This window comes from Actinoplanes sp. GCM10030250, from assembly GCF_042666575.1.
Lineage (GTDB): Bacteria > Actinomycetota > Actinomycetes > Mycobacteriales > Micromonosporaceae > Actinoplanes.
Map to the genome: position 1 here is coordinate 112,611 of NZ_JBHTDO010000025.1, position 49,380 is coordinate 161,990.

The 49,380-nt window shown below is 69.7% G+C and carries 53 protein-coding genes (1 of these 53 cut by a window edge); 24 read left to right on the forward strand and 29 right to left on the reverse strand.

The window, feature by feature from the left end; translation table 11 throughout:
* Positions 1 to 139, reverse strand: partial view of a hypothetical protein gene (locus ACFQV6_RS28425; RefSeq protein WP_378030664.1) — the 5' portion only. Its footprint begins 53 nt before the window's first position; the window shows 139 of its 192 coding nt (coding positions 1-139); its start codon is at positions 137 to 139; its stop codon lies off the left edge, out of view.
* 124 nt (positions 140 to 263) lie between these two features.
* On the opposite strand from ACFQV6_RS28425, the gene ACFQV6_RS28430 reads away from it, so the two are divergent.
* Positions 264 to 1,322, forward strand: a complete 1,059-nt coding sequence (locus ACFQV6_RS28430) for a lactonase family protein (protein ID WP_378030665.1) — start codon at positions 264 to 266, stop codon at positions 1,320 to 1,322.
* 248 nt (positions 1,323 to 1,570) lie between these two features.
* Positions 1,571 to 3,274: a VWA domain-containing protein gene (locus ACFQV6_RS28435; RefSeq protein ID WP_378030666.1), complete on the forward strand. Its 1,704-nt coding sequence runs from the start codon at positions 1,571 to 1,573 to the stop codon at positions 3,272 to 3,274.
* 74 nt (positions 3,275 to 3,348) lie between these two features.
* Here ACFQV6_RS28435 and ACFQV6_RS28440 read toward each other — a convergent pair whose 3' ends face one another.
* Positions 3,349 to 4,404, reverse strand: a complete 1,056-nt coding sequence (locus tag ACFQV6_RS28440; RefSeq protein WP_378030667.1) for an ROK family protein — start codon at positions 4,402 to 4,404, stop codon at positions 3,349 to 3,351.
* 147 nt (positions 4,405 to 4,551) lie between these two features.
* On the opposite strand from ACFQV6_RS28440, the gene xylA reads away from it, so the two are divergent.
* The 5 genes from xylA (at position 4,552) to ACFQV6_RS28465 (ending at position 11,941) form a co-directional block, all read left to right on the forward strand.
* Entirely contained in the window at positions 4,552 to 5,736 is a 1,185-nt protein-coding gene (gene xylA / locus ACFQV6_RS28445) for a xylose isomerase (RefSeq protein ID WP_378030668.1), read from the forward strand.
* 6 nt (positions 5,737 to 5,742) lie between these two features.
* Positions 5,743 to 7,143, forward strand: a complete 1,401-nt coding sequence (gene xylB / locus ACFQV6_RS28450) for a xylulokinase (protein ID WP_378030669.1) — start codon at positions 5,743 to 5,745, stop codon at positions 7,141 to 7,143.
* 153 nt (positions 7,144 to 7,296) lie between these two features.
* Entirely contained in the window at positions 7,297 to 8,742 is a 1,446-nt protein-coding gene (locus tag ACFQV6_RS28455) for a pectinesterase family protein (protein WP_378030670.1), read from the forward strand.
* 2 nt (positions 8,743 to 8,744) lie between these two features.
* Positions 8,745 to 10,205, forward strand: a complete 1,461-nt coding sequence (locus ACFQV6_RS28460; protein WP_378030671.1) for an RICIN domain-containing protein — start codon at positions 8,745 to 8,747, stop codon at positions 10,203 to 10,205.
* 275 nt (positions 10,206 to 10,480) lie between these two features.
* On the forward strand, positions 10,481 to 11,941 hold the full coding sequence (locus ACFQV6_RS28465) for an MFS transporter (protein ID WP_378030719.1): 1,461 nt from the start codon (positions 10,481 to 10,483) through the stop codon (positions 11,939 to 11,941).
* Here the strand turns inward: ACFQV6_RS28465 and ACFQV6_RS28470 are convergent.
* The 7 genes from ACFQV6_RS28470 to ACFQV6_RS28500 form a co-directional block, all read right to left on the reverse strand.
* Positions 11,849 to 13,474 carry an alpha-amylase family glycosyl hydrolase gene (locus ACFQV6_RS28470; RefSeq protein ID WP_378030672.1) on the reverse strand — a complete coding sequence of 542 codons (1,626 nt, stop codon included), beginning with the start codon at positions 13,472 to 13,474 and terminating at the stop codon, positions 11,849 to 11,851. The two genes, ACFQV6_RS28465 and ACFQV6_RS28470, sit on opposite strands and share 93 nt — an antisense overlap.
* A gap of 27 nt (positions 13,475 to 13,501) precedes the next feature.
* A complete protein-coding gene (locus tag ACFQV6_RS28475) occupies positions 13,502 to 14,221 on the reverse strand; it encodes an HD domain-containing protein (RefSeq protein WP_378030673.1) in 720 nt (239 codons plus the stop codon).
* Between the two features lie 42 nt (positions 14,222 to 14,263).
* On the reverse strand, positions 14,264 to 15,220 hold the full coding sequence (locus ACFQV6_RS28480; RefSeq protein ID WP_378030674.1) for an MHYT domain-containing protein: 957 nt from the start codon (positions 15,218 to 15,220) through the stop codon (positions 14,264 to 14,266).
* Positions 15,221 to 15,454: 234 nt separating this feature from the next.
* The gene (locus ACFQV6_RS28485) at positions 15,455 to 15,601 is read right to left on the reverse strand and encodes a GPGG-motif small membrane protein (protein WP_378030675.1); all 147 of its coding nucleotides are present in this window, start codon (positions 15,599 to 15,601) and stop codon (positions 15,455 to 15,457) included.
* A gap of 55 nt (positions 15,602 to 15,656) precedes the next feature.
* A complete protein-coding gene (locus ACFQV6_RS28490) occupies positions 15,657 to 16,400 on the reverse strand; it encodes a metallophosphoesterase (RefSeq protein WP_378030676.1) in 744 nt (247 codons plus the stop codon).
* Positions 16,397 to 16,645, reverse strand: a complete 249-nt coding sequence (locus tag ACFQV6_RS28495; protein WP_378030677.1) for a hypothetical protein — start codon at positions 16,643 to 16,645, stop codon at positions 16,397 to 16,399. Before ACFQV6_RS28495 ends, ACFQV6_RS28490 begins: the two co-directional genes overlap by 4 nt.
* A 1-nt stretch (position 16,646) precedes the next feature.
* On the reverse strand, positions 16,647 to 17,231 hold the full coding sequence (locus tag ACFQV6_RS28500; RefSeq protein WP_378030678.1) for a nucleotidyltransferase: 585 nt from the start codon (positions 17,229 to 17,231) through the stop codon (positions 16,647 to 16,649).
* A 139-nt stretch (positions 17,232 to 17,370) separates the two neighbouring features.
* Here ACFQV6_RS28500 and ACFQV6_RS28505 point away from each other — a divergent pair, with 139 nt between their 5' ends.
* Positions 17,371 to 18,096, forward strand: coding sequence for a thymidylate kinase (locus ACFQV6_RS28505; protein WP_378030679.1), 726 nt, complete (start codon positions 17,371 to 17,373; stop codon positions 18,094 to 18,096).
* Here the strand turns inward: ACFQV6_RS28505 and ACFQV6_RS28510 are convergent.
* A complete protein-coding gene (locus ACFQV6_RS28510; protein WP_378030680.1) occupies positions 18,093 to 18,782 on the reverse strand; it encodes an SDR family NAD(P)-dependent oxidoreductase in 690 nt (229 codons plus the stop codon). The genes ACFQV6_RS28505 and ACFQV6_RS28510 overlap by 4 nt on opposite strands.
* Before the next feature lie 527 nt (positions 18,783 to 19,309).
* On the opposite strand from ACFQV6_RS28510, the gene ACFQV6_RS28515 reads away from it, so the two are divergent.
* Positions 19,310 to 20,311: an RNA polymerase sigma factor RpoD/SigA gene (locus ACFQV6_RS28515; RefSeq protein WP_378030681.1), complete on the forward strand. Its 1,002-nt coding sequence runs from the start codon at positions 19,310 to 19,312 to the stop codon at positions 20,309 to 20,311.
* 96 nt (positions 20,312 to 20,407) lie between these two features.
* Here the strand turns inward: ACFQV6_RS28515 and ACFQV6_RS28520 are convergent, their stop codons facing one another.
* The 3 genes from ACFQV6_RS28520 to ACFQV6_RS28530 form a co-directional block, all read right to left on the reverse strand.
* Positions 20,408 to 21,370, reverse strand: a complete 963-nt coding sequence (locus ACFQV6_RS28520; protein ID WP_378030682.1) for an NlpC/P60 family protein — start codon at positions 21,368 to 21,370, stop codon at positions 20,408 to 20,410.
* Positions 21,371 to 21,706: 336 nt separating this feature from the next.
* Positions 21,707 to 22,030: a DUF3817 domain-containing protein gene (locus ACFQV6_RS28525; protein ID WP_378030720.1), complete on the reverse strand. Its 324-nt coding sequence runs from the start codon at positions 22,028 to 22,030 to the stop codon at positions 21,707 to 21,709.
* Positions 22,031 to 22,068: 38 nt separating this feature from the next.
* Positions 22,069 to 22,506, reverse strand: coding sequence for a hypothetical protein (locus ACFQV6_RS28530; protein WP_378030683.1), 438 nt, complete (start codon positions 22,504 to 22,506; stop codon positions 22,069 to 22,071).
* Between the two features lie 132 nt (positions 22,507 to 22,638).
* On the opposite strand from ACFQV6_RS28530, the gene ACFQV6_RS28535 reads away from it, so the two are divergent.
* A complete protein-coding gene (locus tag ACFQV6_RS28535) occupies positions 22,639 to 22,890 on the forward strand; it encodes a DUF6158 family protein (protein ID WP_378030684.1) in 252 nt (83 codons plus the stop codon).
* A gap of 9 nt (positions 22,891 to 22,899) precedes the next feature.
* Entirely contained in the window at positions 22,900 to 23,418 is a 519-nt protein-coding gene (locus tag ACFQV6_RS28540; protein WP_378030685.1) for a DUF1360 domain-containing protein, read from the forward strand.
* On the opposite strand, the gene ACFQV6_RS28545 is transcribed toward ACFQV6_RS28540, so the two are convergent.
* Complete coding sequence (locus ACFQV6_RS28545; protein ID WP_378030686.1) at positions 23,415 to 23,612, reverse strand: hypothetical protein; 198 nt, start codon at positions 23,610 to 23,612, stop codon at positions 23,415 to 23,417. The genes ACFQV6_RS28540 and ACFQV6_RS28545 overlap by 4 nt on opposite strands.
* Positions 23,613 to 23,976: 364 nt before the next feature.
* On the opposite strand from ACFQV6_RS28545, the gene ACFQV6_RS28550 reads away from it, so the two are divergent.
* Together ACFQV6_RS28550 and ACFQV6_RS28555 are read left to right on the forward strand one after the other, a co-directional pair.
* Positions 23,977 to 24,180, forward strand: coding sequence for a hypothetical protein (locus tag ACFQV6_RS28550; RefSeq protein ID WP_378030687.1), 204 nt, complete (start codon positions 23,977 to 23,979; stop codon positions 24,178 to 24,180).
* 49 nt (positions 24,181 to 24,229) lie between these two features.
* A complete protein-coding gene (locus ACFQV6_RS28555) occupies positions 24,230 to 25,063 on the forward strand; it encodes a GAF and ANTAR domain-containing protein (protein ID WP_378030688.1) in 834 nt (277 codons plus the stop codon).
* 200 nt (positions 25,064 to 25,263) lie between these two features.
* Here the strand turns inward: ACFQV6_RS28555 and ACFQV6_RS28560 are convergent, their stop codons facing one another.
* The 5 genes from ACFQV6_RS28560 to ACFQV6_RS28580 all read right to left on the reverse strand — a co-directional run bounded on the left by ACFQV6_RS28560 (position 25,264) and on the right by ACFQV6_RS28580 (position 29,087).
* Positions 25,264 to 25,575 carry an antibiotic biosynthesis monooxygenase family protein gene (locus ACFQV6_RS28560; protein ID WP_378030689.1) on the reverse strand — a complete coding sequence of 104 codons (312 nt, stop codon included), beginning with the start codon at positions 25,573 to 25,575 and terminating at the stop codon, positions 25,264 to 25,266.
* Between the two features lie 86 nt (positions 25,576 to 25,661).
* Positions 25,662 to 27,353, reverse strand: coding sequence for an MDR family MFS transporter (locus tag ACFQV6_RS28565; protein ID WP_378030690.1), 1,692 nt, complete (start codon positions 27,351 to 27,353; stop codon positions 25,662 to 25,664).
* The gene (locus tag ACFQV6_RS28570) at positions 27,350 to 27,823 is read right to left on the reverse strand and encodes a MarR family winged helix-turn-helix transcriptional regulator (protein WP_378030691.1); all 474 of its coding nucleotides are present in this window, start codon (positions 27,821 to 27,823) and stop codon (positions 27,350 to 27,352) included. The genes ACFQV6_RS28565 and ACFQV6_RS28570 overlap by 4 nt, the downstream gene beginning before the upstream one ends.
* A gap of 71 nt (positions 27,824 to 27,894) precedes the next feature.
* Positions 27,895 to 28,491, reverse strand: coding sequence for a class I SAM-dependent methyltransferase (locus ACFQV6_RS28575; protein ID WP_378030692.1), 597 nt, complete (start codon positions 28,489 to 28,491; stop codon positions 27,895 to 27,897).
* Positions 28,492 to 28,595: 104 nt separating this feature from the next.
* Positions 28,596 to 29,087 (reverse strand): hypothetical protein, encoded by a 492-nt coding sequence (locus ACFQV6_RS28580; RefSeq protein WP_378030693.1) that lies wholly within the window; start codon positions 29,085 to 29,087, stop codon positions 28,596 to 28,598.
* Positions 29,088 to 29,311: 224 nt separating this feature from the next.
* Between ACFQV6_RS28580 and ACFQV6_RS28585 the strand changes: the two genes are divergently transcribed.
* Positions 29,312 to 29,968 (forward strand): response regulator, encoded by a 657-nt coding sequence (locus ACFQV6_RS28585; RefSeq protein ID WP_378030694.1) that lies wholly within the window; start codon positions 29,312 to 29,314, stop codon positions 29,966 to 29,968.
* Between the two features lie 870 nt (positions 29,969 to 30,838).
* Positions 30,839 to 31,795 (forward strand): hypothetical protein, encoded by a 957-nt coding sequence (locus ACFQV6_RS28590; protein WP_378030695.1) that lies wholly within the window; start codon positions 30,839 to 30,841, stop codon positions 31,793 to 31,795.
* Between the two features lie 79 nt (positions 31,796 to 31,874).
* On the opposite strand, the gene serA is transcribed toward ACFQV6_RS28590, so the two are convergent.
* Positions 31,875 to 33,101, reverse strand: coding sequence for a phosphoglycerate dehydrogenase (serA, locus tag ACFQV6_RS28595; protein ID WP_378030696.1), 1,227 nt, complete (start codon positions 33,099 to 33,101; stop codon positions 31,875 to 31,877).
* 307 nt (positions 33,102 to 33,408) lie between these two features.
* Entirely contained in the window at positions 33,409 to 34,362 is a 954-nt protein-coding gene (locus ACFQV6_RS28600) for an aminoglycoside phosphotransferase family protein (RefSeq protein WP_378030697.1), read from the reverse strand.
* A 299-nt stretch (positions 34,363 to 34,661) separates the two neighbouring features.
* On the opposite strand from ACFQV6_RS28600, the gene ACFQV6_RS28605 reads away from it, so the two are divergent.
* On the forward strand, positions 34,662 to 35,528 hold the full coding sequence (locus tag ACFQV6_RS28605) for a DMT family transporter (protein WP_378030698.1): 867 nt from the start codon (positions 34,662 to 34,664) through the stop codon (positions 35,526 to 35,528).
* On the opposite strand, the gene ACFQV6_RS28610 is transcribed toward ACFQV6_RS28605, so the two are convergent.
* From ACFQV6_RS28610 to ACFQV6_RS28625, 4 genes are all read right to left on the reverse strand, one after another.
* On the reverse strand, positions 35,487 to 36,704 hold the full coding sequence (locus tag ACFQV6_RS28610) for a glycosyltransferase 87 family protein (RefSeq protein ID WP_378030699.1): 1,218 nt from the start codon (positions 36,702 to 36,704) through the stop codon (positions 35,487 to 35,489). The two genes, ACFQV6_RS28605 and ACFQV6_RS28610, sit on opposite strands and share 42 nt — an antisense overlap.
* Before the next feature lie 130 nt (positions 36,705 to 36,834).
* Positions 36,835 to 38,079, reverse strand: a complete 1,245-nt coding sequence (locus ACFQV6_RS28615) for a hypothetical protein (protein WP_378030700.1) — start codon at positions 38,077 to 38,079, stop codon at positions 36,835 to 36,837.
* A 32-nt stretch (positions 38,080 to 38,111) separates the two neighbouring features.
* Entirely contained in the window at positions 38,112 to 39,236 is a 1,125-nt protein-coding gene (locus ACFQV6_RS28620; protein WP_378030701.1) for a sensor histidine kinase, read from the reverse strand.
* Positions 39,233 to 39,889, reverse strand: coding sequence for a response regulator transcription factor (locus tag ACFQV6_RS28625; protein WP_378030702.1), 657 nt, complete (start codon positions 39,887 to 39,889; stop codon positions 39,233 to 39,235). The genes ACFQV6_RS28620 and ACFQV6_RS28625 overlap by 4 nt, the downstream gene beginning before the upstream one ends.
* A gap of 89 nt (positions 39,890 to 39,978) precedes the next feature.
* On the opposite strand from ACFQV6_RS28625, the gene ACFQV6_RS28630 reads away from it, so the two are divergent.
* From ACFQV6_RS28630 to ACFQV6_RS28645, 4 genes are read left to right on the forward strand one after another with little or no spacing between them, the layout of a single operon-like run.
* The gene (locus ACFQV6_RS28630) at positions 39,979 to 40,554 is read left to right on the forward strand and encodes a hypothetical protein (RefSeq protein ID WP_378030703.1); all 576 of its coding nucleotides are present in this window, start codon (positions 39,979 to 39,981) and stop codon (positions 40,552 to 40,554) included.
* Positions 40,551 to 41,606, forward strand: a complete 1,056-nt coding sequence (locus ACFQV6_RS28635) for an efflux RND transporter periplasmic adaptor subunit (protein ID WP_378030704.1) — start codon at positions 40,551 to 40,553, stop codon at positions 41,604 to 41,606. Before ACFQV6_RS28630 ends, ACFQV6_RS28635 begins: the two co-directional genes overlap by 4 nt.
* Before the next feature lie 5 nt (positions 41,607 to 41,611).
* Positions 41,612 to 42,262: an ABC transporter ATP-binding protein gene (locus ACFQV6_RS28640; protein WP_378030721.1), complete on the forward strand. Its 651-nt coding sequence runs from the start codon at positions 41,612 to 41,614 to the stop codon at positions 42,260 to 42,262.
* A gap of 1 nt (position 42,263) precedes the next feature.
* Positions 42,264 to 43,448: an ABC transporter permease gene (locus ACFQV6_RS28645; RefSeq protein ID WP_378030705.1), complete on the forward strand. Its 1,185-nt coding sequence runs from the start codon at positions 42,264 to 42,266 to the stop codon at positions 43,446 to 43,448.
* On the opposite strand, the gene ACFQV6_RS28650 is transcribed toward ACFQV6_RS28645, so the two are convergent.
* Positions 43,391 to 44,194 (reverse strand): class I SAM-dependent methyltransferase, encoded by an 804-nt coding sequence (locus tag ACFQV6_RS28650; RefSeq protein ID WP_378030706.1) that lies wholly within the window; start codon positions 44,192 to 44,194, stop codon positions 43,391 to 43,393. The two genes, ACFQV6_RS28645 and ACFQV6_RS28650, sit on opposite strands and share 58 nt — an antisense overlap.
* A gap of 92 nt (positions 44,195 to 44,286) precedes the next feature.
* Here ACFQV6_RS28650 and ACFQV6_RS28655 point away from each other — a divergent pair, with 92 nt between their 5' ends.
* Positions 44,287 to 44,994 (forward strand): winged helix-turn-helix transcriptional regulator, encoded by a 708-nt coding sequence (locus ACFQV6_RS28655; protein ID WP_378030707.1) that lies wholly within the window; start codon positions 44,287 to 44,289, stop codon positions 44,992 to 44,994.
* Positions 44,995 to 45,015: 21 nt separating this feature from the next.
* Here ACFQV6_RS28655 and ACFQV6_RS28660 read toward each other — a convergent pair whose 3' ends face one another.
* Entirely contained in the window at positions 45,016 to 45,900 is an 885-nt protein-coding gene (locus ACFQV6_RS28660; protein ID WP_378030708.1) for a hypothetical protein, read from the reverse strand.
* 179 nt (positions 45,901 to 46,079) lie between these two features.
* Between ACFQV6_RS28660 and ACFQV6_RS28665 the strand changes: the two genes are divergently transcribed.
* The 3 genes from ACFQV6_RS28665 to ACFQV6_RS28675 are packed head-to-tail and all read left to right on the forward strand — an operon-like array spanning position 46,080 to position 48,306.
* Positions 46,080 to 46,616 (forward strand): hypothetical protein, encoded by a 537-nt coding sequence (locus ACFQV6_RS28665; RefSeq protein WP_378030709.1) that lies wholly within the window; start codon positions 46,080 to 46,082, stop codon positions 46,614 to 46,616.
* A gap of 44 nt (positions 46,617 to 46,660) precedes the next feature.
* Positions 46,661 to 47,227: an RNA polymerase sigma factor gene (locus ACFQV6_RS28670; RefSeq protein ID WP_378030710.1), complete on the forward strand. Its 567-nt coding sequence runs from the start codon at positions 46,661 to 46,663 to the stop codon at positions 47,225 to 47,227.
* Positions 47,224 to 48,306: a hypothetical protein gene (locus ACFQV6_RS28675; RefSeq protein ID WP_378030711.1), complete on the forward strand. Its 1,083-nt coding sequence runs from the start codon at positions 47,224 to 47,226 to the stop codon at positions 48,304 to 48,306. The genes ACFQV6_RS28670 and ACFQV6_RS28675 overlap by 4 nt, the downstream gene beginning before the upstream one ends.
* 22 nt (positions 48,307 to 48,328) lie before the next feature.
* Here ACFQV6_RS28675 and ACFQV6_RS28680 read toward each other — a convergent pair whose 3' ends face one another.
* Together ACFQV6_RS28680 and ACFQV6_RS28685 are read right to left on the reverse strand one after the other, a co-directional pair.
* Positions 48,329 to 48,541: an SAM-dependent methyltransferase gene (locus ACFQV6_RS28680; RefSeq protein ID WP_378030712.1), complete on the reverse strand. Its 213-nt coding sequence runs from the start codon at positions 48,539 to 48,541 to the stop codon at positions 48,329 to 48,331.
* On the reverse strand, positions 48,538 to 49,152 hold the full coding sequence (locus ACFQV6_RS28685) for an SAM-dependent methyltransferase (protein ID WP_378030713.1): 615 nt from the start codon (positions 49,150 to 49,152) through the stop codon (positions 48,538 to 48,540). Before ACFQV6_RS28685 ends, ACFQV6_RS28680 begins: the two co-directional genes overlap by 4 nt.
* Positions 49,153 to 49,380: the final 228 nt, after the last annotated feature.

Sequence of the window (49,380 nt, forward strand, 5' to 3'; positions counted from 1 at the left end):
CCCTTGACAGGGACAGACGCACTTTCGGGGTACGCCTGGCGCGTTCCCGGTGCGGCACGACGGGTGCACCCGGACGCGCGCTGTGGACCTCACGGGTCACGTCCTGGAGCCCGCGGACGTAGGCGGTGGGCAGTTCCATGACAGTCTCCTCGGTTCCCGATCCGTACCTGTTATCTATACCGGTATAGTAAACCGGTTTTCTGTACCGGTCAAGAAGGTGAGCCGACGGGACGCGGATCCGACAGTGTGATGGGATCAGGGGTATGGGTTCGAGTGCTGAGTACGTCTTCGTCGGCTGCTACACCGGAGAGAAGGGCGGCGAGGGCGACGGCATCACGCTGTTGCGGCGCGATCCGTCCACCGGAGACCTGGCCCGGCTCGGCCTGGCCGCGCGTACGCCGTCCCCGTCCTTCCTCGCCCAGCACCCCACCCTCCCGGTGCTGTACGCGGTGAACGAACTCTCCGACGGCACGGTCAGCGCCTTCTCGGTCGCCCCCGACTGCTCGCTCACCCCGCTGGCGGTGCGGCCGACCGGCGGTGCCGACCCGTGCCACGTCGCGGTCACCGCGAGCGGCAAGCACCTGGTCGTGGCCAACTACGCCAGCGGCGCCGTCTCGGTGTACCCGCTGGACGCCGAGGGCGCGCCCGGCGAGCGCAGCGACCTGCTGACCCTGACCGGCTCCGGCCCGGACGCCGAGCGCCAGGCCGGTGCGCACGCCCACCAGGTCGTGCCGGACCCGAGCGGTACCGACGTGCTCATCTCCGACCTGGGCTCGGACCGGGTGTGGCGGTCCCGGCTGGACCCGGTGTCGGGCCGGCTCGGCTCGCCGGAGCCCGCTGTCGAGGCGAAGCCCGGCACCGGCCCGCGTCACCTGATCCGGTCCGCCGACGGGGCGCTGCTCCTGGCCGGCGAGCTGGGCGCCAACCTCACCTGGTACCGGCCCTCCGGCGGCCCGGTGCTGGAGCAGCGCGGGGAGGCGGCCGCCAGCACGCTGCCCGGTACGGTCTACCCGTCCGAGGTCTGCATGGGCCGGAACGGTCGCTTCGTCTACGTGGCGAACCGCGGCCCGGACACCGTTTCCGCCTTCTCGTGGGACGGCGAGACGGCCACCCTGATCGCCGAGGTGCCCACCGGAGGCGTCTGGCCGAGGCACATGACCCTGCTCGGGGATCACCTCTACGTAGCCAATGAGCGCTCACACAACGTGACTGTCTTCCGCATCGACCCGGATACCGGAATCCCCGTTTCGCAGGGTGAGCCGGTCGGCGAGCCGAGCCCCACATGCCTGCTCCGCTGGGCCTCTCCAATGATCAGGTCATAGGTCAGATCAGTCACTTAGGGGCGTTCGTGATCTTTAGCGCGAAATCCGGCGGAGCGAGGACGAAAGTCGCTACTCCTCGAGACGGCGTCGTGACGGAGCGTACTTCCTAGATCGGAAACGGCCAATCCGAGTAATTTTCGACCGAACGTATATGGCATTCAGCTTCCGACATGCGCACTATGGAGCGCGTGTCTGGCCGCCATCGTAGGAACTTCAATTCAAAGGGAGCCGGCGTCGTCGGAGGCGCGATGGCAATAGTCGTCGTGGTTGCCGGGTCGTGGCTCACCTATCAGCAGTTCGCTGACTCCGGTTGTACCGGATCGGTGCGACTGTCCGTCTCCGCTTCGCCGGAGATCGCCCCAGCCGTGGAGCAGATCGCGCAGACCTGGATCCAGGAGGGTGCCAACGTCGATGGCACCTGCATCGCGGTCGATGTCGCCGAGCAGAACTCTTCGCAGGTCGCCGGCGCGGTCTCCCGTGAGCACTCTGTCCAGCTGGCCGGCCTCGGCACCGCGCCGGAGTCCGTCCAGGTGCCGGACGTGTGGCTCCCGGACTCCTCCACCTGGCTGCTGCGCCTGAAGAACGAGGCTTCCGGCTTCTCGCCGACGAAGATCGCCTCGGTCGCGCAGAGCCCGGTGGTCCTCGCCATGCCGGAACCGATCGCCAAGCAGTTCGGCTGGCCCAACCAGAAACTCGGCTGGGACACACTGCTGGCGCAGGTCGGCACCAGCGACAAGATCAAGTTCGGCATCGTCGAGCCGACCGTCGACGCGGCCGGGCTCACCAGCCTGCTCGCGATCAGCTCGGTCGCCGGCACCGACACCGAGGGCCTCAAGCGCAAGTCCCGCGCGCTGACCACGCTGGCCGAGAACAAGTCGAAGCTCCGCGAGGAGCTGCTGGAGAGCTTCCCCCGCTCGGCCGACCCGAGCGAGATCGCCTCCAGCCTGAGTGCCGCGCCGCTGTCCGAGGAGGACGTCGTGGCGTACAACTCGCAGCAGCCCGCGGTCCGGCTCAGCGCCATCTACATGGACCCGAGCCCGGTGCCGCTCGACTACCCGTACTCGATCATGCCGCAGGTGGTCGACCAGCAGAAGTCGGCGGCTGCCGACGGCCTGCTGGCCCAGCTGACCGCGGCCCGCGCCAAGGACGTGCTCAGCACCTTCGGGCTGCGCTCCCCGGACGGGTCGTACGGTGCGACCTTCCAGGCGCCGGTCGGCGCTCCGCAGGCCTCGCCCGCGATCACCCCGTCGACGGGTGACTCCGAGGGTGGCGCCGCCGCCTCGGGCGTGGACGGCAAGGTGCTCAGCCGCGCTGTCGGTAGCTGGGTGGCGACCACGCAGCCCGGCCGGGTGCTCGCGGTCTTCGACGTCTCCGGCTCGATGTCCAACCCCGTACCGACCGCCGGCAACAAGACGCGTGCCGAGGTGACCCAGGCCGCTGCCCGGTTCGGTCTCGGGCTCTTCAACAACCAGTGGTCTGTCGGTGTCTGGCGGTTCGCCACCAAGCTGGACGGCAAGAAGCCGTACAAGGAGGTCGAGTCGATCAAGCCGCTCACCACGGGGCGTGAGGAGCTGGCGGCGTCGATCGAGCAGCTGGACCCGGTGTCGGGTGGGGCCACCGGCCTCTACGACACCATCCTCGCCGCGTACAACGAGGTGAAGCAGGGCTGGCAGAACGGCAAGTCGAACTCGGTCATCCTCTTCACCGACGGCATCAACGCCAACGATGACGGCATCGACCAGGATCAGCTGCTGGCGGCCCTGAAGAAGGCGCAGGATCCGACGAAGCCGATCCGCCTGGTGCTCATCGGCATCGGCAACGAGGTCGACAAGAACGAGCTGCTGTCGATCTCCAAGGTCGTCCGGGGCAGTGGCGTGTTCATCGCCACGGACGAGGCGAAGATCGGTGACATCTTCTTCGAGGCCATCGGTACGCGTACCGGCGCGCAGTAACCGGCGCTACAGGCACTGAGCGGCCGCCATCCCCGCGGGGGTGGCGGCCGCCGCCGTTTCCGGCTGCTTTCTTTTCAGGGGCGGCGCAGCCAGGCGGCCGGGTCGTCGCGGACTGCCCGGATGACGGTGTCCGCCGCACCGCGCATCGCCGCGTCCGCACCCAGCGCGGCCACCCGCAGCGTGACCGGAGCCAGCGCCGAGGTCAGCACGCGGCGCTCCAGCTCCGCCTCGATGCCCTCCCGGAGCCGGCCGAAGTAGGGCGCGTAGGCCCCGCCCAGCACGATCACCGGCACGTCCAGCAGGTTGACCACGGCGGCCAGCGCGATGCCCAGCGCCCGGGCGGCCAGCGCCTCGTCGCCGGGAAGGGCTTCCTGCCCCGCGTACTGCTCCAGGCAGCCGTGAGCGCCGCACCGGCAGGCCCGCCCGTCGGGGAAGACGGTCACGTGGCCGATCTCGCCGCTCCAGCCGCGGACGCCCCGGTAGAGGTCACCACCGAGGACCAGGCCGGCGCCGATGCCGACCTCACCGGAGACGTACAGGAAGGTGGGGTCGCCGCCGGCCACCCGCAGCTCGCCGAGGGCCGCCAGGTTGGCCTCGTTGTCCACCGTGACCGGCAGGTCGGCCAGCTCGGGGGTGGCCCGCAGCAGGGCCGGTGCGTCGACGTCCTGCCAGCCGAGGTTCGGCGCGACCCGGACCAGCCCGTCGCCGGTGACCAGGCCCGGCACGGCGAGCGCGGCGCCGGCCACGATCAGCCCGTCGGCCTCGGCGGCGAGCCGGGCGCGGGCCGCGAGCCGGCCGAGCGCGGCGAGAGCCTGCGCGGCGCCCGCGGGACGCTGGTCGGCGTGCTCGACGAAGCGCTGGCGCAGCGCGCCGGTGAGATCGACGACGCAGGCGGCCAGATAGTCGACGTTGATCTCCAGGCCGAGGCCGGCCGGCCCGGCGGAGGTGAGCGCGAGCCCGGCCGCGGGGCGACCGGCCCCGGTGCGCGGTGCGGGTGCCACCTCGGTGAGCAGCCCACCGGCGATCAGGTCGTCGACAAGGGCGGAGACGGTGGCGCGGGTGAGCCCGGTGGCCGCCGCCACGGCTGCCCGGGATGGCTGATCTGTGCTGTTCGCCACGGTGCGCAGCACGAGCGCGAGATTATGGGCGCGGACGCTGGCCTGACGCACCGGCGTCGTGGGGGCGCTCAACACCCCTTGACTTTGCCATACGACGGCCAAATAATTCAACCAATAAACAAATCACCGGTGTTTCGCTTCGTTCCGTGGAGGTAAACCGTGTCGTCCCAGCCCACACGCGATGACAAGTTCTCCTTCGGCCTCTGGACCGTCGGGTGGCAGGCTCGTGACCCGTTCGGTGACGCGACCCGCACCGCCCTCGACCCGGTCGAGGCCGTGCACAAGCTGGCCGAGTTCGGCGCCTACGGCATCACGTTCCACGACGACGACCTGGTGCCCTTCGGCGCGGATACGCAGACCCGCGACGGCATCATCGCCGGGTTCAAGAAGGCGCTCGACGAGACCGGTCTTGTCGTCCCGATGGTGACCACCAACCTCTTCACCCACCCGGTGTTCAAGGATGGCGGCTTCACCAGCAACGACCGCTCCGTCCGGCGTTACGCCCTGCGCAAGGTGCTGCGCCAGGCCGACCTCGGCGCGGAGCTCGGCGCCAAGACCCTCGTGCTCTGGGGCGGCCGCGAGGGCTCCGAGTACGACTCGGCCAAGGACGTTCAGGCCGCCCTCGACCGCTACCGTGAGGCGCTCAACCTCGTCGCTCAGTACTCCGAGGATCGCGGTTACGGCCTGCGCTTCGCCATCGAGCCGAAGCCGAACGAGCCCCGCGGCGACATCCTGCTCCCCACCGCCGGCCACGCCATCGCGTTCACGCAGGAGCTGGACCGTCCGGAGCTGTTCGGCATCAACCCCGAGGTCGGCCACGAGCAGATGTCCAACCTCAACTTCACCCACGGCATCGCCCAGGCGCTGTGGCACGGCAAGCTCTTCCACATCGACCTGAACGGTCAGCACGGCCCGAAGTTCGACCAGGACCTGGTCTTCGGTCACGGCGACCTGCTCGGCGCGTTCTCGCTGGTCGACCTTCTTGAGCACGGGCTCAACGGCGGCCCGGCCTACGACGGCCCGCGCCACTTCGACTACAAGCCCTCCCGCACCGAGGACTACACCGGTGTCTGGGAGTCGGCCAAGGCCAACATGCGGATGTACCTGCTGCTCAAGGAGCGGGCCAAGGCGTTCCGCGCCGACCCGGAGGTCCAGGAGGCGCTCGCCGCAGCCAGGGTCGCCGAGCTCGGCACCCCGACCCTCAACCCCGGCGAGACCTACACGGACCTGCTCGCCGACCGCGGCGCCTTCGAGGACTACGACGCCGACGCGGCCGGAGCCCAGGGGTACCACTTCGTCCGCCTCAACCAGCTCGCCATCGAGCACGTCCTCGGGGCCAGGTAGTCAGCTATGGCTCTGGTTGCCGGAATCGACAGTTCCACGCAATCGTGCAAGGTCGTGATCCGGGACGCGGAGACCGGCAAGCTCGTCCGGCAGGGCCGGGCGAGCCACCCGGACGGCACCGAGGTGCATCCGGACGCCTGGTGGTCGGCGCTCCAGGAGGCCATCGAGCAGGCCGGTGGCCTGGACGACGTGGCCGCCGCCTCGGTCGCCGGCCAGCAGCACGGCATGGTGGTGCTGGACGAGCACGGGCAGGTGGTCCGCCCGGCGCTGCTGTGGAACGACACCCGCAGCGCCGGTGCGGCCGCCGACCTGATCGAGGAGCTCGGCGGCGGTGACAAGTGGGCCGACGCGGTCGGCATCGTGCCGGTCGCCAGCTTCACGCTGACCAAGCTGCGCTGGCTGGCCCGCACCGAGCCGGCGAACGCGGCGAAGGTGGCAGCGGTCTGCCTGCCGCACGACTGGCTGACGTGGAAGCTGTCGGGTTCCACCGACATCGCCGACATCAGGACCGACCGCAGTGACGCCAGCGGCACGCTGTACTGGTCCGCCGCGACCAACGAGTACCGGCACGACCTGCTGGAACTCGGCTTCGGCCGCCGGATCGGGGTTCCCGGGGTGCTCGGCCCGACAGGCGTCGCCGGTCACCTGCCCAACGGCGCCCCGCTCGGTCCGGGTGCCGGGGACAACGCGGCGGCCGCCCTCGGCACCGGCGCGCTCCCCGGCGACGTGATCGTCTCGATCGGCACGTCCGGCACGGTTTTCGTCTCCTCCGATGTGGCGCCGCGCGACCCGTCCGGCACGGTGGCGGGCTTCGCCGACACCACCGGGCGATTCCTGCCGATCGTGGTCACGCTGAACGCGGCCCGGGTGCTCGACGCGGCCGCCAAGCTGCTCGGGGTGGATCACGAGGAGTTGTCCCGGCTCGCGCTCTCCGCTCCGGCGGGCGCGGACGGGCTGGTGCTCGTGCCGTACCTGGAGGGTGAGCGCACGCCGAACCGGCCCGACGCCACGGGTGCCATCCACGGGCTCACCCTGAAGACGTCGGATCCGGCTCACCTGGCGCGGGCCGCTGTCGAGGGCATGCTTTGCGCCCTCGCCGACGGCCTGGACGCGCTTGTCACGCACGGTGCCGCGGCCAACCGGATCGTCCTGGTGGGCGGCGGCGCGCGCAGCGAGGCGGTCCGCCGGATCGCGCCTGCGCTGTTCGGCAAGCCGGTCCTGGTGCCGCCGCCGGGTGAATACGTCGCTGACGGTGCGGCCCGGCAGGCCGCGTGGGTCACTCTCGGTGGGGACGTTCCGCCGGCGTGGTCGGCGGAAACCCCTGAGGTGTACGAGGACACGAGCGTCCCGCTCATCCGAGAGCAGTACGCCTCCGCGCAGAACGCCGTCCTCGACCGCGTTCGCTGATCTCTCCCGTTCCGGGGTGACCCCATGCCGGGGTCGCCCCGGAAACTTTTTCTCCAGTTCTTGTTGTCCGCTCCCTCCTGCGACATCTACGGGCACAGCAGCACCGGCCGACATCCCCCTCGGCCGGCATCCCCGTACGTAGGAAGGGCCGTTATGGCGGAGAGAACAGTGGCGGAGAGAAGATCTCACAAACGGACCCTGCTGGGTCTCGTGGCCGCGCTTGTCGTGCCGGCCGGGCTCGTCGGTTACTCGATCATGCCGTCGAGTGCGGCGGCAGCCCCGGCCGCCGGGAGCACCTATCAGCTGATCGTGAAGAAGAGCGGCAAGTGCATCGACGTGCCGGCCGCCTCCAAGGACAACAGCGCCCTGCTCCAGCAGTGGGGTTGCACCGCGAACTCGGCCTGGCAGCAGTTCAAGCTGGTCGCGTCGGGCAGCAACTTCCTGCTCCAGAACGTCAACAGCACCAAGTGCATCGACGTGCCCGGCGCCTCCACCACCTCGGGCCAGCAGCTGCAGCAGTACACCTGTGTCGGCTCGCAGACCAACCAGCAGTGGCGGCTCGCCGCGTCGGGCACCGACACGTTCCAGATCATCAACGTCGGCAACGGCCTGTGCATCTCGGACCAGGGTGCTTCGACCGCCAACGGCGCGGCGATCATCCAGGAGACCTGTACGGCCAACTCGAACAAGCAGTGGGCGTTCACGCAGGTCTCCGGCGGATCCACGGGTTCGTTCACCGTGGCGGCTGACGGCACCGGCACGTACCGGACGGTGCAGGCGGCGATCGACGCGGTCGGCGCGAACAACACCAGCCGTCAGACGATCACCATCAAGCCGGGCACGTACCGGGAGATCGTGACGATCCCGTCGAACAAGCCGTTCATCACGCTCAAGGGCGGCGGTGACACGAACGACGACGTGGTGATCGTCAACAACCACAGCTCGGCCGGCGGTTACGGCACGTCGGGCAGTGCCACGCTGTTCGCCAACGGCAAGGATTCCGGTGCCACCAACCTGACGATCTCGAACGACTACGGCGAAGGCTCGCAGGCGGTCGCCGCGAACCTGAACGCCGACAAGCTCGTCTTCGACAACGTCCGGTTCCTCGGCGCTCAGGACACCCTGCTGGTCAACAGCGGCCGGTCCTACGTCAAGGGTGGTTACGTCGAGGGCACCGTCGACTTCATCTTCGGCGGCGGCACCGCGGTCTTCAACGGCACGAAGATCTACCAGAAGCGGGCCAGCGGTGGCCCGATCACCGCGGCCAAGACGGACGCGGCGAACGCGTACGGCTTCCTGTTCTACAAGGCGACGGTGACCGGCGCGACGAACAACACCACCCAGCTCGGCCGCCCGTGGGGCCCGGCCGCGCAGGTGCTGTTCCGTGAGTCCAGCCTGAGCGCCACCATCAAGACCGCTCAGCCGTGGACCGACATGTCCGGCAACACCTGGCAGAACGCTCGCTTCTTCGAGTACGCGAACACCGGCTCCGGCGCCACCACCAACAGCAACCGCCCGCAGATGAGCGCCTCGACCGCGGCGAACTACACCCCGCAGAAATACCTCGCGGGCTCGGACAACTGGAACCCGGTGGGTTGATCATGACTATCTCGAAGAAGAAGCGCGCCGCTCTCGCGGCCTCCGTGCTGGCCGTGACGGTGCCGGTCGCGATCGTCGGCTGGTCGGTGCTCCCGTCCAGCGCGGCGGCCGCCCCGTCGGCCGGGAGCACCTATCAGCTGATCGTGAAGAAGAGCGGCAAGTGCGTCGACGTGCCGTCCGCGTCCAAGGACAACAGCGCCCTGCTCCAGCAGTGGGGTTGCACCGCGAACTCGGCCTGGCAGCAGTTCAAGCTGGTGGCCTCGGGCAGCAACTTCCTGCTGCAGAACGTGAACAGCGGCAAGTGCATCGACGTGCCCGGTGCGTCGACGACCTCGGGTCAGCAGGTGCAGCAGTACACGTGTGTCGGCTCGCAGACCAACCAGCAGTGGAAGCTGGCGGCGTCGGGTACCGACACGTTCCAGGTCATCAACGTGGGTAACGGGCTGTGCCTCTCCGATCAGGGTGCGTCGACGGCGAACGGCGCGGCGATCATCCAGGAGACGTGTTCGGCGAACAGCAACAAGCAGTGGTCGTTCGCGCCGGTGTCGTCCTCGTCGGGCCGCACCTGGCCGGCCACACCGGACGGGTTCGCTTCGACCGGTGGCGGCACGACCGGCGGCGCAGCGGGCACCACGGTCACCGTGAAGAACCTGGCCGACCTGACCAAGTACGTCACCGCGACCGAGCCCTACGTGATCAAGGTGGCCGGTGCCATCACGATCACGCCGAAGGGCACCGAGCTCAAGGTGAAGTCGAACAAGACGATCGTCGGCGCCGGCACCACCGGTGAGATCGTCGGTGGCGGCTTCTTCCTCGGTACGGGTGTCAAGAACGTGATCATCCGGAACCTGACCATCCGGGACACCCAGATGACCGAGGACGACCCGGACGACAAGGACTTCGACTACGACGGCATCCAGATGGACACAGCGGACCACATCTGGATCGACCACAACAAGATCACCCGGATGAACGACGGGATGATCGACAGCCGTAAGGACACCACCTACCTGACGGTGTCGTGGAACCTGCTCGACACCGGCAACAAGGCGTTCGGCATCGGCTGGACCGAGAACGTGACGGCCCGGATGACGATCCACCACAACTGGATCAAGAACACCAACCAGCGCAACCCCAGCACCGACAACGTCGCCTACGCGCACCTCTACAACAACTACCTGCAGAACATCACCTCGTACGGCAACCTGTCGCGCGGCAGCACCAAGATGGTTCTGGAGAACAGCTACTTCGACAATGTCGCGAACCCGTACAACGTCGACGACCTGACGAAGGGCCAGCTCAAGCAGAGCGGCAGCATCGTCAAGAACTCCAGCGGCAAGCAGGTGACCAACGGGTCCGCCTTCGACCCGAAGAGCTTCTACTCGTACACGCTGGACGCGGCGGCGGACGTTCCCGCCCTGCTCGGCACGTACGCCGGCCCGCAGGCCAACATCGGCAACTGATCCGCGGATGAGGGAAACGGCGGCGTCGCTCCTCCGAGCGGCGCCGCCTGCTCACGCCGTACCCCCAAGCCTTTCAAAGGCGCACCACGCGCCGAGAGAAAGCCCTCCACCGAGCGCAACCAGTTGAAAAGCGCGGCCCGCGCCGCGTCTCGGCGCGGCAGCCGGGTGGGCGCCTCCATCAGGCGATCTACTTCGAGGACGGCGACATCTCCGCGATCGCGTGAGCAGGGCGGACCGAGCCGGGCGGTGGGGTTGCGGATAACGTCTAGCGGGTGATGGGCAGGGGCGGGACCGTGCACCGCGTCTACAGCGTGGTGGTGTTCGTGATCCTTGCCGCGCTCGACAACGTGGCGATCGGGATCGTGCCGCCGCTCTACGGCAGCATCGGCGGGGACCTGGCGGTCAGCGAGGGGCACATCGCGCTGGCGACCACCGCGATGTTCCTGATCAGTGCGGTGGCGGCGATCGGTTTCGCGTACGTGGGGGATCGCACCGACCGCAAGCCCGTCCTGGTGGCCGGCACCCTGATCTGGGTGGCGGGCACCGCCTGGTCCGGCCTGGCCGAGGGATACCCGGCCTTCCTCGCCGCCCAGGTCGTCGCCGCGTTCGGGCTGGGTGGCGTGGCGTCGGTCAGCTTCGCGGTGGTCAGCGACCTGATCTCACCGAGGCGCCGCGGCCTGGTGATGAGCTTCTGGGGCCTCTCGCAGGGTGTTGGCACCCTGGCCGGCACGCTTGTCGGCGGGATCCTCGGGCACGACGACTGGCGGCGGCCGTTTCTGGTGACCGCTGCCGCCGGGGTGCTGGCGACGCTCGCCTACCTGCTCACCTACAACGTGCCGCGCGGTGACAGCCAGCCGGAGTTGGCCGGGGTCGACTACGACGAGCGGATCCACCACCGGGATCTTCCGGTCATCCTGAGCCGGCGTACGAACGTCTGGCTGATCCTGCAGGGTGGCACCGCGCAGATCGCCTTCGGGTCGATGGTCTGGCTGCCGATCCTGTTCCGGGCCCGGGCCGAGGACCAGGGCTACTCGGCCGGTACAGCGGTGCTGATCGGCAGCGTCTTCGCGACGGTCTTCCAGCTCGGTGCGGCGCTGTCGATCCTCGGCGGCATCGCCGGCGATCGCCTGCAACGCCGTACGCCCCGGGGCCGTGCCCTGGTCGCCGCCGTGGGCGTGCTCGCCGCCGTGCCGTTCTACGTGGTCCTGTTCTTCGTCCCGATGCGGATCACGGTGCCCGACGGCGCCGGCACCGGTGCGGTGATCCGCGGCGTGCTCACCAACGTGGTGACCGAGCCGACCGTCGCCGCCGGCCTGGCCATCGCGGTGTTCGCGCTGATGCTGACGTCGGCGAACTCGCCCAACTGGTTCGCGATGATCGCCGACGTGAACCCGCCGCAGCACCGCGGCACCGTCTACAGCCTCGGCAACCTGATCAACGGGGCCGGCCGGGCCGGTGGCAACGCGCTTGTCGGTGTGGTCTTCCGGTCCCTCTCGGGCGCCTTCCCCCCGCCGCTGAACTACGCGGTCGGTCTGGCCGCCTTCCAGTTCTTCTTCGTGCCGACCGGCATCATGTACTGGCTGGCCAGCAGGACGGTGGCGGCGGACATGGCGCGCACGCACGCCGACCTGCTGGCCGTTGCCTCAGAGCATCGCCCACACGGTGACGTCGGCAGGGACCCGGCCGTCGGCGTCCAGGGGCTCACTGCTCAGCAGGACCCGAGCCCCGGCCGGTAGCTCGACCGGTTCCGCGCCGAAGTTGGTGACTACGGCGAGGCCTCCGTTGCGGAAGGCCAGCGACTCCGGGCCGCTCTCCAGCCACGTGAGGACGCCCGAGCCCAGGCCGTGCTCGCGGCGCGTGCTCAGCGCCGAGCGATACAGCTCGTAGGTCGAGCCGGGGACGTCCACCTGCCGGTCCAGCGCGTACTCGGCCCAGATCGCCGGCTGCGGCAGCCAGCTGGCGTCGGCCGGGCCGAAGCCGTACGAGGGGGCGTCGGCCTCCCACGGGATCGGCACCCGGCAGCCGTCGCGGCCCCGCTCGGCGTGCCCGGACCGCTCCCACGCGGGGTCCTCCCGGTACTCGTCGCCGAGCGTGGTGTGCTCCGGCAGCCCGAGTTCCTCACCCTGGTACAGGTACGCCGAGCCGGGCAGCGCCAGCATCAGCAGCGACGCGGCGCGGGCCCGGCGCAGGCCGAGGGCGGTGTCCGGCTGGGGGTCCTCGGCGCCGATGCCGGTCCGGCGCGCCTCGCCGACGGTGAAGCCGAGCCGGGACGCGTGCCGTACGACGTCGTGGTTGGAGAGCACCCAGGTGGTCGTGGCGCCGACCGCCTCGTTCGCGGCGAGCGACGAGTCGACGATCTCCCGCAGCTCCTTCGGCGACCACGGCGCTTCCAGGTACGGGAAGTTGAACGCCTGGTGCATCTCGTCCGGGCGCACGTAGCGGGCCAGCCGTTCCTCCGGCTGCACCCACGCCTCGGCGACCAGGATGCGGCCGCCCGGGTACTCGTCGGCCACGGCGCGCCACTGACGGTAGATCTCGTGCACGCCCTCCTGGTCCCACATCGGCGGCGGCGGCCCGACCGGGTCCAGCCCGCCCAGGATCACCGACGGCGCGGTCCAGTCGGTCAGCTGCGCGTCCTTGATCAGGCCGTGCGCCACGTCCACCCGGAACCCGTCGACGCCGCGGTCCAGCCAGAACCGCAGGATGTCCAGGAACTCCGCGCGGACCTCGGGGTGGTCCCAGTTGAGGTCGGGCTGGGAGACGTCGAACAGGTGCAGATACCACTGGCCGTCGGCCACCCGTTCCCACGCCGAGCCGCCGAAGACGCTCTGCCACGAGTTGGGCGGCTCCTCGCCGTTCGCACCCTTGCCGTTGCGGAAGATGTAGCGCGCCCGCTCGGGGCTGCCCGGTGCGGCCTCGACAGCGGCCCGGAACCAGACGTGCTCGCTGGAGGTGTGGTTCGGCACGAGGTCGACGATGATCTTCAGGTCGAGGTCGTGCGCGGTGGCGATCAGCTTGTCGGCGTCGCCGAGCGAGCCGAACCGCGGGTCGACGCCGCGGTAGTCGGCAACGTCGTACCCGGCGTCGTTCTGCGGGCTGGGGTAGAAGGGCGAGAGCCACACGGCGTCGACACCGAGCCGGCGCAGGTGGGGCAGGCGCGCGGTGATGCCGGGCAGGTCACCCATGCCGTCACCGTTCGCGTCGGCGAACGAGCGTGGGTAGATCTGGTAGATGACGGCGTCGCGCCACCAGGTGTTCGTGGAGGGCATCGCCCAAGCGTATGGCGGGTTTGCGGGTCAGTCGTCGAGGATGGCCGCGAATCGCTCCTCGGCGAGGTCGAGCTGGTCGAGGATGTGTTGCTTGGCCTCGGTGGAGAGCGGTGTGTCGGGGCGTCCGACCAGCTCACGCAGCTTCGGAACGAGCGGCCGGTACTTCGTGGCGGACCGGTACGCCTTGTCGAGTGTCGTGTGAATCACGCCGACTCCGTTGTCGGTGAAGTCGGAGATCTTGATGACCCGGGCCCACGGGTCCCGTTCCAGGTTCTCCGCGACGTGTTCCCGGTACTGCTCGTCCCGGTCGCGCTCCGGGTCGTACTCCGGGTTGGTGACCGAGCTGACCAGCTCGGCGACCCGTGGCCCGAAGCGGCGGTCCAGTTCGGCGAGGGCGGCGGCGGTCAGCTCGGCGTGCGACCGGTCCGGTTCGAGGTTGCCGAGTTCAGCCGGATGGTCCTCGACGGCGTCGTGCAGCAGGGCCGCGGTCAGCACGTCGACGTCACGGACGCCGTAGTAGCGGATGATCCGGATGGCCACCCGGAGAAGGTGGTTCATGTACGGCTCGCGAACCCGCCGGTCGGCCGCGTGCAGGTCCGACGCGAGGTCGAGCGCCTCGACGAGCTGTTTCCGATCCTCCGTGGGGAACGAATCGAGTTCCAGCGCGAAACGATCCCGCAGTCCCGCCTCCCCGTACACCTCCGTGATCGCGTGCAGTGGCATCGAGAGCAGCAACCTTGGTGCCATGCCGTTCAGATATACCCGATCACGGGCGGCGATGGGTTTCGATCAGCTACCGGATGTGGCGGGTGGTACGGCCGGTGCGGCTGTCGCCGCCGGCCGGGGTGACGGCCGCGGGCCCGGCGAGGGACGCCCCGCACCCGGGGTTCGGCTGGTCACGACCGCTCGGGCGGCGGGGGAGAGGCGCATCGCACCCATCGAGGCCTGCTTCAGCGACCACGCCTGGGAGGCCTCGGCGTGGATTCCCCGTTTGGGTGTCCCCGCCCCGTCCGTGAACTCCTCCTCGGTCATCGCCTGCAGGGCGCTCAGCGCCACCCCGACTATCGTCGCGGTGGTGATCACCGTGATCGGGACCAGCATGGTGAGCGGCCGGATGCCCCCGGCGGCCGGCGCGTACGGGTCCAGCTCGATCGAGATCGCGGCCATCCCGGTGTAGTGCATGCCGCAGACAGCCAGCGCCATCACGGCGGCCGACGCGCTGACCCGGGCCCAGCCGCGCACCGACACGGCGAACCAGAGCGCCACCGTGCTCGCCGCGCAGGAGATCAGCACCGAGGCGGTGACCAGCAGCGGGTCGTAGTGGATCGTGGCGGGCAGTCGCATGCCCTGCATGCCGGTGTAGTGCATGGCGATCACGCCGGCGCCGGTGAGCACGCCCGCCGTGATCGTCTTGGCGGTGCTGCGGCCGCCGTGCCCGACCACCATCAGGCCGATCCCGACGGTCACCACCGCGAAGACCAGGCTGAGCAGGGTGCTGGCGAGGTCGTACCGGACCGGGCTCTCCGGCACGTCGAAGCCGAGCATCGCGGAGAAGTGCATCAGCCAGATGCCGCCGCCACCGATGGCGAAGGCGGCGATCGCCAGCCACCGTGCGCGCCGGCCGCGGCTGTGCGCGTCCCGGGCCCGGCCGGTGCAGAGCAACCCGAGGAACGACCCGAGGAAGGCCAGCAGGAAAGCGGCTATCGGGTTGTAGATCCCATAGGTGAAGTGATGCACGTGAGCCACTGATGACCTCGCGAAGGTTGACGATGATTCGCGGGGATTGAGTCAGATATCAGCGGCCGTACATCGCACCTGATGTGCGCCTGCGCCCCAAAGAGGACGCCCCGAAGAGGACCGGGTGCGTCACACGAAGAACCGGGGCCACCGTCGCCGCGTCCGCATCGGACGCCGCGGCGGCGACCCCGGTTCCGGGTCGTCGTTTCGTTCAGGGGGACAGGGATTCGGATTCAGGGTGCGTCAAACGTTGAAGATGCTGACGCCACCCGGGCCGACCAGGAGCCCGACGACGATCAGCACGACGCCCCACAGAATCTGCCGGCGGAAGAGCGCGAGGACACCGGCGATGACCAGGACTGCGGCGATGATCAGAAGCAAAAGTTCCATGCTGATGAGGTACCCGAACCCCAGAAATCGAAAACCTGCAACTCCCCCGTACGGGCTACGCGTTCGTCAGTTCGGTGTCCACAGAGTCACTGAGCAGCTGATACACGTTGTACGCCTGCTTGATGACGGGGTGGGCGACGTTGCGCACCGGCACTCCACCGGGGGTGCGGCCGCGCTCCGAGCCGTGGTGCGCGTGCCCGTGCAGGGCGAGCGCTGTCGGCGCCGAGTCGATGGCCTGCCCGAGCTGGTAACAGCCGAGGAACGGATAGATCTCCAGCGGCTCGCCGACCAGCGTCTCCGGCACGGGGGCGTAGTGGGTGAGGGCGACAAGCGCGTCGCACTCCACCGAGCTCAGCGCGTCCCGCAGGGCCGTCGCGAACGCTTCGGACGTGCCGACGAACGACTTCATCTCACGCTCGCCGAAATTGCTCGCGCAGGCGCCGGCGAAGCCGCCGCCGAATCCCTTGGTGCCGGCCACGCCGAGACGATGGCCGTTCAGCTCCAGTACGGTCGCCGAGCCCTCGAGCACGGTGATCCCGGCGTCGGTGAGGACCTGGGAGACCTCTTTCTCCTGGTCACTCTGATGATCGTGGTTACCGAGAACCACCACGACCGGTACGGCCAGCCCGCCGAACTCCTTGGTGAAGCAGCGGGCCTCCTCGACGGTGCCGTGCCGGGTCAGGTCGCCCGCGATCAGCAGTGCGTCGGCCCGCCCGGGCAGTTCCTCCAGAGCCGGCCGATAGCGGCCGACGACGTCCTTGTCCACGTGGACGTCGCCCACGGCGGCGATCCGGATCATGAAATCTCCTCCACCTCGCTGGGCGCCTGTGCCCGGGTGATGCCGATGTCACAGGTGATCTCGATCTCGGGGTAGCGGCTGGTGATCTGCCGGCAGATCTCGTCGCGCCGCTGGGCGCTCTCCACCTCGCCGCCGAGCACCACCGCGTTGTCCCGGCGCTGCACCGTGATGCCCTGTTCGGCGATCCGGTCGTGCTCGGTGAGCAGCCGCTGGATCTCGGCCTCCAGGTCGATCTGGTGGGTCATCTCATCCCCCTACCTTGAGTTCCCGCTCACCGGGGAACGCGACGACGTCCAACCTGTCCAGCAGGACGAGGAAGGCCTCCGCGTACGGCGAGCCGAGCGTCTCCCGGCGCACCCGATCCCAGTCGATCTGCTCGCGCAGCGACCGGGCGACCGGCAGGCCGGTGGCGAAGTCGCAGTAGTGCTGGCTGTAGCTGAGGAGCTTGTGAACCATCAGCTGGCTCGCGGAGAGCACCGGCATGTAGATCGCCTCGACCGAGATCTGGTCGGTGTCGTGCAGTGTCTCGTCGGTGACGGGTGACTCCACCGGCCGGTAGATCAGGTCCACCATCCGGCCCTCGTCGAAGACCTTGACCAGCCAGTCCTCGGGCGGCTGTTCGGTCGTGAATCCGACCGAGGCGAGTTCCTGGAGTGCCCGGTCCTTGTCCTGCTCGCGGATGAGGAAGTCCACGTCGTGATCGCTGGAGTAGCCCCCGCGGGCGTACACCGCGAAGCTTCCGCCCAGAGCAAACGGTATGTCCGCGCTCTTCAGCGTGGATGCCACCCGCTTCAGGGTGATGGCCAAACCTTCGTCCACCCGGTGTGGCATGGAGACCTCCTGTCCCGTGTCCGGTCCGTGAACGACTACCCGGAGTCGCCACACCTTGAACCCCAAGACCCATTCTGTACGGGTACGAGGCGATCCGACGCCGAACCGAATGTGCAGGCAGGGGCTACCGTCGGTTGGTATGGCTCTCACCGCGCAGTCCCCGACGATCCCGCCGGGCGTTCGCACCATCGCTCTGGTCGGCATCGACGGCTCCGGCAAGACCACCCAGGCGCACCGGCTCGCCATCGAGCTCTCGATCGACGGATACCCGGCGGAGTACCGCCGTAACGCCGGCGGGCGCCATTTCGTCGGCCGGATAGCCGGGTTCTTCGGCCGCGAGGACGCCGAGGACCTGATCGGGCGGCGCGCCATGCTCGCCGTCGAGTCGGTGCTCCGCTGGCTGGCCATCCTTCGCACGCTGCTGCGCCGCACCGTCCGTGACGAGATCACCGTGATGGACCGGTACGCGGTCTGCCAGTACGCGAGCCTGCGCTCGCACGGTGGCCGCCCGGCCGCCGAGCGCCGGGCCCGCCTCGCCTACCGCCTGTTCCCGGCGCCCGACGTCACGTTCCTGCTGGCCGTGGATCCCGAGGTCGCCCACGAGCGGATCGAGCGCCGCGGCTACGACCACGAGTCGATGGACTACCTGCGCGCCGCCACCACCGCGTACGAGTCGCTGCCGGAGTACCGCGATTTCGTGGTGATCAACGCCAACGGCACGCCCGACGAGGTGGCCGCCGCGATCCGGGCCGAGCTGGCCGCGCTCGTCGCGCCCGCGGTCGCTACGACGAGTCCCGCCGTTCCCCCGCTGCCGGTGCTGCCCTCACCCACTCCGACCCAGTCGGCCGAACTCCAGGCGGCCTAGGCCTGCCCGTAGACCGGGATCTGCGCGCCGCTGGTGGGCGCTGACGTGTCCGAGGCGAGGAACAGGATCGTCTCGGCGATGGCGGCGGGGTTCACCCAGCGGCTGCGGTCGGCGTCCGGCTGGCCGGTGCGATTCGCCGGGGTGTCGATGATGCTCGGCAGCACCGTGTTGCAGCGGACGTTCTGCTTGCGGTACTCGACAGCGACCGCGCCGGCGAACGCGAGCACCGCGGCCTTGGCTGTCACGTATCCGGCCGCACCGGGGAACGGTGCCACCGCGGCGCGCGACGACACGCAGACCACCGAGCCTCCGCCCGCGGCCACCAGGTGTGGCAGGGCGGCAGCGGTGGTGAGGTACGTCGGGCGCAGGTTCATCGTGAGCATCGCCTCGAAGTCGCCGACCGGCGTGTCGGCGATCAGGCCGCTGCTCGCATAGCCGCCGACCAGGTTGACCACGGCTCGCAGCGGCGCACCCGATTCCGACGCGGCGGTCGCGGCGGCCGCCCTGACCTGCGCCTCGACCATCAGGTCGGCTTCGACCGCAACGGCCTCGCCGGGCAGCCGGCCGGCGTTTCCGGGCCGGACCGGCGCGACGACCCGCCACCCCGCGGCGAGAAAAGCCGAGATCGTGGCCGAACCCAGCCCGCCTGTGCCACCCGTCACCAGTGCAGTACGCGTAACCGTCATCCGGAGAGCCTGTCACACCGTGGTGTTGTGCTATTCCTCACTCGCACCCAGGAACCGGCCGCCACCTGGGAATGTCTCGCCGCTCCGGAACGTCACCCGTGCGGGCGAGTGAAGTGTGGCCCGGCGTGGCGCATTGTGACCGGTGGTCCCGTTCCGGCCCGAGGTGCGGGATCTTTCGCTCGGACGTTTCATTCAGGCACGTCTTCGGCCGGCCGATGCTGCACATGAACCCCGCGGGCATCAAACCCGTACACGGGGGTGACGAGCATCGCGGAGCTCAGGTGATGCCCGTCGCTGTGACGGATGAGGGGCCGATGGTGTTATGAGAAGCGCGCCAAGGGTATCCGCCTGTCTACGGGACGGGCACCGAGAGTCCCCACTCAGCTTTCCCGCACGGGGCTCTCAGGTAAGACCCAGGCATTCGTGACACTTTCGACCCACCAGCTGGAATCAGTCCAGCCAGCAATTTGTTGTGGAGAAGGCAGCAACCGCAATGCACGAGCTGCGGACGTTACGGGAGAGGGCTGATGGACGCAGGTAATGCCCGTAACAGGGTTAGTGACGGCAATGAGGGGACCGTGGGCAACGTGGAGAAGAACAGCGTGATGCGTACCGATCAGGTCGCCGAGGAGCGCGACCTCGTCGGAGTCTACCTGCACGAGATCTCCCGGACGCCGTTGTTGGACGCCGCACGGGAGGTCGAGCTCTCGAAGGCAATCGAAGCGGGCCTCTACGCCGAGCACCTGCTCGAACAGGGCGAGGTTCGCCGCGGCGTCAGCCGGGAGGAACTGGAGCGGCTCGTCACCGAGGGCCAGCGCGCGAAGGACCTGTTCATCCGGGCCAACCTTCGCCTGGTCGTCTCCATCGCACGCCGCTACGTGCGGTCCGGCATGCCGATGCTGGACCTGATTCAAGAGGGCAACACCGGCCTCGTCCGCGCCGTCGAGAAGTTCGACTACGAGCGCGGCTACAAGTTCTCCACCTACGCCACCTGGTGGGTGCGCCAGGCGATCAGCCGGGCCATCGCCCAGCAGGAGCGCACCGTGCGCCTCCCCGTGCACCTGGTCGAGGACGTCAACCGGATGCGCAACGTCACCCGCCAGCTCGTCCGTGAGCTGGGCGGCGACCCGGAGCCGGAGCAGGTCGCGGCCGCGCTCGGCGTGACCGTCGAGCGGGTCAACGAGCTCACCCGCTGGGCGCAGGACACCGTCTCGCTGGACACCCCGGTCGGCGACGACGGCGACACCAACCTCGGTGACCTGGTCGCCGACAGCGACGCACCGTCGCCCGAGGAGATCGTGCTGAGCGCCCTGGAGCGCCAGCGCATCGAGGGCCTGCTGAACCACCTGGACGACCGTTCGGCGGGCATCATGCGCGCGCGGTACGGCCTGGAGGACGGCCGCGAGCACTCGCTGACCGAGGTGGCCTCGCGCTTCTCGCTCAGCCGCGAGCGGATCCGCCAGCTGGAGATCCAGGCGCTCGGCCGGCTGCGTGAGCTGGCCCGGGCCGAGGGCCTGCAGGCCGCCTGACCTTCGTACCCCCTACGTTCCTTCCCCCCCGCAACGCGAAAGGCCGGCGCCCCCGAGGGGCACCGGCCTTCTTCGTCGCGTTGCTCGACGTGCCGACTACTTGATTCGGCCGTAGCCGTTCGGCGTCATGATGTCGATCGTCCGGTGCAGCACGTTCCGGCCCGCGGAGGGCGCGTCGATGATCTTGCCGCTACCGACGTAGATGGCGACGTGCCCGTTCGATCGGTAGAACACCAGGTCGCCCGGCTGGAGATCGGACCTGCTGATCCGGGCGGTGGCGCTGTACTGCGCGGCGGCGTTGTGCGGCAGTGACTTACCCGCCGCGGCCCAGGACGCCGCGGTGAGACCGGAGCAGTCGTACGAGCCGGGGCCGTCGTCGCCGTAGCCGTAGGGCTTGCCGATCGCGTTGAAGGCGTACGTCACGGCCTTGCCCGCCGAGCCGGGGATGCTGGGGATCTTCCCGGTGTACGACGAGCCGGTCTCGGTGGCGCTGCCGTAGACCTGTTCCCGCATGTCGTACAGGTCGTCGAGGTCGTCCTCGATCTTCTTCTTGCGGTCGGACAGCTCCTTGACCTGAGCGGTCTGCTTGTCCTGGGTGATCTTGAGTGCCGCCTTGCGTTCGGCGAACGTCTCGGTGGTCTCCTTGAAGGCGTCGATGTCCTGCTGATTCGACTGAGCGATCTGCTCCAGGAACGCCATGCGCCCCAGCAGATTCTCCTCGTCGCCGCTCACCAGCACGTCGACCGCGCCCACCTTGCCCTGGATGTACGAGGTGGCGGCGATGGTCTGCACCTTGGCGGTGGCGGTCGCGAGAGCGGCCTGGGTCGGCTTCAGCGAGGCTTCCAGCTTCACCGAGTCGGCCTTGGTCTTCTTCAGGTCGAGCCGCATCTTGTTGTACGACTCGGTGACGTCCTCGAGCTTCTCCGACGCTGCGTCGATCTTCTTCTTGAGCTCGCTCTTGGACGGGGCCGCATGGGCGGCCGTCGCTCCCGACGTGGTGATCGCGAGCGCTGTCAGCGCGACCACGAGCGCCCGGAGCCGGGTACGGGGGTGTGGCACTGGTCAGGGGCCTTTCTTCCGCTTGGCCGCCTACCGGTTTTCAGTGGCACCGGGGTGGGCGGGAAGAAGGCCCGACCGCTGGTTTCCCGGTTCCGATCGTGACGGCCGCCGCCCGGGGAAGGGCGGCGGCCGTCACGGAAGATTCGGCGGCGTTGGCCGGCGCCACTCGAGGGTTTATGGCTGCGGACCGAACCAACCGCACTAACCTATCGATGGCAGAAAAGAAATCAAGGCCTGAGCGAGTGAATTCTGCCAATAGCCGGAGTTGTGAGTTTAATCCCGATAACGCGCTGTCATTCGGCCGCAGCTAAGCGTTATTTCGGCCGAGCAAACGGACTATTCGCTCAGCGCCGGCTCGTATGCCGAGTCCGCCATCCAGTGCCGGGTCACGCGCCGTTCCGCCCAGAACGAGAAGAACGGAATCGTGCCGGCCAGCATGACGAGGACCATCCGGCCGAACGGCCACTTGGCCCGGCGCGCGAGATCGAAGGTCAGCACCAGGTAAACCATGTACAGAAAGCCGTGGAACGGACCGACCAACTCGACCACCGTGGGATTGTCGCCGAGGTACTTCAGCGGCATGCCGATCACCACGAGGAGGATGAGGACCACGCCGACGATCCAGGCGATGATCCGGTAGCGGGTGAGGGCTCCCTGCACGGTCGATGTCTCCTTCACGGGGTTCACTGGCACTGGGTTCACTGGGGGATGCGGCCCGGATAGTCGCCGGCCCGGGCTCCCGGGTGAGCGGCCAGCCAGGACAGATAGTCGTTGTAGGCCTCGAGCTCCGGGTCGTCCGAGGACTCCGGGCGGTCGGCGGGGCGGGCCGCGGCCACTCGCACCGGCCGGCCGAGGGCGACCGGGGCGTCGGCGGAGCGCGACGCGGATGCGGGCGCGGGCTCGGCGGGGGTCTCGGGCTCGCCGGCGATGCGCCGGCGGGCGAGCTGGACCTCACGGAACCAGATGAAGACGACGAACCCGCCGAAGACCGGCCACTGGAACATGTAACCCCAGCTGATCGAGTTGCCGTCGGTGGCCCGGCTGAACTGCCACCAGCCCAGTCCGAGGCAGGCGGCGGTCAGCACGAGCGCGGCGACATGCCGGGCCAGCCATGCCGGGGTCCACAGCCCTTTCATGTCCCCGAGCGTACCGGCGCGGGTTTGGCTGCCGCCCGGTCGGGCAACCGTGCTGGCGAGCCGCGCGGGTTTGGCTGCCGCCCGGTCGGGCAACCGTCCTGGCGAGCGACGCTGAAAGAGCGGAGGTGCATGATGACGGACGCGCGTTTCGACGACGGCGCGGCGGTGGTCTTCGACACCGGCATCGACCCGGCAGGTCTGGCCGACGAGGATCTCTTCCGCGAACTCGGCAGCCTCTACCGGACAAGACTGCAGACGCTGCGGCACGGGCCTGACGCGGCCCTGGAAAACCATTTCAAGCGGACCGCGGAACTGGAGACCGAATACATGGCCCGGTACCCCGGACGTGAGGTCGACCCCGGTCGCCTCACCCAGGCCTCCTGAGAGCGTGGAATGACCTCCCTGAGCGACCGGGTGTCCCGCGTCTCGCGGGCGTACGCCCCACACGACCATCGGCCGCTCGCCGGCTACCTCGTCGCCATGGGCGCGTTCGGTGCCCTCGCGGCGAGCCTGGCGGCTGCTGCCCGGGTGACCGGCCGCCCGGTGCCCGAGCGTCCCTCCGCCGCCGACGTGGCGCTGCTGTCGATCGCCACCCACAAGCTCAGCCGGCTGATCGCCAAGGACGCGGTGACCAGCCCGCTGCGTGCCCCGTTCACCCGTTACTCGGAGCCGGCCGGAGCGGCCGAGCTGAACGAGGAGGTGCGTGACGAGGGCAGCTCGGTGCGGCACGGCATCGGCGAGCTGATCACCTGCCCGTTCTGCCTCGCCGTCTGGGTGGCCACCGGGCTGACCGGCGGCCTGGTGCTGGCTCCCCGGCTGACCCGGCTGGCCGCCACCGTTCTCACGGCGACGGCCGTCTCCGACTTCCTGCAGATGGGCTACTCCATCGCCAAGGAGAAGGCCGAGGGTTAGCCGACGGCCCGCAGTGCCTCGGCGGCCTCGTCCTGGGCGTACTCGCCTTCGGGCAGGGCGTCGATGCGGGTCAGGGCGCCGGCCGGCAGGTCCGCCGCGAGGGCCCGGCGCTGCAGGTCGCCGCTGGTCAGGCGCTCCTGGGCGTCGAAGGCGGAGTCGAGGAAAGCGTCCAGTTCACGGATGTCATCGGTCACGCCGACGGAGCTACCCGGGCGGGCTCGCGGCAAACACCGCACGTGTTATCCAGGTCACAATCCCTGCAGGAATCCCGCCGGGGTGCCGACAGTTGTGTACGGATGCCGGTGTGCCCAGTGTCCCCGGGCCTCACCCTTAGCCTGCACGGAATACCAGTTCGGCTGGAGCCGTGTTGAGCCACTCGCCGCGAGGCGACCTGCACACCGGCATCTACTTTCGCGCCGCTCCCTGATCCGTCGGGGAGCGGCGCGGTTGTTTCCGGCCCAGTTGCTCCGGCCCGGTTGTTTCCGAAGCGGTTGTTTCCGGCCCCGGTGGGTCGCTCCGGTGCGTTTCCGCGACGCGACAAGGGGTAGAGATCAATTCATGACTGACGAGCGGACCGGGCGGCGCGCATCCGACCTCCTCCCCGAGGAGACAGCCGGTGGCAGCGACGACCCGAGGGCCCAGGCGGAGGCCATCCTGGCCGACTCCGACGAGCGTCAGGACGATCCCGGAGCGGCACCGGACTCGTTTCTCGAGCGACGTCGTTCGGACGAGACCGTTTATCCGGACGAGGCCCCTCGTTAGGGGCACCGGGCATCCCACCGTGCTTGATCGACGTGGCAGGATCCCTCGCGTGTCCGTCCCGCACCGTCGCGTCCCGGCCGCGCATCGCGGCGCCCGGCTGACCCGGCGCACCCCTGCCGGCATCCCGAGCGAACCGGACGCCGGCCGCCGCACGCCACCGGGCCCCGACGGGCGCCGGACCAGGCGATCCACCCTCTTCAACCAGACCGGCCCGCATGCGGTCGAGCTCGCCGGACTGCTGCACGAGCTGAGCGTCCGGTTGCTCTCCGCGGACCGGCTCACCCAGGCTCTGGACCGGCTCGCCGCCTTCGGCGTCTCCGCACTGCCGGGCGTGGTGCGCTGCTCGGTCACGCTCATCAGTGAGGGCGGGCCGCTCACCAGCGCGGCCGCCGGCTCGGTGGGGAAGACCTTCGACCATCTTCAGTACGCCGAGAGCTCCGGACCCGGACTCGAAGCAGCACGAACCCGTTCGCTGGTGACCTCGGGTGACCTGCCCGGCGACGAGCGCTGGCCGCACCTCAGCGCGGCGGCACTGGCCGACGGGCTCGCCGCGGTGGTCGCGATCCCGCTGGACGTACGGCGTACCGCGGTGGGCGCGATCAGCCTCCACCTCGATCGAGCCGGTGAACCCGACCCGGAGCTGCTTGTCACCGCCATGGCGGTGGCGGGGCAGGCCGAGGTGCTGCTCGGGGAGCTGCACCGGCGCGACGCGCTGGCCGAGGGCGCCGAGGTGGACCGGGCGGTCGGCGTGATCATCGCCCAGCGGGGGTGCGGTGTGCAGGAGGCCTATGCGGTCCTGCAGGAGAGCGCCCAGCGTCTCGGGCTGGACCGGCGCACCGTGGCCGAGCGGCTGATCAAGGCCGCCGCCCGCAACGCCGGCTGACCACCTCCAGAATCAAAGCAACGCTCACGGCCAGCCGGTGGGGCCAGCTGGGCGTGAGCGTGGGTTTGGGGGCCGGGAGGGACCCCTCACGGCCAGCCGGTGGGGCCAGCTGGGCGTGAGCGTGGGTTTGGAGGCCGGGAGGGACCCCTCACGGCCAGCCGGTGGGGCCAGCTGGCGTGAGCGTGGGTTCGTGGGCCGGGTCAGGTGGTGGGTTTGTCGACGTGCTGGATTACCTCGAATTCGAGGAGGCTGGCGCCGGCGGCTACCGGGCGGCTGCGTTCGCCGGCGTGTGCCTCCTTGGCGCTGCCGTTGGACCAGGCCTGGAACGCTTCCTCGGACTCCCAGCGGGTGTAGACGAAGTAGCGGTTCTCGCCGGCGACCGGGCGCAGCAGTTCGAAAGCGAGAAAGCCGGGGGAGTTCTCGACGGCGCCCTGCCGGGCGGCGAAGCGCTTCTCCAGCTCAGGGCCGGCGCCTTCGGGAACCTCGATCGCGTTGATCTTCACAACAGCCATGCGGTCACGCTACTGCGCGGGGCTGAGAGCGGGTTAAGGACGCGGGGGTACGGGAGTGTGCTTTAGCCCGTACCCCCAAGGTTTTTTCAACCGTCAGTGGCTGCCGGAACCGGCCCGCCGCCCGGACCCGGCACTCCCGCGCTCTTCTGCGCCTGCAAGGCGTCCTCGGCGCGCGCCTGCTGCGCCGACCGCTGCGCCAGCGGAAGCTCCGGAAGGAAGAAGACGACGATCAGGCCGATCAGCATCACGGCGAAGGCGAGCAGGTAGACGACGTGCACGCTCTCCGAGAAACCGACCTTGAACGGGTGCGCGATGACGTCCGAGAGCCGGCCCAGGAACGACGTGTCGGTCAGCGCGTCACCGCTGGTGGCCTGCTTGAGGAGCTCCTGCTGGGCGGGATCGGCCTGCAACGCCGCCTGGAACTCCGGTGTCTGCTGAGCGGTGGTGAACTCGTCGCGGATGTTGCCGGGCAGGACGTTGAACAGCACCGAGAGGAAGACAGCGGTGCCCAGCGTGCCGCCCATCGAGCGGAAGAACGTGACGGCGCCGGTGGCCGTGCCGATCTCGCGGGGTGACACCGCGTTCTGCACTGCGGTGATCATCGGCTGCATGTTGCTGCCCAGGCCGAGGCCCATCATCACCATGACCAGCATGGTCCGCCAGAGCGGGGTGTCTGCCCCGACCAGCGAGAAGAGGAAGAGCGCGACGACCATCAGGACGCTGCCGACGATCGGGAAGATCCGGTAGCGGCCGGTGCGGGAGATCAGCTGGCCGGAGATGATCGAGCCGGACATGATGCCGACCACGAACGGGATCATCTGCAGGCCGGCCATGGTGGCCGAGGAGCCCTTCACGATCTGGAGGTAGAGCGGGACGGTCATCAGGCCGCCGAACATCGCCATGCCGAGGATCGTGCTGGAGGCCGCGCCGACGGCGACCGTACGGTTGCCGAACAGCCGCAGCGGCAGCAGCGCCTCGTTCTTGTAGGCGCGTTCGGCGAGGATGAACCCGATCAGCCCGATCACGCCGATCACGTAGCAGGCGATCGACTTGCCGGAATCCCAGCCCCACTCCCGGCCCTGCTCGGCGACGGTGAGCAGCGGCACGAGGGTCACGATCAGGGTGAGCGCGCCGGGCCAGTCGATGCGGTGGTCGACCCGGTGGTGCGGCAGGTGCAGCACCTTGGCGACCACGGCCATCGCGGCGAGGCCGATCGGCACGTTCAGGTAGAAGACCCAGCGCCAGCCGTCCACCCCGAGGATCTTGTCGGCACCGGCGAAGAAGCCGCCCATGATCGGGCCGAGCACGCTCGCGGTGCCGAAGACGGCCAGGAAGAAGCCCTGGTACTTGGCGCGCTCGCGGGGCGGGACGATGTCACCGATGATCGCGAGGGCCAGCGACATCAGACCGCCGGCGCCGATGCCCTGCACGGCCCGGAACGCGGCGAGCTGCCACATGTTCTCGGAGAGGCCGCAGAGGAACGAACCGACGATGAAGATGCCGATGGCGAAGAGGAAGAACGGGCGCCGGCCGTAGATGTCGGAGAGCTTGCCGTACAGCGGGGTGGAGATCGTCGAGGTGATCAGGAACGCCGTGGTCGCCCAGGCCTGCATGTCGAAGCCCTGCAGGTCGTCGGCGATCGTGCGGGTGGCAGTCGCCATGATCGTCTGATCGAGGGCAGCCAGGAACATGCCCATCATCAGGCCGCCGAGGATCGTCAGGATCTGGCGGTGGGTGAATTCCACCGGGTGTTCGGCCGGTGGGCTGGGATTACTCACGGAATCTCCCGTGGGGGTGCGGTGGGATCGGTGCGCAGCAGCGCCTCGATCGAACTGTTGAACTGCTCGAACAGGTCGGAGAAGGACGCGATCCGCTCGGCGGGCCAGTCGGCGAGCGCCTCACCGAGCAGCGCCACCCGAGCCGCGCGGAGCCGCTCGCAGGCGATCTCCCCGGCCTCGGTGACCGCCAGCCGGGAGGCCCGCCCGTCCTCCGGGTCGGCCTCACGACGGGCCAGGCCGGCTTTCACCAACTGTGCCACCTGCCGGCTGATCGTCGACGGGTCCGCCTGCTTGATCTCAGCGAGGTCGGTGACCCGCATCGGACCCATCGCCCGCAGCGGGAGCAGCAGCATCAGCGCGGAGGACTCGGCACCGAGGTCGCCCGCCTTGAGCATGCCCCGGAAGCGGGTGCTCATCCTGATGAACCGCACGATCTCGTCGGCGAGACGGGTGGGGTCCTGCTCTGGCACGTGTCGCCGTCCTCGGTTGTCTTTTAGATGGTTGCACCCTACAACTTGTTGCTTGGTGAACGCATGCGGGTTCACCTCATCCGCCATACGCCCGTGCGGAGGCTCTCGGTCTCCTCGAGCGATGCGGGTACGGGTACGTCGTACTCGGTCACGAGCTCGAAGAGGCGATGCGGGAAATACCCCCGGCCCGGGTCGCCAACCAGCACGGAAGCGCCTTTCCGGCGGGCCGCGCGCATCAGGGCGGTCATCTGCGGCGCGCTCGCCGGGCTGTAGAAGACGTCGCCGGCGAGGACGACCTCGGGGCTTTCGACGTGGTCGTGCAGGGTGAGGCCGTTGGCGGCGGCGTTGCGGTGGGCGGCTGTCACCGCGGCCGGGTCGATGTCGGAGGCCTCGACGGCGGTAGCGCCACACCGTGCCGCGGCGATCGCGGCAATGCCGGAGCCGGTGGCCACGTCCAGCACGCGGCGGCCGGCCACCTCGTGCGGGTTGTCCAGGAGGTAGCGGGCGAGGGCCTGGCCGCCGGCCCAGACGAAGGCCCAGAACGGCGGGGGCCGGTCGCTGTGGAACTCGCCGCCGGTCAGGTCGAAGAGTCCCGCGGAACCGTTGGCCAGGTGCAGGGAGAGTTCGGGAGCCAAGGGGACCGGGAGGAGGGAGGTCGCTGGTTGCACCCGCGGATTGTCCCTCGGGGTCTCAGGCCCCTGAGCCTCAGATCGGGCTGGGCCTCGATCGGCTTCGGCCTCAGATCGGGCTGGGCCTCGATCGGGCTTTGGTCTCAGATCGGCTGGGTGGCTGATGCGGGGAGGGCGACCAGGAGCTTCGCCCGGTACTCGCCGCGGGCCTCGGCTGCCCACGGGGCGTCCTCGCCCTCGAGCAGGGGGCGAGAGGCGAGGAAGGCCGCCGCGGCCAGTGGGCGGGCGGCGCGCTCGGCCGGGCGGCCCGCGGCGGCGGCGATCAGGGCGTCGAAGGTGGCGGCGTCGACGCGGACCCGCTCCGGGACGAGGTGAAGGTGGCCCCGGTGGGTGGCGATGACCGAGTCGCGGCTGCGGACGCCCGGCTCCAGGTGATCACGAAGCAGCCGCAGGTCGTCCTTGACCGTCCCCGGCGGGACATCGAGCAGCTCAGCCAGCTCCACAAGCGACCGCTCGCCGCGCAACGCGAGCAGCGCGAGAAGATGACGCGGGCGCCGGCCACCGAAGTCGTCACCGGAGAGGCTGATACCCCGGGTGCGGACCTCGAGGCGACCGAAGAGCTGGATGTCGAACATGATCGAAAACTGTCCTCTGGGAGGTCTGTACCAGCAAGCCCCAATGCGAGGGGGCCGATAGGCCGAAAGACTGGTGATCACATCCGCTTGGCGGCAACCGTTCGTCGGCCGTACCGGCGGGGTCGGGCCCAGCGGTACAACACGAGCCTGTTGGTAGGTCGGGACCCGCTTCGGGTAATCCTTAGACTGCGCGGAGCCCGCCGGGCGACAGAGGAAGGTGACGTATGGACAGCGACGAGGCGATCCGAGTGCTCGTCGTAGACAGCCACCAGACTTTCGCCGAGCTGCTAGGACACGCGCTGGCCGGGCAACCGGACCTGCGATGTGTGGGGCATGCGCGTAGCGGGGCGGAGGCACTGCGGCTGACGAACGAGCTGGAACCGGACGTCATCGTGCTCGATCCGGAACTGTCCGATGCCGACGGCATCGCCATCGCGGAGCTGATTCGCGTACGACAGCCGGATATTCGTGTGGTGATCCTCACTGCCAGCGAGGAGCAGGCGCTGGTTCGGCGTGCCACGGCTGCCGGTGCGGCCGGGTTCCTGTCCAAGAACGGTGCGCTCGGTGACGTCCTGAACGCGCTGCGCACCGCGCACGGCGGCGGGATGACGGTCTCCACCGACATCCTGGCCCGGCTGCTGCGCAGCACCTCACCGGCCAGCGTGCCCCGCGGCGGCGGTCTCACCGCTCGTGAGGACGAGGTGTTGCAGCTGATGGCGGCGGGTCTGGACGCTCGGGCGGTGGCGCGCCGGCTCGGAATAAGCGTGCACACGTGCCGCGGATATCAGAAGGCAGTCCTCGCGAAACTGGGTGCGCACAGCCAACTCGAGGCGGTCGCGATCGCCACCAGGCGCGGACTGGTTCGTCCTGACCAACGGTAAACCTTCCGGTCACTCATCCGAGAAGCGATTCCATCCGTACTCCATCCGGGGGCTTGGCTTCAGGGGCGTTGGGCAGGGAGGAATCGAGTGGACCGTACCGCTGTCGGCGCGTCGTCCGACCCGGTGGTGGCCGGGGCGAAGGACGAGGCGTCGGCTGATCGCGCTGCGTTGCCCCGCCGCCGGCCACGGGCCGCGGGGCTGGAGGACACGATGGGCGGGGATCAGCCCGTGAACTGGTTCGGGGGTGGAGCGCCGGGGTCGCCGGCGGGTCCCGCTGAGCCGTCGTCTGCTGGTCCTGCTTCGGGGTCTTCCGCTTCGGCGGCTCGGTCTTCGGGGTCTCGGTCTTCGCGGTCTCGGTCCTCGGGATCTCGCTCTTCGGGGTCTTCCGTGCCTGCGTTTTTTGCTTCGGCGGCGTCAGCTTCGGCATCGTCTGCTCCGGCGGCGCCTGAGTTTGGGCCGGCTTCTCCGGCTGGGCCTGGGCGGACATCGTTCGGCTTCAGTGATGGGCCGATCGGGGGTGCGCGGCCGGCGGGTCTGCCGAAGCGTGCGGGGTCGGACTCGGGGAGTTTGCCGATCGTGCGTACCAATGTGTCTGGATCTGAGAGTTCCGACATTTCTGACGAAGGGGCGTTCTCTTCGGGCGGGTCTGCTTCCGGATCTGAGGCGGTTTCGCAGCCCGCTCAGTCTGCCCGGGCGGATTCCTGGACTGATGTGCCTGCCGCGTCCGCGTCCGCTTACTCGGGTGAGGTCTGGAGTGGCTCACAAGCCGCTCAGGGTGGGCAGGGCGGGCCGGCTACTTCGACCGCTTCGGCTACTTCGACCGCTTCGGCTGCTTCGGCTGCTTCGGCCGTTTCGGGGGGTGAGGCGTGGATGCCTGTGCCGTTCGAGCCCGCCTCGCCGCGTGCGATCGGTGTGGACGGCTGGAGTTCGTCGTCGCCCTCCTGGTCGTCTGCCGGTGACGGTGTTCCGGCGGGTTGGTCCAGTGAGGCCCGGGGTAGCCGCGACACCGGCCTCAACGAGCCGTCGGTGTGGAGCGACAGCCCCACCTCGGCGCCGCCGGCCCGGCGTGGACAGTCCCGGTTCGTGACCTTCGGCATGACGCTTCTGGGCGCTGTGGCGCTCGCCGCGATCGCCCTCACCGGGGTGGTCTACTACTCCGGCCCGGACACCGAGATCGGCGAGATGCTCCAGCTCGGCAACGGCGGTCGCGAGGATCAGCGGACGGCGACCGGGCCGCTCGACGGTCGTACCGTTGCGACCTTTGAACTGCTTGCCGCGACCGACCGGGTCAAGCTCAGCATCGCTGACCTCGGCACCGACCTCTACCGGATCAGTGCACCCGAGGGTGCGGGGATTCAGCCCAACACCGCTCTGCGCGACGACCGGCTGCTGCTGGACCTGGCCCGCGAGGAGGCCGGGACCGGCGGGGAGGTCGAGGTGGTGCTCGCCGCGAAGGTGCGCTGGACGTTGCGCTTCTCCGGGTACGCCGCCGAGCGGATCGTCGACCTGAGCGACGGCCGGATCAGCGGGATCGAGCTGGTCGGCGGCACGCGGCGGGCGGAGATGACGCTGGCCGACGCGGTCGGAACGGTGCCCATGAAGATCACCGGGGGGATCGAGGAGCTGGTGCTGCGGGCGCCTGCCGAGAACCCGGTACGGGTGCGGGTCGGCGGTGGCGCGGGAACGGTGACGGCCGGGGCGCGGACACTGCGCGATCTGCCCGCGGGTTCCACGCTGACGCCCAAGGACTGGCAGAAGACGAACCGGTACGACGTGGACGCTGTGTCCGCGATTGCGGTGCTGAAGGTCGAGGAGCGGCGGCCCTGATCGGGTGTGGCCCTGATCTTTGCGTATCTGATCGGTGCGGCCCGTTCAAGAACAGGCCGCACCGATCAGAAACGGTCAATCAGAGGACGCGCAGGCGGACGGTCTGCTCCATCGAGCGGAGCTGGTCGAGGACCACGTCGGGGTAGCCGCGGGCGATGTCGGTGATCAGGTAGCCGTACTCACCGCGGGTGCTGAGCATCTGGCCCTCGACGTTGACACCGTGCTCGGCGAGGATCCGGTTGACGTCGGCGAGCACGCCCGGGGTGTTCTTGTGCATGTGCACGATGCGGTGCATGCCGGGCAGCTCGGGCAGCGTGACGCCGGGCAGGTTCACGCTGAGCGTGGTGTTGCCCTCGGAGACGAACTTGGCAAGCTTGTTCGCCACGAAGCCGCCGATGTCCGACTGCGCCTCCTCGGTCGAACCGCCGATGTGCGGGGTGAGGATGACGTTCGGCAGGCCGCGCAGCTCGGAGAGGAACTCGTCGCCGCGGCCCTTCGGCTCCTTGGGGAAGACGTCGACGGCGGCACCGGCCAGACGCCCGCTCTTCAGGGCGTCACGCAGGGCCAGGTGATCGACGACGATGCCGCGGGACAGGTTGAGGAAGAGGCTGCCGGGACGCATCTTGGCGAACTGCTCGGCGCCGAAGAAGCCGGCGTTGCCGGGACGGCCGTCCACGTGCAGGGTGACGACGTCGCTGGTCTCCAGCAGCTCGTCCAGGCTGGCGCAGCGGTGGGCGTTGCTCAGGGCCAGCTTGTCGGCGGTGTCGTAGAACGAGACCGACATGCCGAGGTTCTCGGCGAGCACGGACAGCTGGGTGCCGATGTTGCCGTAGCCCACGATGCCGAGGCGGCGACCGCGGATCTCGTGCGCGCCGTCGGCCGACTTGTCCCAGACGCCGCTGTGCATCAGCGTGTTCTTCTCGGTCAGCCGGCGCGTCAGCGAGATGATCTCGGCGATGGCCAGCTCGACGACCGAGCGGGTGTTGGAGAACGGCGCGTTGAAGACGGCGACACCACCGGCGGACGCGGCCGGCAGGTTGATCTGGTCGGTGCCGATGCAGAACGCCCCGATGGCGACCAGCTTGTCGGCGGCCTCCAGCACCTTCGCGGTCACCTGCGTCTTGGAGCGGATCCCGAGCAGCTGCACCCCGGAGATGCGCTCGATCAACTCGGCCTCGTCGAGAGCGTTCTTCACGGACTCGACGTGGAAGCCGTCCTCCTCGAGGCGGGAAACCGCGTCGGGGTGGATGCTCTCGAGAAGCAGGACTCGCACCTTGGCCTGGTCGCTCATCATCTTCCGTTCCATGTTTCGGTTGGCCGCCCGGGCCGCCACGCCGAAGCCCAGTTCACAGGGCGTCAAGCCTAGTCCCCCGGCTGGCGGGGCCCGGTGCGGTGTGCTGGAGGTCCCATCTGCCGGTCAAACCCGGTAACTGTTACGGGTGGGCAGCGGGTGTGGTTCAGGCGGGTTTCGGCCTCAGCCGCTGGTTGCGGCCGGCTCGGTGATTACGGCGCTGTTCGATGGCGGCCTTGCTTGGTGATTGCGGCGCTGTTCGTGGCGGCCGGCTTGGTGATAACGGCGTTGTTTGTGGCAGCCGGGCTCGGTGATTGCGGCGTCATTCGTTGGGGCTCGGCTCCGGTGTTGTTGCGGCGGTCAGGGCGGACCGCAGCCAGGGCAGCAGGGCGTCGCCCTGGAAGCGCTGGAACGCGCGCACGGTGGGCAGCCCGGGCGGTGGCGGCTGACGCGACCTGTGCTGGAAGAAGGCGGTGTAGCCGGAGATCACACCCACCGCGTCGTCGTGGTCGACGCCGTCGAGGAGCGGGCCCGGGTCGCCGCCGTGGACGATCACATTGATCGCCAGGAGCACCGAGTCCAGCCAGGCGGGTGCGAGGCAGCCCCACGGCCAGTCGACGATGATCATGCGGCCGTCCGGTCGTACCAGAATGTTGTCTGCCCGAATGTCGGCGTGCGCGAGCGTCTCGCCGCCGGCCAGCGCGGTGAGGCCGCGCTGCGCCGACGCGTGCAGCGCGCCCAGATGTTGCCGCGCCCAGGGATCAAAATCGGTCGGCGGCGCAGCCGCGAGAAGCTCCCAGGCGGCGAAGTCGGCGGCCAGGAGGTCGGTTGCGGCGGGCAGGCCCGGCAGGGGCGCCGGCGTGAGTGCGCGGGCGAGGTCGCGGAGCGTGGTGGCGGCGGCGTCGATCTCTTCCTGCACCCAGGGGGTACGCGGATGCACGCCCTCCACATCCTCCAGGACCAGCACCACCCAGTCGCCGTCGTCGAAGCCACTCAGCACGCGGGGAACCGGGGCCTCGGGCGGGAGACTCGCGGTGATGCGCAGCTCCTGGCGGGCCATGGCCGCCGACTCGATGTTGATGGCGGGTGTCACGGCCTTGACGAAGGCGCGCCGCCCCGACGATGTGCGAACCCGGTCAGCGGTGCCGGGAGAGAAACCGCCGGCCTGGGACTGCGCCTCGACCACCGGCCCGCCGCCGATGATCTCCTCGACCCGGTGCCGGACGTGGACGGGCAGGTCGTCCCACCTGATCCGGGTGCCGCTTGCTGTGACCATGCGGGAGATGGTGGCAGGGTGTGCCGCCCTCGGGAAACGGAATTCCCGGCGTCTGTGGACGGGGCGGAAAGTGTCGTACCGAGGCGGGAGGATGTGGGCATGTCCTTTCTGGAGAGCGGTCGGCCGGGAGCTCGGGCGGGTCCGCCTGCCGGCTAGGCGGGCGGTGTGGGTGGAGCGTGCCGTTTTGGGGTAGTGACCGGCTCGCTGGTCGGTAATTTCGAGGAAGCTTTTTCATACGGCCGGGTGATCCGCCGCGGGTGTCCGCGGTGCGGTGAGCCGGCGGGCGGCGAGGTGGGGCGATGGGGTCGCTGGGGTGGGCTGTCTGTCTCTCCCTGCTCTCGGTCGGCGCCTATGCCACGGCGGCCGTCGCTCAGGAGCGTCTCGCCGAGCACGATCACCGGGGTTTGTCCCGCTGGGCGGTCGCGCTGCTGCTCACCGGAGCCGGTGTGGTGCTGCACGTCCTCGCGCTGAACTTCGGCACGGTCGCGGTGGTGCAGGCGCTGGGCACGTTGACGCTGCTGGTGGCACTGCCGATCGAGGTGATCCGCTATCACACCCCGATCAGCCGGACGGCCTGGCTCCATGCCGGCCTGACCGTGGGCGGGCTGATCGTGATCCTGTCGCTCTCGGTGGAGTCGGAGGATTCCGCGGTGCTCGCCGAGTCGACGGTGCGGACCTTGGCGTGGGTCACCGCCGGTGTGGTCGTCGCCTGTTCCGGGGCTGCCTGGCGGGCTGGTCCGACGGCGAGGGCGATGCTGCTCGCCGGTGCGGCGGGCACCGCTCACGGGATCGGTTCGGTGATGGCCAAGGCGGTGCTCGCGTCGTTCACCACGGGCGGGGCCGGTGCGGTGTCGGTGACGGCGGCGATGCTGGTCGTGGCGTTCGCGGTGGCTGGTTATCTGCTCGGCCAACTGGCCTACCGAGGAGCCGGTCTGGCGGCTCCGCTGGCCACGGTCAGCGTGACGAACCCGCTGGTCGCCGCGTTCGCCGGGGTGGTGCTGTTCGACGAGGGCGTGCGGTTCGGGCCGGTGGGCCTGGCCGCGGCGGGGGTGGCCGCGGTGGTCATGGGCTGGGGCGTCGTGGGGCTGGCGCGGCGGACTGCGGGATCCGGGTCGCGGGGCGAGTCAGGAGGTGCGTCTCCGCTGGAGCGTGCCGAGGCGGAGTGAGGTCGGCGAGTGAGGAGTGTGGGGCCGAGGGGTGAGGTCGGCGGGTGAGGAGTGTGGGGCCGAGGGGTGAGGTCGGCGGGTGAGGAGTGTGTGGAGCAGTAGGGCGAGGGTGATGGCTAGCAGCAGCCGTGACTCCTGGAAGGGCCACCAATCAATTGCGGTCATCGGCAGCAGCATGATCGTCAGGGTGGCGATTCGGAGGGAGGGGGCGAGCGGCAGGAAGGCGGCGAAGACCAGCCAGACCTGATGGTGGGTCCAGGAGACGGGTGAGAGCACCACGCTCGCGGCGCCGGTGATCACGAGTGCGGTGTGCGGGTCGCGAATCTCCGGGAGCCACATATGCGGGTCGCGGATTTTCGGGGGCCACGTTTGCGGGTCGCGGCTCTTTGGGAGCCACATCTGCGGGTGTCGGGTTCGCGCGGTGTGGGCCTGTGGGTTGCGGAGTTTGGTGGTGGACCAGAGGGCGATGGCGGCGATGGTTCCGGCCAGCAGGGTGGCGAGCAGTTCGCGGTGGGGGGCGTCGAGGCGTAGCAAGGCGCCGTTGAGGGACTGGTTGCCGGCCGAGGTGATGAAGCCGAGCCTGGAGACGTCTTGGACCTCGGTGGTCCAGTACCGCCAGGACTCGGCGGGTAGTAGGTAGGCGGCGAGGGTGCCGCTGGCCAGGAACGTTGCGGTGGCGATGCCCGCGGCGCGGCGGCGTCCGGTGAGCCAGAGCATCGGGATGAAGATCAGTGGGGTCAGTTTGACGGCGGCGGCGATGCCGATGAGGACGCCCTGGTGGCGGCTGTGTCGCAGGGCCAGCACGTCTGTCGCCACGAGGAGTGCGAGCAGGATGCTGACCTGGCCGTACTTGAAGTTCGAGGAGACCGGTGCGGAGAGCATCAGGGCCAGGGCGATCAGAGGTGCGGCCCGCCGGTTGAACAGCAGGGCCAGGCCGATTGCGGACAGTGCGGTGCCGGCTGTCCACGCTACGTGCAGGAGCCATGTCGGTAGCCAGGCGAGCGGGAGCATGAGCAGGGCGGCGAACGGTGGGTAGGTGAAGGGCGCGTTGCCGTTGCGGGCGAAGTCGTAGAGGCCGGCGCCGTTGCGGAGGCTGTCGATGGCGCCGGTGTAGACCTGCAGGTCGGTCAGGCGCAGGTGTTCCGGGCGGCTGAGGGCGACGATTCCGGCTACCACCGCGACGAGGATGGCGGGGGCCCAGAGGAGAACAAGTGCAGCGCGTGGCCGCAGAAACAGCGGGTGAGGGGTCATTGTCGGTTCCCTACATAGGGTGGCATGGGGGATTGTTCGCCGCCTTGGGGAGCGGTCAGCGAACTAGATGCGGGTCTTTGGCAGCGAAGTGGTGGACCACGAGCAGGGCGGCGGCGAAGGCCAGGGCGGCGCGGCCTGCCGGGTATGCCAGGAAGCCGAAACCGAAGACCGTCGAGTTGTCGACCACGCGTGGCAGGACCAGTTCGACGGCCGTGGTGGAGCGGGGAAGCCAGCCCGCCAGCGTCAGCACGACCGCTGCTGTCGCGCCGCCGGCCACGATCTGGGGATCGATTCGCTTCCATGTCAACAGGCGGAAGCGCGCGAAGGGGAGTGCGCGGGAGCGCGCAATGGGGAGAGCGTGGGAGCGCGCGAGGGACAGAGCGTGGGAGCGCACGCGGGAGAGTGCGCGGAAGGGACCCGGCGCGGAGGTGCGGAGCATGGCTGCGGTCAGGAAAGCGGTGCAGAGCAGCAGCGGACCGGTGAGGGTGGCGGCGCCGGCCAGCAGGATGTCGGACGCGTGGAACGGCAGGCTGCCGGCGGCGGCTGATCCCGCGGGGAAGTAGGTGCCGAACCCGCCTGTCCCGCCGGGCAGCATGGCCAGCGGAAACCAGGCCGGCGCCGACCCCAGCGGGACCCCCAGCACGAACGCCGCGTGCAGGCACCCCGCCACCGCGGCCGCCTCGACCGCGAGCAGGCCGCCGCCGACCGCGGTGACCGCGGCCGTCCGATGGTGTCCGGTGGCACGCAGGCGGGAGGCTCCCCAGCCGGTCAGTGCCATGGCTGCCGTCCAGGTCACCACCGCGGGAGTGATGTCCCGCCAGCCCATGAACGGCATCACCGCCTTCTCGTTGCCGGCGAGCACGAAGGCGTACGCCGAAAGCCCGGTGAGTAAGGTCGCACGGACCGGGCGGCGGACCGCCCAGCGTGCGCCCGCCAGTGCCATGACCAGCACCGACGCGCCCAACAGGGTGCACATCAGGACCGCCTCGCCGGACCACGGCAGCGCTGTCTCGGCGTGGTGCAGGGCGAGTCGGACGCCGTTGAAGAGGCCCGCCGAGACCAGAACGATCAGCGCGGCCCCGGTGGCGGCCGCAGCGCGTGCCGCCCAGTCGGCACCGGGTGGGGAGGCGGCGGCGAGGCTGCCGGCGAAGGTGAGCATGCGCCGGGGGTTGCCGCGCAGGCTCGCCGACTCGGCGGCCCATTCGGCGCGCAGGGCGTCGCGGAAGTCGGCCGGCCAGCGGCGCGCAGCGATGCTGAGCAGCGCGTCAGCGAGACGCTCGGCGAACCTCGGACCAGCCATATCGCAACTCTACATAGCCCCGGCAAGGTTCGTCAGGGCGCGCGCGGCAGCATCACGGTAACGATCAGGCCGCCCTCGTCGCGGGCGTGGGCGCGGACCTCGCCGCCGTGGGCCCGGGCCACCGCGCGCACGATGGAGAGCCCCAGGCCGGCGCCGGGGGAGTGGAGTCGTTCGGTGCCGTACCTGTGGAACGGCTCGAACAGGCCGGGCACCTCGTAGCGGGGGACGACCGGGCCGGAGTTGGCGACCTGGAGCTCGACCCAGCCGTCCGGGCGGGTACGGGTCGCCACGCTCACCCAGCCGTTCGCCGCGACGTTGTGCCGTACGCCGTTCTCCACCAGATTCTGGACAAGTCGCTCCAGCAGCACCGGGTCGCCGAGAACAGCCGCCTCCCCGGGCTCCGACAACACCTTCACCGTGTCCGAAACGGCCACGTGATCGACGATGTCGGCCAGATCCACGTACGACCGCACCGTCACCTCCCGATCCGAGCGGGCCAGCAGCAGCAACCCGTCGATCAGCCGGCCGTGCCGGTCGTTGATGGCGAGCAGCGTGGTGCCGAGCTGCCGCACCTCGGGCGACGCCGTCTCCGGGGTCAGCGCGACCTCCAGCAGGGTCCGGTTCAGCGTGAGCGGCGTCCGCAGCTCGTGCGAGGCGCTCGCGATGAACCGGCGCTGCCCGTCGAACGAGTGGTCGAGGCGGGCCAGCATCAGGTCGAACGTGTCGGCGAGCTGCTTGATCTCGTCCGCCGGCCCGTTCAGGGCGATCCGCTCGTGCAGCCCCCGGTCGGCGGCGGGCGACTCCGCGATCCGCCGCGCGGTAGCGGTGATCTGGTGCAGCGGTTGCAGCAGCCGGCCGGCGATCAGCCAGCCCAGCGCGATCGCCGCCGCACTGATCACGGCCAGCGCGATCACGCCCTGGGTGAGCATGGAGTTGAGGGTGTCCGCCTGGGTGCCCGCGATGATCTGCTTGACGTCCGCCTCGCCCGCCGTTCCGCGCGGCGGGGGCGCGAGGGTGTTGTCGGTGACGATCGCGCGCATCGTCCCCGGTCCGGCGCGGCCGACCAGCAGGTAGGTCGCGCCGAGCAGCACCAGGCCGGCGATCACGAACAGGCCGCCGTAGACGAGGGTGAGCCGTCCGCGCACGGTGAGTCTCATCGGATCCGGTACCCCACTCCCGGCTCGGTCAGCACCACGGGCGGGTCACCCAGCTTGCGGCGCAGTTTGAGGATCGTCATCCGGACCGCGTGGGTGAACGGGTCGGCGTTCTCGTCCCACGCCTTCTCCAGCAGCGTCTCCGCGGACACCGCGGTGCCGTCGGCGCGCAGCAGCTCGGCGAGCACCGCGAACTCCTTGCGGGACAGCGGCACATATCTCCCGTCGCGGTGCACCTCCCGCCGGTACGGGTCGAGGCTGATCCCGGCCCGCCGCAGCACCGGCGGCGCGGCCGGTCGTGCCCTGCGCCCCAGCGCCGCCACCCGTGCGGACAGCTCCCGGAAGGCGAACGGCTTGGGCAGGTAGTCGTCGGCGCCGAGGGCGAGCCCGGCAACCCGGTCGTCGATCCCGGCGGCCGCGGTCAGCATCAGCACCCGGATGGCGGCCTTGCGCTCGGCGAGCACCTGGCACACCTTGTCGCCGTGCACCACCGGCACGTCGCGGTCTAGGACCACGACGTCGTAGTCGTTGATGTCGATGCGCTCCAGCGCGGATCCGCCGTCGTAGACGACGTCCACCGCGTGCGCCTCGTGCCGCAACCCCTGCGCCACCGCGTCGGCGAGCAGCGGCTCGTCCTCCACCACCAGGATCCGCATGCCTACCATCCTGGCCCGCCACCCTGTCAATTCGCCGTCATCGTTTTCCGTGACGCCCGCGAAACCAGCCCGGCGCTTCACTGCCATCCATGGAGAAGACGACTTGGAGAGCGACCTTCGCGCTCGCTGTGCTGCTAGCGGCGATGGCCGCGGGCTGCGCGAAGACCACCGGGAGCCCGACAGTGGCTTCGGCGGCCAGCGGCGGGCCACGGCCAACGGCGACCCCGTCAGCGCAGACGAGCTTCGACCCGGACGCGCCGATCAAGTACTCGCGGTGCATGCGGGAGAACGGCATGACGTGGTTCCCGGACCCGCAGGACGGCAAGCTGTCGATCACGGTGCCGTCCACAGTCGACAAGGAGAAGTTCGAGGAGGCCTCGGAGGCCTGCCGCCAGTACGCGCCGGACGGCGGGGAGAGGCCGCAGATGGATCCGGCGATGCTCGAGCAGGCCCGGCAGATGTCCAGGTGCATGCGGGAGAACGGGGTGCCGGACTTCCCCGATCCGAACTCGGACGGCAGCCTCGAAATCAACGGTGCCGAACTCGGCACCGGGCCGGGTGATCCGACGTTCGACGCCGCCGAGGAGGCGTGCTCCCAGTACCGGCCGTCCGGCGCGGTCGAGCGTCATGCCGAGGGACCGGGCGTGACCGGGGGCGGGGCATGAGCCGGCGGCGTACGACCGTGGCGGTGGCCGCGGTGCTCACCGCCGGAGCGGCGGCCACGGCGGCGATCGTGGCCGGGATGCCCGAGGCGGAGAGCGGCACCGGATCGACCGGCACCCCGGCGGTAGCGACCACGGACGTCAAAAAGGAGACCCTGGTCGACAGGGAGGACCACGACGGTTCCCTCGGATACGGCGACACCACCGAGATCGTCACCCGGCTGACCGGCACGGTGACCCGGTTGCCCGCCGCCGGTAGGACCCTCGGGCGCGGCCAGGCCCTCTACCGGATCGACAACAAGCCGGTCCTGCTGCTCCTCGGTTCCCTGCCCGCCTACCGGGACCTGTCGCCGGGGGTGGAGGGAGCCGACGTCAAGCAGTTCGAGAAGAACCTCTGGGCGCTCGGCTATCGGGGCTTCACCGTCGACGACGAGTACACCTCCGCGACCGCCGGCGCTGTCGAGGACTGGCAGGACGATGTGGGCCTCTCCGAGACCGGTACGGTCGAACTGGGCCGGATCGTCTACCGCCCCACCGCCGTACGCGTGGATGCGCTCACCGCCGCACCCGGCGCTGCCGTGCAACCCGGCAGCGAGATCCTCACCGTCACCGGCACCGCCCGGGTGGCCACCGTCGAGCTCGACATGGCCGACCAGCGGCTGGCCCGCAAGGGTGCCACGGTCGAGATCACCCTCCCCGACGGCAAGGAGGTCACCGGCACTGTCAGCGGTGCCGAGACGTCCGTCGAGGAGGCCGAGAACCCGGCCGAGGAGGACAAGACCGTCCTCACCGTCACCATCACGTTCAGCAAGGCGCCCGAGGGACTGAACGACGCCTCCGTCACGGCCTCGTTCGCCGCGAGCCGGCGGGAGAACGTGCTCACCGTTCCGGTCAACGCGCTGCTCGCCCTGGCCGAGGGCGGTTACGGGCTGCAGATTGTCGACGGCGCCACCAGCCGTATCGTGGCCGTCGAGACCGGCCTGTTCGCCGGTGGCCGGGTCGAGGTGTCCGGCGGCGGTCTCGCCGAGGGCATGAAGGTCGGTGTGCCGACATGAGCCCGGTGATCGAACTGGCGGGTGTCACCAAGGCCTATCCGGGTGGGGTGACCGCGCTGCGCGACGTCGACCTGACCGTCGAGGCTGGCGAGCTGATCGCGATCGTCGGACCGTCCGGCTCCGGCAAGTCGACGATGCTGCACCTGATCGGCACGCTCGACCGGCCGTCCGCCGGCACCGTACGCATCGACGGTCACGACGTGGCGGCGCTGTCCGACCGGCAGCTCTCCGCGTTACGTGCCCGCCGGATCGGGTTCGTGTTCCAGCAGTTCCATCTGGCTCCGGGGCGGGATGCGGTCGCCAACGTGGCGGACGGATTGCTCTACGCCGGCGTACCCAAGAAAGAGCGTGCGCGGCGCGCTGAGGCCGCCCTGGTCAAAGTCGGTCTTGGTGACCGGCTCGGGCATCTGCCGCACCAACTCTCCGGTGGCGAACGGCAGCGGGTTGCGGTGGCCCGGGCGGTGGCGGGCGACCCGGCCGTGCTGCTCGCCGACGAGCCGACCGGCAACCTGGACTCGGTCGCGGGGCACGGTGTGGTGGAGCTGCTGCGGGAGCTGAACGCGACAGGCACGACGGTCCTGGTGATCACCCACGATCACGAGATCGCCGGCGGTCTGCCGCGGCAGGTGCCGATGCTCGACGGGCAGGTGGTCTGAGATGGCGACGCTGCAACCCGCCCGCCTGCGCCTCGCCGACCTGCTCCGGCTCGGTGGCTCCGGCCTGCGCGCCCGTCCGCTGCGCGCGGTTCTCTCGGCTCTCGGCATCGCGATCGGCATCGCCGCGATGGTCTCGGTGGTGGGAATCTCCACGTCGAGCCGGGCGGGTCTGGACCGGGCGCTGGCCGCGCTCGGCACCAACATGCTCACCGTCGCTCCGGGCAACACGATGTTCGGTGAGGAGTCGTTCCTGCCCGACGACGCGCTGTCGATGATCAGGCGGATCGGGCCGGTGACCTCGGCGACCGCGACCGGCAAGGTGTCGGACACCGCGGTATACCGCACCGATCTGATCCCGTCCGGCGAGACCGGTGGCCTGTCGTTGCTGGCCACCCAGCTCGACCTGCTGTCCACTGTCGGTGCCGACCTGGCGAGCGGCTCGTGGCTGAACGCGGCGACCGCGCGTTATCCGGCCGTGGTCCTCGGTGCCGCGGCGGTCGAGCGGCTCGGCGAGGTGCCGTCCGTCCACATCGGGGGCCGAACATATTCGGTCGTCGGCATCCTCCAGCGGGTGCCGCTCGCCCCGGAGCTGGACAACGCCGTCCTCGTCGGCTGGGACGCCGCGAAGGCGTACCTCGACTTCGACGGCCACGCCACCACGGTCTACACCCGATCGGCCGAGTCGCAGGTGGAAGCGGTCCGCGCGGTGCTGGCACCGACCGCCAACCCGGAGAGCCCGGACGAGGTGAAGGTCTCCAAGCCGTCCGACGCCCTGGCCGCGCAGCGCGCCACCGACCAGACCTTCACCGCGCTGCTGCTGGGCCTCGGCGCGGTCGCGCTCCTGGTCGGCGGCATCGGTGTGGCCAACACCATGGTCATCTCGGTCCTGGAACGCCGCGCCGAGATCGGCCTGCGCCGCTCGCTGGGCGCCACCCGCGGCCAGATCCGCACCCAGTTCGTCTCCGAGTCACTGCTGCTGTCGCTGCTAGGCGGCGCCGGCGGCGTGCTCGGCGGGTTCGCGGTCACGCTGCTCTACGCGACCACCCAGCAGTGGCCCACCGTGGTGCCGCTGTGGGCGGTCGGCGGTGGCCTCGGCGCCACCCTGGTGATCGGCGCGGTCGCCGGCCTCTATCCGGCGATCCGGGCCGCCCGGCTCGCGCCCACCGAGGCCCTGGCCTCTGCCTGAGCGACAACCAGGTGGGCTTCGATCGGTACGGCGACCGTGCCCCCGATGCCGACGAAGCCCACCATCGCCGACCGGCACGCCGCGGTGATCCGCGCGTCACCGCCCAGGCCCAGCGGCAGCAACTCCCCGGTCACGAACGCGTCGATCGACGGCGCCCGGGTCGCACCGGTCCAGGTTTCGAACCGCTCGATCCGCAGGCCGGCCGCCCCGAACCGGCCGGCCAGTTCGTCCGGATCCCCGGCGGCGAAATACTCCTCGATCAACTTCACCGTGTCCGGTCCGGCGTGCGCGGCCACCACCTCGGTGAACACCCGATAGCCGGAGCTGTGCGACAACCGGCCCGGCACCTGCACCGCGACCCGGCCGGCCACCCGGCCCATCTCCCGCAGCACCGCCACCGGGTCGGCGAAGAACATCAGCGCCGCCTGCGAGAACGCCACGTCGAAGCTGCCGTCGCCGAACGGCAGCTCGTGCGCGTCACCGGTCTCCCACCTCAGGTCCGGCCGGATCGCCGCGGCCACCGCCAGCATCGCCGCGCTGCGATCCAGCCCGGTTGTCGTGCCTGGACCGGCACGGTCGGCCGCGGTGCGGGCCACGATGCCGGTACCGCACGCCACGTCGAGCACCCGGCAGCCCGGCACCACCCCGGCGGCGTCGACCAGGCGGTGCGCCCAGGCCCCGAACAGGGCCGGGACGAAGGTGGACTCGTAGAAGTCGGCGGCCTCCGCCGACAGGTCATATGTCATGCGCTCAGACAACCGCGCCGTGCCGGGGCCGGAAAGTTCGAATACTGGACCAGGCCTTGGCATCGCGCCCGGCACCGCCGGATCGTGGAGTGATGCGCGGCTACGGCCAGTACTGCCCGATCGCCCTGGCCGCCGAGGTCTTCGCCGAACGATGGACACCGATCATCATCCGGAACCTGCACCTCGGCTGCGAACGGTTCACCGAGATCCTCGACGGCGCGCCGGGGCTGCCCCGCAGTGTGCTCAGCCAACGGCTCCGCTCGCTGGAACGCACCGGCGTCGTGCATCGCACGCGGACCGGGCGGGCCACCGCCTACACCCTGACCGCCTGCGGCCGCGAACTCGCCGAAGTGTGTCTCACGCTGGGTGCCTGGGGTGCGCGCTGGCGCGAGGCGCGCCCGGAGGACCAGGATCCCTACCTGGCCCTCTGGACATTGTCCCGGATGATCGTTCCCGGTCTCGTCCCCCGCCCGCGGGTCGTCGTGCGATTTCAGATCACCGACCGGCCACCGCCGAACCTGTTCTGGCTCGTGCTGTCCCGCACCGGCAACGAGGTCTGCGCCCATTCGCCCGGATTCCCGGAGGACGGGCAGATCACCACGGACACCGCAGGCCTGGTGCGCTGGTATGCCTCTCAATCAGCCCTGACCGGGCAGATCACCGCGCCGCGCTGGCTACGCGATTCACTCACCCTCTGGGGGCGTCTCAACCCCTTTTCTCGTACGACCGACGGAGTACCCGCCGTGGCGGGAGCGCGGCCGGGCAGCCCGGCCGCGGATCTGCCGCGACCGCCGGGCTGACCTGCCCACTCACCGGTCCGTCTACTTCTCGGTCTCGACCGGCCGGGTCAGCGACACGGTGCCGCCCATGCACAGGCCCGGCTCCCTGCCCAGTTTCTCGGCGATCTGCAGGCACCGCGCCACCTGGTCAACGCTGGCATCGGTCCGGGTGATCTCGGCGCGGGTCTTCGCGTTCGCCTTGTCGATCTCCAGGTTCCGGGCCTCGAGGATCTTCTGGCCGTACGCGGAGATCGCCTGTGTGGTCGGCTCGTCGTAGCGCGGTGACTCGAAGGCCACCGACTTCACCACGATCTCGTCGCCCAGCTCGGTGTTCAGCGCCTTGATCAGCGGTTCCTTGTAGGTCTTGTTCAGGTCCGGCGCCGGGGCGTCACCGCTTGTCACGTCCACCGCGCCGAGCGGGTCGAACGCCGCGAAGATCGACGTCATCGCACCGTTGATCTGCGGGTTCACCCGGCGCTCGACGAACACCTCGAACCGGCTCAGGTCACCCACCTCCCGATAGGCCGCCCAGTTCTCCGGCGCCTTCTCCGCCTTGGCCGACCACTCGATCTGCACCGGGATGCACGCCCGCCGCTGCGCCGCGATGGTCACCCACACGCACTGGTCACCGAGGTGCGCGTAGGTCTGCCCGGACGAGTCCCACTCGTCGATGCCTTGCCACGGCAGCGTCCACTGGAGACCGGCACCCGTGGTCCGCCCGGTCGGCTTGTTCCAGCTGGTCACGATGCCCACGTTGCGGGTCGGCACGACGGTGATACTGGCCGCCACGATCGAGGCGATCGCCAGGAACGCCGCCGCACCGAAGGTCAGCCAGGCCTGACGCCGGAACTTGTCCGACTTGCCGACGACAGCGGCGAGCAGAGCGAAAACCGCGACAGCGGCGAGAAAGATACCGAAGACGAACAACGGAAAACGTCAACTCCTGCTCGGAAAGGGGCCGCACCGGAACCGCGACCGTGCCTTCGAGGTTAAGCCAGTGGATCAAACTCACCTGACCCGACCAGCGGGTTCATGTGTTCCCCGGTTCGCCATGGGGATCCGTGAAACCATCGGTCGGGTCGCGTCTGGCACCTTCGGAGGCAGGCATGCGCTCGGTATTGGCCCTTGTCGTGATCGGCACTCTTCTGTCGCCGAGCCCGGCACACGCGGCCGTCAAGTTCGATCGCGCGACGATGACCGGATTCGTCGACCGGGCCGACGTGCAGAAGGCGTTCGGCTGGGACGACGCCACCCTGAAAGCCCGCGCGGCCGCCGTCAGGTTCGCCGTCACCAACGACACCTTCGACGAATACACGGTGGTCTGCCGTCGTGGTCGAGCGGGCAGCGATCGCACCTTCCCGTTCACCCACCATTCGATCTTCGGTGCGTCCAACCTCAAGTCCGCGGTCGTGGACGGCCGGAAGGGCTACACCAGGGAGATCACCGGGTTCCAGCTCGACGGCGCGGTCTCCGGGTTGTCCGGTGCGACGGTCATGCCGCCGGTCGGGGAACACTGCCCCGACGACAAGGCGCCCGAGGACGAGGTGCTGGTCAGCCTGCGGCTCCTGTCGTCGGCGGACCGCGAGGCGCTGACCGTTTCCCACGACGACGAGACCCACGAGCTGATCGTGATCGGTTCTTGAGAATCGGCTGTCACGATTGACGTCTGACCGGACATGTAGAAGACGTGGATGCTGGGACCGAGTTGGAAGATCACTTCCGCCGCGTCTATGCCGGCAACGTCGAGGCGATCCTGGCGTACGCGGTCCGTCGCGTCGAGCAGCCGGAGGACGCCGCGGACGTGGTCGCGGAGGTCTTCCTGGTGGCCTGGCGGCGCAGCCGTGAGCTGCCGCCCGACGACGAGGTCAGACTCTGGCTGTACGGGGTGGCGCGCCGCGTGCTGGCGAACCACCATCGCGGCGGCGTCCGCCGGGAACGGCTGGGTGAGCGGCTGCGCCAGCGCCTGACCGCGGTGACCGGCGGTGACCCGGCCGGTGAGGTGCCGGAGCGGCTGGCGGTGCGGGCGGCGCTGGCCCGGCTTCCCCAACCGGACCGCGAGGTGCTGATGCTGACCGCGTGGGAGGGGCTGCAACCTCGTGAGGTCGCGGAGGTTCTGGGTGTCAGCTCGGCGGTCGTGCGGACCAGGTTGTCGCGGGCGCGGGCGAGGCTGCGGGAACTGGCCGGTGACGAGTTGACCGAACCCGGACATGTACTCGACGTCATGACCGTACCCGCTCCGGAGGAGGGCAGATGACCGACGAAATCGATCGCATGATGCAGGACGCGGATCCGTACCGGCCCGGGCTTCTCGCCCGTCTGAACGGGGCGGAGCAGACGCTCCTGGAGGAGATCATGTCCGCTCCGAAACTGGAATCCGTCCCCGCGACGCCGTCGCTCAGGCGGACCCTGACCCGGCGACTAGGTGGTGCGGTGGCCGCGGCGGCGGTCGTCACGGGGGTGATCGCCGCCGTGGCCCTGCTGCCCGAAGAACCCGAGAGCAGCCCCTACGCCGGTCCGGTCGGCCTGCCCAGTGCCGGCGCCGGAACCGCCGCGATCAGCGGCTGGGAGCTTGACCTCAAGGCCGCCGAGGGGCACCCGCGCCTGATCATCAACGAGCCCGGCTGGAAGGTGACCACCGTCTACGGCTTCGCGGACGAGCAGGGCACCATCGCCTTCGAGAAGGGCGACCGGCAGCTGGAGATGAACTGGTACCCGGCGAAGTACTACCAGAGCTACTACAAGGACCGGCTGCTCGTCAGCGCTCCCGAGCCCACGACGGTGGCCGGGCGCAAGGGCGACGTCTTCACCTACGACCCCAGCGATTTCGAGACGTTCCTCAAGCCGAAAGACGGCGCCACCGTCGCCCTGCGCTCCTCCGGCGGCTGGACGCGCAGCTCGTACGATGAAGTCCTCTCCCACGTCGTCCACGTCGGCGCCGAAGCCTTCCTGGCCGCCCTGCCCCCGGAGATCGTCACGCCGAGCCGCGTGCGCGAGGAAGCCGCCAAGATCCTCGTCGACGTGCCGCTGCCGCCCGGCTTCGACATCGAGTCCGTCGGCGCCGGCGGAGCCAACGACCGCTACCAGTTCGGCGCCGACGTGACCGGCCAGATCAGCTGCGCCTGGATCGCCGAGTGGATCCGCGCCGACAAGGCCGGCGACGACAAAGCCGTCGACCAGGCCGCCGCCGCACTGCGCAGCAGCCGCAAGTGGAAGGTGCTGCTCGAGATGAAGGACCAGGGCGGCTGGTCCCAGATCCTCTGGGAGACCACCGGCAAGGTCGCCGACGGCAAGGTGCCCAACCAGTACGAGCAAGGCCTGGGCTGCGACCGGTGACCAGCGCGGGGGCCCGCAACCGTCAGCGTTTGCGGGCCACCCCGCCGATCATGGTGTGGTAACTGTCCTTCTGATCGGCCACGGTTTCCCCGTCCGGCCGCCACTCGGCCAGCGGAACCAGCCCCGGCTCGATCATCTCGAAGTCGCCGAAGAACGCCTCGATCTCGGCCCGGCCGCGCCAGCGACCGGTGCCGAGGGTCTCGTTGAACACCCGCTCGGCGTCGCGCACCTTCACTGACGTCTCGGGGTGCTCATCCCGGGATCCCAGAAATGGATGATCGCCAGGTAGCTCCCCGGCGGCAGGGCGTCACGCAGGGTCGCCGCGATCGCACCCGGATCCTCGGTGTCGTGCAGGTGGTGCAGGATCGAGAACAGCAGTAGTCCGACCGGCTGGGTGAAATCCAGCCGCTCCCGCACGACGGGGTGCCCGAGAATCCCCTCCGGAGAGCGGATGTCGGCCTCGATGAGGGCAGTGGTGTCGTCGCCGGCGAGCAGCGCGCGCCCGTGCACCAGCACCATCGGGTCAATGTCGGCGTAGACCACCCGGGCTTCCGGGTCGACCGCATGCGCGACCTGGTGCACGTTGGTCTCGGTGGGCAGGCCCGAGCCGATGTCGAGGAACTGCCGGACGCCGGCGTCGGCTGCCAGAAAGCGCACGACTCTGCGCAGGAAGGCCCGGCAAGCGCGGCCGGCCTCCTGCGCGTCGGGCATGATCTCCAGCGCGCGCTGGGCGGCCATCCGGTCGACGGCGAAGTGGTCCTTGCCACCGACCATGAAGTCGTAGACCCGGGCGATGCTCGGGGTGGAGATGTCGACGCCCGGGGGTGCTGCCTCGTCCGCGGTCATCGGGCACGCTCCCCTGTGGAATCCACCGGTTCGGTAGTGAGGTTAATCGAGGGATGTCGCTGTGGGGACCCACGCTGCCGCGCCCGCCTCGGCTGCGCCTGGGAAGACGACTCTTGCGAGGCGGCGGGCGGGCTTTGTCGTGAGGTCCCTTAGAGCTCCTAACACGATCTGCTGAATCGATGTTGATCAGCGCTGCGAAGTGAAGCTCAGTGTCGTTCGCTGGTCGTG

Coding starts and splice junctions, on each gene's coding strand:
- ACFQV6_RS28605 (WP_378030698.1), top strand. CDS start 34,662: ATGGGGTCGCTGGGGTGGGCTGTCTGTCTCTCCCTGCTCTCGGTCGGC.
- ACFQV6_RS28580 (WP_378030693.1), bottom strand. CDS start 29,087: ATGTTCGACATCCAGCTCTTCGGTCGCCTCGAGGTCCGCACCCGGGGT.
- ACFQV6_RS28510 (WP_378030680.1), bottom strand. CDS start 18,782: ATGACGGTTACGCGTACTGCACTGGTGACGGGTGGCACAGGCGGGCTG.
- ACFQV6_RS28675 (WP_378030711.1), top strand. CDS start 47,224: ATGACCGACGAAATCGATCGCATGATGCAGGACGCGGATCCGTACCGG.
- ACFQV6_RS28485 (WP_378030675.1), bottom strand. CDS start 15,601: ATGGAACTTTTGCTTCTGATCATCGCCGCAGTCCTGGTCATCGCCGGT.
- ACFQV6_RS28645 (WP_378030705.1), top strand. CDS start 42,264: ATGGCGACGCTGCAACCCGCCCGCCTGCGCCTCGCCGACCTGCTCCGG.
- ACFQV6_RS28500 (WP_378030678.1), bottom strand. CDS start 17,231: ATGCCACACCGGGTGGACGAAGGTTTGGCCATCACCCTGAAGCGGGTG.
- ACFQV6_RS28505 (WP_378030679.1), top strand. CDS start 17,371: ATGGCTCTCACCGCGCAGTCCCCGACGATCCCGCCGGGCGTTCGCACC.
- ACFQV6_RS28600 (WP_378030697.1), bottom strand. CDS start 34,362: ATGGTCACAGCAAGCGGCACCCGGATCAGGTGGGACGACCTGCCCGTC.
- ACFQV6_RS28630 (WP_378030703.1), top strand. CDS start 39,979: ATGGAGAAGACGACTTGGAGAGCGACCTTCGCGCTCGCTGTGCTGCTA.
- ACFQV6_RS28650 (WP_378030706.1), bottom strand. CDS start 44,194: ATGACATATGACCTGTCGGCGGAGGCCGCCGACTTCTACGAGTCCACC.
- ACFQV6_RS28655 (WP_378030707.1), top strand. CDS start 44,287: ATGCGCGGCTACGGCCAGTACTGCCCGATCGCCCTGGCCGCCGAGGTC.
- ACFQV6_RS28635 (WP_378030704.1), top strand. CDS start 40,551: ATGAGCCGGCGGCGTACGACCGTGGCGGTGGCCGCGGTGCTCACCGCC.
- ACFQV6_RS28490 (WP_378030676.1), bottom strand. CDS start 16,400: ATGATCCGGATCGCCGCCGTGGGCGACGTCCACGTGGACAAGGACGTC.
- ACFQV6_RS28535 (WP_378030684.1), top strand. CDS start 22,639: ATGACGGACGCGCGTTTCGACGACGGCGCGGCGGTGGTCTTCGACACC.
- ACFQV6_RS28540 (WP_378030685.1), top strand. CDS start 22,900: ATGACCTCCCTGAGCGACCGGGTGTCCCGCGTCTCGCGGGCGTACGCC.
- ACFQV6_RS28495 (WP_378030677.1), bottom strand. CDS start 16,645: ATGACCCACCAGATCGACCTGGAGGCCGAGATCCAGCGGCTGCTCACC.
- ACFQV6_RS28550 (WP_378030687.1), top strand. CDS start 23,977: ATGACTGACGAGCGGACCGGGCGGCGCGCATCCGACCTCCTCCCCGAG.
- ACFQV6_RS28430 (WP_378030665.1), top strand. CDS start 264: ATGGGTTCGAGTGCTGAGTACGTCTTCGTCGGCTGCTACACCGGAGAG.
- ACFQV6_RS28515 (WP_378030681.1), top strand. CDS start 19,310: ATGGACGCAGGTAATGCCCGTAACAGGGTTAGTGACGGCAATGAGGGG.
- serA (WP_378030696.1), bottom strand. CDS start 33,101: ATGGAACGGAAGATGATGAGCGACCAGGCCAAGGTGCGAGTCCTGCTT.
- ACFQV6_RS28470 (WP_378030672.1), bottom strand. CDS start 13,474: ATGCCCTCCACGAACACCTGGTGGCGCGACGCCGTCATCTACCAGATC.
- ACFQV6_RS28560 (WP_378030689.1), bottom strand. CDS start 25,575: ATGGCTGTTGTGAAGATCAACGCGATCGAGGTTCCCGAAGGCGCCGGC.
- ACFQV6_RS28585 (WP_378030694.1), top strand. CDS start 29,312: ATGGACAGCGACGAGGCGATCCGAGTGCTCGTCGTAGACAGCCACCAG.
- ACFQV6_RS28475 (WP_378030673.1), bottom strand. CDS start 14,221: ATGGCACCAAGGTTGCTGCTCTCGATGCCACTGCACGCGATCACGGAG.
- ACFQV6_RS28460 (WP_378030671.1), top strand. CDS start 8,745: ATGACTATCTCGAAGAAGAAGCGCGCCGCTCTCGCGGCCTCCGTGCTG.
- ACFQV6_RS28435 (WP_378030666.1), top strand. CDS start 1,571: ATGGCAATAGTCGTCGTGGTTGCCGGGTCGTGGCTCACCTATCAGCAG.
- ACFQV6_RS28465 (WP_378030719.1), top strand. CDS start 10,481: ATGGGCAGGGGCGGGACCGTGCACCGCGTCTACAGCGTGGTGGTGTTC.
- ACFQV6_RS28685 (WP_378030713.1), bottom strand. CDS start 49,152: ATGACCGCGGACGAGGCAGCACCCCCGGGCGTCGACATCTCCACCCCG.
- ACFQV6_RS28530 (WP_378030683.1), bottom strand. CDS start 22,506: ATGAAAGGGCTGTGGACCCCGGCATGGCTGGCCCGGCATGTCGCCGCG.
- ACFQV6_RS28590 (WP_378030695.1), top strand. CDS start 30,839: ATGCCTGTGCCGTTCGAGCCCGCCTCGCCGCGTGCGATCGGTGTGGAC.
- ACFQV6_RS28455 (WP_378030670.1), top strand. CDS start 7,297: ATGGCGGAGAGAACAGTGGCGGAGAGAAGATCTCACAAACGGACCCTG.
- xylB (WP_378030669.1), top strand. CDS start 5,743: ATGGCTCTGGTTGCCGGAATCGACAGTTCCACGCAATCGTGCAAGGTC.
- ACFQV6_RS28625 (WP_378030702.1), bottom strand. CDS start 39,889: ATGCGGATCCTGGTGGTGGAGGACGAGCCGCTGCTCGCCGACGCGGTG.
- ACFQV6_RS28665 (WP_378030709.1), top strand. CDS start 46,080: ATGCGCTCGGTATTGGCCCTTGTCGTGATCGGCACTCTTCTGTCGCCG.
- ACFQV6_RS28620 (WP_378030701.1), bottom strand. CDS start 39,236: ATGAGACTCACCGTGCGCGGACGGCTCACCCTCGTCTACGGCGGCCTG.
- ACFQV6_RS28615 (WP_378030700.1), bottom strand. CDS start 38,079: ATGGCTGGTCCGAGGTTCGCCGAGCGTCTCGCTGACGCGCTGCTCAGC.